Annotated in this window: 47 protein-coding genes, 2 tRNA genes, 1 other RNA gene and 1 riboswitch (1 of these 51 running past the window's edge); of the genes, 31 read left to right on the forward strand and 19 right to left on the reverse strand. The window is 63.0% G+C overall.

Going from position 1 to position 57,527, the window contains the following annotated elements; translation table 11 throughout:
- Window positions 1-272: hypothetical protein (locus ACYCAX_RS21380; RefSeq protein ID WP_460248777.1), on the forward strand; the 272-nt coding region annotated here is incomplete at its 5' end.
- A gap of 699 nt (window positions 273-971) precedes the next feature.
- Here ACYCAX_RS21380 and ACYCAX_RS21385 read toward each other — a convergent pair.
- From ACYCAX_RS21385 to ACYCAX_RS21395, 3 genes are all read right to left on the reverse strand, one after another.
- Window positions 972-2,051: a type IV toxin-antitoxin system AbiEi family antitoxin gene (locus tag ACYCAX_RS21385; RefSeq protein ID WP_071534430.1), complete on the reverse strand. Its 1,080-nt coding sequence runs from the start codon at window positions 2,049-2,051 to the stop codon at window positions 972-974.
- Window positions 2,052-2,305: 254 nt separating this feature from the next.
- Window positions 2,306-2,911, reverse strand: coding sequence for an MbcA/ParS/Xre antitoxin family protein (locus ACYCAX_RS21390; protein WP_049311134.1), 606 nt, complete (start codon window positions 2,909-2,911; stop codon window positions 2,306-2,308).
- A gap of 42 nt (window positions 2,912-2,953) precedes the next feature.
- Window positions 2,954-3,439, reverse strand: a complete 486-nt coding sequence (locus ACYCAX_RS21395) for a hypothetical protein (RefSeq protein ID WP_049311133.1) — start codon at window positions 3,437-3,439, stop codon at window positions 2,954-2,956.
- 439 nt (window positions 3,440-3,878) lie between these two features.
- Here ACYCAX_RS21395 and ACYCAX_RS21400 point away from each other — a divergent pair, with 439 nt between their 5' ends.
- Window positions 3,879-4,184 carry a MobC family plasmid mobilization relaxosome protein gene (locus ACYCAX_RS21400; protein ID WP_071534427.1) on the forward strand — a complete coding sequence of 102 codons (306 nt, stop codon included), beginning with the start codon at window positions 3,879-3,881 and terminating at the stop codon, window positions 4,182-4,184.
- The gene (locus ACYCAX_RS21405; protein ID WP_161802122.1) at window positions 4,174-6,501 is read left to right on the forward strand and encodes a relaxase/mobilization nuclease domain-containing protein; all 2,328 of its coding nucleotides are present in this window, start codon (window positions 4,174-4,176) and stop codon (window positions 6,499-6,501) included. Before ACYCAX_RS21400 ends, ACYCAX_RS21405 begins: the two co-directional genes overlap by 11 nt.
- 114 nt (window positions 6,502-6,615) lie before the next feature.
- Here the strand turns inward: ACYCAX_RS21405 and ACYCAX_RS21410 are convergent, their stop codons facing one another.
- From ACYCAX_RS21410 to ACYCAX_RS21465, 12 genes are all read right to left on the reverse strand, one after another.
- Window positions 6,616-7,923 (reverse strand): site-specific integrase, encoded by a 1,308-nt coding sequence (locus ACYCAX_RS21410; protein WP_049311128.1) that lies wholly within the window; start codon window positions 7,921-7,923, stop codon window positions 6,616-6,618.
- A 309-nt stretch (window positions 7,924-8,232) separates the two neighbouring features.
- On the reverse strand, window positions 8,233-10,692 hold the full coding sequence (locus ACYCAX_RS21415) for a site-specific integrase (protein ID WP_049311127.1): 2,460 nt from the start codon (window positions 10,690-10,692) through the stop codon (window positions 8,233-8,235).
- Window positions 10,693-10,796: 104 nt separating this feature from the next.
- Window positions 10,797-11,154, reverse strand: a transfer-messenger RNA (tmRNA) gene (ssrA, locus tag ACYCAX_RS21420).
- Between the two features lie 73 nt (window positions 11,155-11,227).
- Window positions 11,228-11,905, reverse strand: coding sequence for a type 1 glutamine amidotransferase domain-containing protein (locus ACYCAX_RS21425; protein ID WP_294976618.1), 678 nt, complete (start codon window positions 11,903-11,905; stop codon window positions 11,228-11,230).
- Window positions 11,906-11,993: 88 nt separating this feature from the next.
- Window positions 11,994-13,004, reverse strand: coding sequence for a sodium:calcium antiporter (locus ACYCAX_RS21430; RefSeq protein ID WP_294976615.1), 1,011 nt, complete (start codon window positions 13,002-13,004; stop codon window positions 11,994-11,996).
- Window positions 13,005-13,056: 52 nt separating this feature from the next.
- Window positions 13,057-13,228, reverse strand: a riboswitch (yybP-ykoY riboswitch).
- Between the two features lie 38 nt (window positions 13,229-13,266).
- The gene (locus ACYCAX_RS21435) at window positions 13,267-16,551 is read right to left on the reverse strand and encodes an acetyl-CoA carboxylase family protein (RefSeq protein ID WP_460248778.1); all 3,285 of its coding nucleotides are present in this window, start codon (window positions 16,549-16,551) and stop codon (window positions 13,267-13,269) included.
- 201 nt (window positions 16,552-16,752) lie between these two features.
- The gene (locus ACYCAX_RS21440) at window positions 16,753-17,004 is read right to left on the reverse strand and encodes a hypothetical protein (RefSeq protein WP_015478960.1); all 252 of its coding nucleotides are present in this window, start codon (window positions 17,002-17,004) and stop codon (window positions 16,753-16,755) included.
- Window positions 17,005-17,089: 85 nt separating this feature from the next.
- The gene (locus ACYCAX_RS21445) at window positions 17,090-18,496 is read right to left on the reverse strand and encodes a sensor histidine kinase (RefSeq protein ID WP_460248779.1); all 1,407 of its coding nucleotides are present in this window, start codon (window positions 18,494-18,496) and stop codon (window positions 17,090-17,092) included.
- The gene (locus ACYCAX_RS21450; protein WP_460248780.1) at window positions 18,493-19,170 is read right to left on the reverse strand and encodes a response regulator; all 678 of its coding nucleotides are present in this window, start codon (window positions 19,168-19,170) and stop codon (window positions 18,493-18,495) included. The genes ACYCAX_RS21445 and ACYCAX_RS21450 overlap by 4 nt, the downstream gene beginning before the upstream one ends.
- Window positions 19,171-19,347: 177 nt before the next feature.
- Window positions 19,348-22,170 (reverse strand): FAD-binding and (Fe-S)-binding domain-containing protein, encoded by a 2,823-nt coding sequence (locus ACYCAX_RS21455; RefSeq protein WP_460248781.1) that lies wholly within the window; start codon window positions 22,168-22,170, stop codon window positions 19,348-19,350.
- A gap of 172 nt (window positions 22,171-22,342) precedes the next feature.
- Complete coding sequence (lldD, locus tag ACYCAX_RS21460; protein WP_015478956.1) at window positions 22,343-23,488, reverse strand: FMN-dependent L-lactate dehydrogenase LldD; 1,146 nt, start codon at window positions 23,486-23,488, stop codon at window positions 22,343-22,345.
- A 213-nt stretch (window positions 23,489-23,701) separates the two neighbouring features.
- Complete coding sequence (locus ACYCAX_RS21465; protein WP_015478955.1) at window positions 23,702-25,378, reverse strand: lactate permease LctP family transporter; 1,677 nt, start codon at window positions 25,376-25,378, stop codon at window positions 23,702-23,704.
- A gap of 348 nt (window positions 25,379-25,726) precedes the next feature.
- Between ACYCAX_RS21465 and ACYCAX_RS21470 the strand changes: the two genes are divergently transcribed.
- A complete protein-coding gene (locus ACYCAX_RS21470; RefSeq protein ID WP_460248782.1) occupies window positions 25,727-26,503 on the forward strand; it encodes an FCD domain-containing protein in 777 nt (258 codons plus the stop codon).
- A gap of 37 nt (window positions 26,504-26,540) precedes the next feature.
- Here the strand turns inward: ACYCAX_RS21470 and smpB are convergent, their stop codons facing one another.
- Window positions 26,541-27,020, reverse strand: a complete 480-nt coding sequence (gene smpB / locus ACYCAX_RS21475) for an SsrA-binding protein SmpB (RefSeq protein ID WP_015478953.1) — start codon at window positions 27,018-27,020, stop codon at window positions 26,541-26,543.
- Between the two features lie 153 nt (window positions 27,021-27,173).
- Between smpB and ACYCAX_RS21480 the strand changes: the two genes are divergently transcribed.
- Window positions 27,174-27,608 carry a type II toxin-antitoxin system RatA family toxin gene (locus ACYCAX_RS21480; protein ID WP_015478952.1) on the forward strand — a complete coding sequence of 145 codons (435 nt, stop codon included), beginning with the start codon at window positions 27,174-27,176 and terminating at the stop codon, window positions 27,606-27,608.
- Complete coding sequence (locus tag ACYCAX_RS21485; protein ID WP_460248783.1) at window positions 27,601-27,909, forward strand: RnfH family protein; 309 nt, start codon at window positions 27,601-27,603, stop codon at window positions 27,907-27,909. The genes ACYCAX_RS21480 and ACYCAX_RS21485 overlap by 8 nt, the downstream gene beginning before the upstream one ends.
- A gap of 72 nt (window positions 27,910-27,981) precedes the next feature.
- Here ACYCAX_RS21485 and ACYCAX_RS21490 read toward each other — a convergent pair whose 3' ends face one another.
- A complete protein-coding gene (locus ACYCAX_RS21490; protein WP_041712194.1) occupies window positions 27,982-28,518 on the reverse strand; it encodes an outer membrane protein assembly factor BamE in 537 nt (178 codons plus the stop codon).
- A 96-nt stretch (window positions 28,519-28,614) separates the two neighbouring features.
- Here ACYCAX_RS21490 and fur point away from each other — a divergent pair, with 96 nt between their 5' ends.
- The gene (fur, locus tag ACYCAX_RS21495; protein WP_015478949.1) at window positions 28,615-29,019 is read left to right on the forward strand and encodes a ferric iron uptake transcriptional regulator; all 405 of its coding nucleotides are present in this window, start codon (window positions 28,615-28,617) and stop codon (window positions 29,017-29,019) included.
- 143 nt (window positions 29,020-29,162) lie between these two features.
- Here the strand turns inward: fur and recN are convergent, their stop codons facing one another.
- Window positions 29,163-30,839, reverse strand: a complete 1,677-nt coding sequence (gene recN, locus ACYCAX_RS21500) for a DNA repair protein RecN (RefSeq protein ID WP_460248784.1) — start codon at window positions 30,837-30,839, stop codon at window positions 29,163-29,165.
- 171 nt (window positions 30,840-31,010) lie between these two features.
- Here recN and grpE point away from each other — a divergent pair, with 171 nt between their 5' ends.
- From grpE to ACYCAX_RS21545, 9 genes are all read left to right on the forward strand, one after another.
- Window positions 31,011-31,574, forward strand: a complete 564-nt coding sequence (gene grpE, locus ACYCAX_RS21505) for a nucleotide exchange factor GrpE (RefSeq protein ID WP_015478947.1) — start codon at window positions 31,011-31,013, stop codon at window positions 31,572-31,574.
- A gap of 89 nt (window positions 31,575-31,663) precedes the next feature.
- Window positions 31,664-33,580 (forward strand): molecular chaperone DnaK, encoded by a 1,917-nt coding sequence (gene dnaK, locus ACYCAX_RS21510; RefSeq protein WP_294976574.1) that lies wholly within the window; start codon window positions 31,664-31,666, stop codon window positions 33,578-33,580.
- Between the two features lie 122 nt (window positions 33,581-33,702).
- The gene (dnaJ, locus tag ACYCAX_RS21515; protein WP_015478945.1) at window positions 33,703-34,833 is read left to right on the forward strand and encodes a molecular chaperone DnaJ; all 1,131 of its coding nucleotides are present in this window, start codon (window positions 33,703-33,705) and stop codon (window positions 34,831-34,833) included.
- 82 nt (window positions 34,834-34,915) lie between these two features.
- A complete protein-coding gene (gene dapB / locus ACYCAX_RS21520) occupies window positions 34,916-35,722 on the forward strand; it encodes a 4-hydroxy-tetrahydrodipicolinate reductase (RefSeq protein ID WP_460248785.1) in 807 nt (268 codons plus the stop codon).
- A 187-nt stretch (window positions 35,723-35,909) separates the two neighbouring features.
- The gene (gene carA / locus ACYCAX_RS21525) at window positions 35,910-37,046 is read left to right on the forward strand and encodes a glutamine-hydrolyzing carbamoyl-phosphate synthase small subunit (RefSeq protein WP_294976564.1); all 1,137 of its coding nucleotides are present in this window, start codon (window positions 35,910-35,912) and stop codon (window positions 37,044-37,046) included.
- Window positions 37,047-37,075: 29 nt separating this feature from the next.
- On the forward strand, window positions 37,076-37,729 hold the full coding sequence (gene leuE / locus ACYCAX_RS21530; protein WP_026079047.1) for a leucine efflux protein LeuE: 654 nt from the start codon (window positions 37,076-37,078) through the stop codon (window positions 37,727-37,729).
- A 19-nt stretch (window positions 37,730-37,748) separates the two neighbouring features.
- Window positions 37,749-40,970, forward strand: coding sequence for a carbamoyl-phosphate synthase large subunit (carB, locus tag ACYCAX_RS21535; RefSeq protein WP_460248786.1), 3,222 nt, complete (start codon window positions 37,749-37,751; stop codon window positions 40,968-40,970).
- On the forward strand, window positions 40,967-41,443 hold the full coding sequence (gene greA, locus ACYCAX_RS21540) for a transcription elongation factor GreA (protein ID WP_015478940.1): 477 nt from the start codon (window positions 40,967-40,969) through the stop codon (window positions 41,441-41,443). The genes carB and greA overlap by 4 nt, the downstream gene beginning before the upstream one ends.
- Window positions 41,424-41,858, forward strand: a complete 435-nt coding sequence (locus ACYCAX_RS21545) for a DUF4149 domain-containing protein (protein WP_460248787.1) — start codon at window positions 41,424-41,426, stop codon at window positions 41,856-41,858. Before greA ends, ACYCAX_RS21545 begins: the two co-directional genes overlap by 20 nt.
- A gap of 42 nt (window positions 41,859-41,900) precedes the next feature.
- Here ACYCAX_RS21545 and ACYCAX_RS21550 read toward each other — a convergent pair whose 3' ends face one another.
- Entirely contained in the window at window positions 41,901-42,215 is a 315-nt protein-coding gene (locus tag ACYCAX_RS21550) for a YhbY family RNA-binding protein (protein WP_015478938.1), read from the reverse strand.
- 79 nt (window positions 42,216-42,294) lie between these two features.
- Between ACYCAX_RS21550 and rlmE the strand changes: the two genes are divergently transcribed.
- The 15 genes from rlmE to pnp all read left to right on the forward strand — a co-directional run.
- Entirely contained in the window at window positions 42,295-42,918 is a 624-nt protein-coding gene (gene rlmE / locus ACYCAX_RS21555) for a 23S rRNA (uridine(2552)-2'-O)-methyltransferase RlmE (protein WP_460248788.1), read from the forward strand.
- A 201-nt stretch (window positions 42,919-43,119) separates the two neighbouring features.
- On the forward strand, window positions 43,120-45,036 hold the full coding sequence (gene ftsH / locus ACYCAX_RS21560) for an ATP-dependent zinc metalloprotease FtsH (RefSeq protein WP_041712192.1): 1,917 nt from the start codon (window positions 43,120-43,122) through the stop codon (window positions 45,034-45,036).
- A 9-nt stretch (window positions 45,037-45,045) separates the two neighbouring features.
- A complete protein-coding gene (gene folP / locus ACYCAX_RS21565; protein WP_015478935.1) occupies window positions 45,046-45,915 on the forward strand; it encodes a dihydropteroate synthase in 870 nt (289 codons plus the stop codon).
- The gene (gene glmM, locus ACYCAX_RS21570; protein ID WP_015478934.1) at window positions 45,912-47,252 is read left to right on the forward strand and encodes a phosphoglucosamine mutase; all 1,341 of its coding nucleotides are present in this window, start codon (window positions 45,912-45,914) and stop codon (window positions 47,250-47,252) included. The genes folP and glmM overlap by 4 nt, the downstream gene beginning before the upstream one ends.
- 65 nt (window positions 47,253-47,317) lie before the next feature.
- Window positions 47,318-48,073: a triose-phosphate isomerase gene (gene tpiA, locus ACYCAX_RS21575; protein ID WP_460248789.1), complete on the forward strand. Its 756-nt coding sequence runs from the start codon at window positions 47,318-47,320 to the stop codon at window positions 48,071-48,073.
- Window positions 48,074-48,075: 2 nt separating this feature from the next.
- Window positions 48,076-48,468, forward strand: coding sequence for a preprotein translocase subunit SecG (secG, locus tag ACYCAX_RS21580; protein ID WP_015478932.1), 393 nt, complete (start codon window positions 48,076-48,078; stop codon window positions 48,466-48,468).
- Window positions 48,469-48,484: 16 nt separating this feature from the next.
- Window positions 48,485-48,570, forward strand: a tRNA-Leu gene (locus ACYCAX_RS21585).
- A 91-nt stretch (window positions 48,571-48,661) separates the two neighbouring features.
- Window positions 48,662-48,738: transfer RNA gene (locus tag ACYCAX_RS21590), tRNA-Met, on the forward strand.
- A 127-nt stretch (window positions 48,739-48,865) separates the two neighbouring features.
- On the forward strand, window positions 48,866-49,324 hold the full coding sequence (gene rimP / locus ACYCAX_RS21595; protein WP_015478931.1) for a ribosome maturation factor RimP: 459 nt from the start codon (window positions 48,866-48,868) through the stop codon (window positions 49,322-49,324).
- A 45-nt stretch (window positions 49,325-49,369) separates the two neighbouring features.
- Complete coding sequence (gene nusA / locus ACYCAX_RS21600; RefSeq protein WP_015478930.1) at window positions 49,370-50,851, forward strand: transcription termination factor NusA; 1,482 nt, start codon at window positions 49,370-49,372, stop codon at window positions 50,849-50,851.
- A 27-nt stretch (window positions 50,852-50,878) separates the two neighbouring features.
- A complete protein-coding gene (gene infB / locus ACYCAX_RS21605; RefSeq protein ID WP_460248790.1) occupies window positions 50,879-53,407 on the forward strand; it encodes a translation initiation factor IF-2 in 2,529 nt (842 codons plus the stop codon).
- Between the two features lie 211 nt (window positions 53,408-53,618).
- Entirely contained in the window at window positions 53,619-54,008 is a 390-nt protein-coding gene (rbfA, locus tag ACYCAX_RS21610) for a 30S ribosome-binding factor RbfA (protein ID WP_015478928.1), read from the forward strand.
- Window positions 54,009-54,011: 3 nt separating this feature from the next.
- Window positions 54,012-54,926 (forward strand): tRNA pseudouridine(55) synthase TruB, encoded by a 915-nt coding sequence (gene truB, locus ACYCAX_RS21615; RefSeq protein ID WP_460248791.1) that lies wholly within the window; start codon window positions 54,012-54,014, stop codon window positions 54,924-54,926.
- 98 nt (window positions 54,927-55,024) lie between these two features.
- Complete coding sequence (gene rpsO / locus ACYCAX_RS21620) at window positions 55,025-55,294, forward strand: 30S ribosomal protein S15 (protein WP_015478926.1); 270 nt, start codon at window positions 55,025-55,027, stop codon at window positions 55,292-55,294.
- 169 nt (window positions 55,295-55,463) lie between these two features.
- A protein-coding gene (gene pnp / locus ACYCAX_RS21625; RefSeq protein WP_015478925.1) for a polyribonucleotide nucleotidyltransferase crosses the window boundary here: on the forward strand, window positions 55,464-57,527 show its 5' portion. 42 nt of this gene lie beyond the right edge of the window; the window shows 2,064 of its 2,106 coding nt (coding positions 1-2,064); the start codon lies at window positions 55,464-55,466; the stop codon falls past the right edge of the window.

Consider the following 57,527-nt stretch of genomic DNA (forward strand, 5'->3'; position numbering starts at 1 on the left):
CACAACTGGGTATCCGCTGGCAACGTGTAATGCCCGTTCGCTTACAGTCCAGCGCAGCCTACCTGAGGAACAATGAATCACTTGCCCTCTTGGCTAAACTGGAACACCGCCCTGAAAAGGTTCTGCTTACCGGGGATGCCGATTACCCCTCCATTCCTGCTAACCATCTGCGTGGCCTGACTGGCATTGTTGCCCCCCATCATGGAGGCGCCATCACAGAATTTTCGACTCCTGTAGCGCCCCGCGGCAGCCGAATGATTCGCTCCACATAGCGCTCATACTCATCTCGGGTTCGACTGGTAAGCGGCCCCTCCAGCTCTTCCGCATCGATCTGCTGGAGTGCATGCAGTTGCACTAGGGTGAGCTGGGGGCTTGAGGGGGCAACGCTCGGTTGGGGTTTGCTGCTAGCGGTTGCCTGGGTGCCGGCTGAGCGCTCGGCCAACTCCTCATGCTTGCTGTAAACCTCGCTCCTGAAGATGCTTTTCGCTTGCTCCAGCGCTGAACGGCTAATGCTGCCGTCCGGTTGCCGTACTCCAGTGACTTCCAGCTCCAGATTCTCGGCATGATTGAGCCAGCCGTTGAGGATGGCGTACTGGTCTTCACGGGTGATGGCCAGACTTCAGGAATGGGAATGCTGGCCCGTCATTCGCGACCATTACGCCGCAAAGGGAAAGGACCTCGACGCGATCTATAAGCACGTGAAAGACCTCCTTGAAGAGCGAAATCTTCGTTGGGGGAGGGCTGTCTAGTGGCGATCACGAAGCTGGAAGACGGACGTTGGACGGTCGACGTTCGGGTATCGCCAGTGAAGCGGTTCCGGAAGACCTTCAAGACCAAGGGCGAGGCGTTGCGTTTCGAATCGCACGTTGAAAACATGTTTGGGAGACTGCCTAGGCCTTCTGAGCATCGAGCTTTGGTCGCACTCCGTGCGAGAGGGCGTGGATTGAAACCTCGTGATGATGTTTTCCAGATTACAGGCTTACTGTCACCCATTTCTGCTCCAGTCTTTCTCTGAGATGGATTGCCAGTTCTTTATTTCTTCCACGCCCATCGAGCAGATCGAGGTACTGGATATATGGACCGGCGAAGTAGGGGGGATGCAAGGGGGAGCACTCTCGAAACTGCAGGCTGGCGCCACCACGCTCGACGATCGTGACGTTGCTGCCTTTCGGCGCGGGTTTCATATTAAGTGTTGTCCCCAGAATAGTCGCATACCCAGGTGGAACGATGATTTCAGCTGAATCAACATGGGTGAGCAAAGGGGCGTAGATGTTTGCTGCCGCTGCCCCGGTAAAGGCCCAAGGAAAGTCAACGCCAGATTCCTTTACCAGCTCGCTAAGCCGATCGATCAGCAGGCGAGGATGTTCGACGAAGATGTACCAGCGGCTCCTGTTTACGTCTCGCTGCCGCCAATGTTCAGCCCACTCATCCAGAAGCTTTCCAGGCTGAACGAGCCTCCGCCGTTTAGTTCGACCTGCACCTTGAGATTCGCACCACTCTCGACGTTCCAGTTCCTGTAGCACGACGGAACAGGTGTATGTGGAGGTCCGTGCTTGCTCTGCGAGGTCTGCGCCTGCCATCCATTGAGAGGCGTTTTTGAGCAGTCCATGTACAGCCCTTTCACGGGCTTCTGTGAATAGATCAACGGAGTGTGAACGGGCTGACGACGTGGACGGGAACTCGATATTGATGAGCATTTTTTCCGTACGCAGAAAAAGACTTCCGCTGCGTTCGAAGAAGGCGTAGCCCTTGTCTTTGAGTGCTGACTTCGCTCCGGGGCTGAGGTGCGCAGCGGCGATCAGCTTTATGAGAGTCCCTGGCTTTGCCCTTCCTGGGCACAACTCTAGTGTATCAAGGCGCCACAGCACCCCATGGATATCTCGGGGATAGGCAGTTCGGATGACCTCAATCGCAACAAATGCGGGTTCCCCATCCCAGTCGATCTTGAGCAGGCTAACGGAGTGAGCAGAGGTAATGATCGTGGATCTGGATTCTGCTTGAACGCTTCTGCCGAAAGCCTCTGTCAGGGCCTGCCGGACTAGCTCAAGCATCTCTCGTTCGAAGTGGGACTGCTGGTGTCTATCCACGGAGTGTGCCATCGCAGATTTTGTAATCCAGATTGATTAGCTGTACAGCTAATCAACGCAATAGAGCTAATAAAGCGAGGCCAAGGTCAGAAGCCCATGGTGTAGCAGACACCCGGGGCAGTCATCCCTTGGCGCCGGCATTGCTTCGTGACAGCTATGCGACGCCAACCGGTCCAGTCTGGTTGGTGTTGAGCTGATGGTTGGCCACGCGGATTCGATTACCGGAGCACTCCATACTCAATCCGCCCGATCAGAGTCATCACATCACGAAAGCCGTTGTGCTCTTGCAGTTGTTCGACAGGGGATTTCATATCGAAGGCTCTCGCCGGAGATGCCAACCAGCGGGATGTTTGGCTTGAGTTGAAGGCGAAGAGCACGAGTGCTGCCTTCAGTACCTCAGTCAGCGACTCCCCCCGCCTGAGCCAGGCGCTCGAATCTGGCGGTGGTGTTTCATTGTATTGCTCATGCAGTTGGCAACGAGCGCCGAGCCAGCCATCCCGCTCGTGGATGCAGCCCGGGGCCCCGCATAGCTCGCAAACTGACACTGATAGTTGCTCCACAAGGTCTACTATCGCCGTGACGTAGTCATCCCCTCCGTGGTGGTAAAAGCGAAGCCCGCCAAATTTTTCCTTTATCTGTGAGGCAATGGCCTGTTCTGAGCCTATGCAATCGATGTGCTGCTGTATCAAATTGCATGCCGCGTAAATCAGGCCGAACCAGCCGTCGTGGCATTCGACGCCGAATAACTGAAGGCATCCGTGCCCCTGCGCAGGGAGAAGCTTGGGGTACCGTGAGCACAGGATGGATTCCAGGTTTTTGTCCATAAGTGTTGCCCTCACTCAAGAGCTAGGTGATTCGTTCTGCCCTCAGAACCAGGAGTCCTCCAGCGCAAAGCCATGGGGTACGAGTACTTCGTTCATCGCCCCGCAGGTCCGTTCGCAGCGACGCAATTCGCAATCGGTGAATGACACTGCCAGTGCGAGCAGCCAGTTCAGTTCGTGCGAGCGAATCTCTAGTGGATCGCAGTACCAGACCTGTACGATCGAGATGCTCGGGTCCTGGAAGTGGAAGCCATCGACAAGCTGAAGCGACCCCTGCCTGTCTCGCCAGCCGTCAAGGCTGATGGCATAGGTTTTCTGCCAGTTGTCCGCCAGCATGCTGATTTCACTCAGGGCACTGATACCGGCGAGCGGAAGACCCGAGGTGTCGAGATCTCGCACGTAGAAATCCCGGATCCTGGGGTTCGAGATGCAGTCTCTGACCTCGGTCAGGGAGATCATTCCGGCCTCGTAAAGGCTGGATTGCACCTGCTCGACCAGTCCAGGTTCGTTGATCATACGTAGCTGAGCCATTGGCACCTCCTTTCCCAATTCGGTTTTTCTTCGGCGATTTCGGTGGCAATGAGCCAAATACGGCAGACGACCACCGCGTATGGCCACGCGCGGCCGAAATCGGAATGGCACGGCCGAATTCGGACGTTAGGTGTCCAAATTTGGAAAAGAAAGGCCTGAGTGGGAAAGACACTCGACGACTGTGCGCTCATAAAAGGTGGCTAACCTGAGGGTAACTTACCGAATTTCCCTGGAAAACGACCAAGTTTCCCTGTCGGCGTTTTTCGTAGGTTTAGCTGTGAGATACTTTATTTGAGGCCGCGCGATTGCGAGCAAAGGCGTTGTACGTCACTTCGTTCCTCCCCACGCGGCTCGCTTTTTCGGCGCTTCGCTTGAAAAAGAAAAGGCGTACTTAATGCGTCAATAGCATTGACATAAAAATAATAACAAGGTGCTCATCATGGATAGAAAAACAGCGAGGCTATGCCTCCGAATAACTCCTCACGACAAGAAAATCATCACCGCCAAAGCACGTGGTCTCCATCTCAGCGTTGCCGATTGGCTGGTCCGGGCCGCGCTGGATCGCGAAATCATTCCGCCAATCCCAGTCTGGGACGCTGAGTCGATCAATCACTTGTCTCGCATCGGCAACAATCTCAATCAGTTGGCTCACTCGGCCAATGCTGGACTGCTTGTGGATGACGCAGCACTGCGTGAAATCGCAGCCGAACTGCGTGCCCTGCGGGGGCTGCTGGATGATTTTTAAGGTCCGCAAACATCGTTCGAAGCGACATTTGCGCATCCTGGTTCGGTATCTGCTGTCTCGTAAGGGCAAGTCAAATGAGCGCGTGCTGCGGCATGAGTCGATCAACGCGTTGCCGATGTTGCCCGGCGAGACACCGCTCAGCTATGCGAAACAGTGGGCTGCTTCGCTGTGGGAATTCACTGCTCGGGAGCGCTGCGGGAAAAAGCCACCGGAGGACTATTTTGTGCATTCCGTGTTGAGTTTTTTCCCCGGCGATGCCGAGCACAAGGCTGATCAATTGACAGCCGAGCAGGCGATTGAGCTGGCTAAAGAAGCGATGGCTGAAGTCGCTCCTGGAGATCGGCAGGCGATGTATGTCGTGCATGGTGATAAGGCTCACCTGCATGTCCACATCGTATTTTCTGTCGTCGAGCGTGGTGGACGGATCTGGAATCCGCGCATGGATTTTCGACTCTGGGAAGCTGCCGCAGCTCGGCTGGAAGTGAAACATGGCTTGTATCAGGTGACCGTTGGACGGCCTGGTGGGGAGCCGGCTCGGAAAAGGTCGCCAACGGGCAATGAGCTGAATATGGCCATTCGCACCGGGCAGCCCTCAAACCGAATGTTGCTTCAGCAAATAGTCGATGTGGCGTTGGCTGGAAATCCCCCATTTCCTGTTTTCTGGCAGCGCCTGCTCGATGCCGGTGTCACGCCAATCCCCCGTATAGCGAGTACTGGTCGAGTCTCTGGAATCTCGTTTCAGTATGGGGATGGGTTTCCTATGAAAGGAAGTGACCTGGGGAAGGGCTACGCATGGTCGGCGCTCGCCAAACAGCTCAACTTTGCGCCATCGCAGCATCTTCACCTGCTACGGCCTTTCGCGGTTGATCCCGTCGATCCGGGGTCGATACACATGGAGGCCGATCCTTCCGTACCGGCTTTGCCACAAGGGAAGCCTCCAACGCTCAAGCGATTTATTGCCAAGCCTGTCAGTGATCAACGCATCGATTGGGTATGGAGGAACAAGCCGACACGGACCGCATTCATCGAGTCGCCCAAGGTGTGCGTTGCCAGATCCGCCCATCAATCTGTTTACGAGGCAATGGCCGAGCGTTCTCGGCTGCTTGGGGTGAAGCGAGTAGGTGTTACCGGAGGTGAGGTATTCCGCAGGCGGATGTGGTTCGAGCTGGCGCTGCGTGGCATTTCGGTTGTGGGGTATGAACCAACAGAAGCAGATAGATTTCGATTGGGATGGTGGATGAATGAGCAAGCTGAAAATGGCCGAGGAGATGGCTCGGCAGGAGGTCCAACTCCGGACGGAGGAGATGTCTCTGGCCCTGTCCGTAAAGTTGGATGCCATGCGGAGGGCGAAAGTGTCGACCAGCGAGGAACTGGCGGAGGCGATGTACCCGTTGCTTCAGGGCATGACATCACTGGCACTGGAGAACCAGGTGCTGCTCAAGGAAATGCGTGTGTTGATGCGCAACGAGGTTCAGGAAATGAGGGCGGAAATGAGCGAGCTTCGAGCGATGTTGACGGAGTTCAAAACCGTGTTGAGGTCCTCGTATCCGCAGGTGCAGGACTGAGTCCCGAGCCTCACTTCACGCCCTATATGCGCCGAGCCTCTCGCCTGGGGAAGGCGGCTTTGCTGCGCCAGGGTGTGCATTCTGCGCTCGAAACCGAGGACTTGCAGACCATTATGGACATGGTATGGGAGCTGGATCGCAGGTTTACGCGGTGGAGTATCGCGTGCGCTAGACCCGGCAACGAGCCACTCTGCAATTTGACTGCGAGTGAGCAGGTTCACTCTGCTTGGTCCAACTTACAGGTGCTGAACAGCCAGGGCTACAATGTGCAGTTGTCGCTCACATCGGCTGACAGCTGGCTGCATCTGGTCAATGTAACTGAGGCGGACCTCTTGGTGCTGAGCGCACGGGGAATCGAGCCGACCATCCAGTTCACCCGGAACGGTGTGACCGATATCTTCGTTCACGTGAACTATGGATGTGAGCGCCGCGACGTTATGGATGGCTTGGCAGAGCAGGTGCAGATTGGGCTTCAGGCGAGCGTTCGGGGGCACATCGGCAGCGTGTCCTTCCCATTGCCTGGTTTTGATTGCTGGCGTGATGGACATCTGCAGTCCTGTAGTGGAGTCAGGCTCGCTCCCAGAACGATGGGAATGCAGCTTTCGAGTCAGCTGCGGCAGTTGAAGGGCGAAGGGGGCCCACCCAGGATGCTGGGAGCTGTACCCATACAACGTTCTCAGGTCATGGATGAGCACGATGAAGGGCTGCTGAATGGGCGACCCCGTCCCCAGTCGGAATTGCCCGCTCCGTGAGTCGTAGGCGGCTTTGCAGGGGACGTTCTGCCTCGCTCGTTAAAGCAGCCAACCTTTGACAGCCAGGAGGTGGGTTGCCTCCTGGAAATGGCCGCGTGATGGGCGGCAGCAGCACTAAGACGCAGCTCTCCTGTTCTTCTGGCAATGCGGTTTGAGCCGCTGGAGACGTTGGTAGCTCTCCCACGCGACGTGCGAGAGATCGATATCCAGATGAAGTTGAGCAAGCTTCTCGTATCGTTGGGCCAGGGAGAAATTCTGGCCATAGTTGATGGTCATGTCGTCCTCCATGGCATGGCCGACGAGCGTCTTGATCATCATCTCCTGCACCCCGGCTTTACGCAGTAGGTCAATGAATGTGTGGCGAAAACTGTAGAGGCAGTAGCCCATTCCTTTACTGAGGCCGCAGGCGCTGAGGTAACCCAAGTCAGTGCTGCCTTGGCCACTGAACCAGCGGGAGGCCGCGCGGGCATGACCATGTCGCCGGTCATAGGGCAACTCGGGGAACAGCGGTTGGAATCGGCCGCCCTGCTGGCGTCGCATGGCGACGAAGTCGAGGAAACCTGTGGCGATCAGTTGAGGATGAAGTGGTATGGACCGGGCGCTGGCTTCGGTCTTCAGGCGCTGCAGGGGGCCTCTGTCGGTGATGCGTACGACGGGGAGGCTGGACTCTTCGAAGATGTCACCGGCATTCAGTTGGCACAGCTCACCAGGGCGTGCACCCGTGAACACGCCAAGCAATGGAAGCCAGAAGTAATAACTGTAGGGCGTCCAGCGGAACCGATCGGTCGGTTCGGTGGTGTAGACACGACTGCTGAAGATCGCATGGAGCTCGGTTGAGTCGAACGTTGCGTAGTGGTCCGTACTGGGGGATTGCCCGGCAAGTTTTACGCTCATATCTATCTGGCCGAGCGAATACTTGGATTCCTGGCAAAAAACGATGAAGCGCTTCAACAGGTTGAAGTAGCGGTAAATGGTTTCGCCGCCGATATTGCCTTCAATGCTCGCATCGTGAATCCGCGAGGAGTCGATCGCAGGTAGATACAAGGAGTTCTTGCTCTTGAACTTCAGGGAGTCTTTCAGCGTAGTGAGGTCGCTCGTACACAAGGAACTCGTCAGACGATCAGGGCCCAGCAAGTTAATGATTTGCTGCAGTTGTGAGCGGTATTTGTAGGTGGAGCCGTACTCCCAATGTCCAAGCGCGGCGTACTCATGAACCATGGCGTTGGCGGCATACTGCAGCGTGACCTGCTGCGATGGAGCTGGTGAGCTGTGTGGGGCTGCCGTCTCTCGTAGAGACTGACCGGGGAGGGTGTTCAAGTGCTGAGGGTTATTGAGCAGCGCTTGAATTGTGGCGGCCAGCATGAGCGGGTCGAGCGTATTATGTTGCGGGACAGTAAAGGTCAGAGTATTAGTGCATGACATTGCAACTCCTTGGCTCCGAAGTGAGGCCATAAGGAGACTCTTTCTATGACCAAGCCTGGGGCTACCAAGCTTGTGGCCCCAATATAGAAACGGTTTTAACTCTGTCAAGAGAGTATGAGCGTTGCTGTATGTCGATATGCGTTAAAACGATGCTTGATTATTTTTAAACCTCCGGCTGGCGGAGGTTGTAGAAAAATCAATAGGTAGGAAATTTTTTGTGTGAAGGGGAACGTAAGGAGGCGGGCTGAGCCCATGGATGCGGTCGATGGTGACGCCGGCACTCTGACCGGCGCCTGGCATTCAGACGGGTTACTGTGGGTCGTGTTGTTGCTTCAGCCAATCCACCAGTGCCTGGTTGTCCGGTTTCTCGGCCGGCGAGGTGTTTCGGATCGCACTGGTCAGGTGTCGTGCCGAGGTGGGGCGACCGGGGCGAAAGCTGCGTTTCTGTAGGGCCTGAAAGTGCTCATAGCTGACATGGCTGAGGTCGAGGTGGAAGCGCAACATCTCCATGGTCTCCTGCTTGAGCTCCATGCTGTAGCCATTGCCATACTCCCCGGTCGTCGAGTCATTGATATGCCCTGTCAGCGCTTGAATACGTGGCTGGTCCACGCCGGTCTGGCGCAACTGGTTGACGAAGGTGTGGCGTAGCGAATGGAAACTGAGCCCATTGCGTCGAGGAAAGCCACACTGCTGTAAGTAGCCGACCCGTTGCGGGTCGCCACAGAACCAGCGCGAGGCGAGATGGCTGTGAGCCCGGCGAATGTCCGCGCGCATTTCGGGAAACAGCAGCTCCTTGCGCGATGAGGCTTCGGCACTGCGTTGCGCGACGAACTCCAGAAAACCTTTCTCGATGAGCACCGAGTGCAGCGGAATGTCTCGCTCACTGCTGGCGTTCTTCAGCAGCTTGTGCGGGTGGTTGAGGTTGTGGCGTATGACCCAGATACCTCCGGGGCTCTGGCAAATATCCTCCAGGGTGAGTTGGCAGAGTTCGTTGAGCCGGGAGCCGGTAAACAGCCCGAGCAGCGGCAGCCAGAACTTGTAGTTGTCCATGCGCCAGCGCGGGACCTCGCTGACGGTGTACACCGGGCCGTTGAACAGCATCTGCAGTTCCTGCTGCGTGTAGGCGCGGCGGATGCGGCTGCTCTTCTTCCGGGATATTTCCTTGAGCCGAACCGGGCCCGCGATGTCGCGGCCGATCCACTCATTGTCGTAGGCGAAGCGAAACATGCCCTTGGCCAGGTCGAAGTACTTCTTCGCCGTTTTGGCGTGAATGGCTTCATAGCCCCCTTGTGCGATCAGGACGTGGATCGGTGTGTCGTTCAGCTCGCTGATCTGTCGGCGGTTGCGGGGGTACATCAGCAGCACAGTGCGCAGATTGCGAAAGTCTTCGGTGGTGATCGACGCAATGGGGCGCGTAGGCCCCAACAGCTCGCAGACTACTTCCAGGCGTGCGCAGTTGAGAAAGCGCGTGCCTTGATGGGACCACTGGCCGGTCAGCTCCTGCTCGCGCCGGTAGCGCTCCATCAGTTGATGGACACTCATCTGGCCCTCAGTGCGCTGTTCGCTGCGGGGCTGGAAGCCATTGGCGAACAATGCGCCGAGGGGATTGGCTGGCACCGTATCGGCGTGCGCGCTGGGCAAGGTCCAACTGGCGTCTCGCGTTGAGGCGGCAGCGTCGGGTTGCGTGGGGCGCGGAGGCTGGGGATGGTCGTCATCGGTGCGCAAGCGGCCCCGAATTGCCTCCACGTGCAGACGCAATTCGTGCAGGCTTGGAATGCCTCCGCCAAAGTGCTGGCCCTGCCTCACCAGATCGGTCAGCCAGTCGAAGCGCTCCAGCACAAAGCCCGCCTTCAGCACAGCCTCGTGTAGATCCTGTGTGTGCAGGTCGAGGGTCAACTGATCCGGCAGTTGGGGGTAGTGCTCGCGCAGCAGTTGAGGCGTGCTGATGTCCAGCCGATGTGCGCCGCCGGTCGCTGGATGCAACCGATGGCTCGGTGTGTCGGAACCGGCCGGGGCGTCTAGACGGCGTAGGTACTCGTGGTCGCGCTCGCGCAAATCCTGTGGGCGCAGTGGCAGCCAGCGCGGGTCATGGTGAAAGTGCAGGCCGTGTTCCGGAAGCAGGTAGCGACGCAGGGCCTCGAGATGGAAGCTGGCCTGGTAGAGGGGCAGCCATTCACCGCGATCCAGGCAATGTTGAAGTCGCTCGCTCAGCTCCGCCAGGCCTTGCAGGATGAAAGCGGCACGCTGCTCGCCTTCCTGGGGATTCAGGGTGTGCAGGTCGAACACCTGGGTCTTCAGCATCAATGGATAGGCGGCCCCGAGCAGCTCCGGCAAGGGTGCCTGCAAGGTGAGCTGCTGCTGGTCTCGCAACAGGAAGGTCGGCGTCAGGCGCAGTTGTTCGAAGCGTTGACGACCGACACTGAGGCTGAGGTCCTGAACCGGGCAGGCGACCTGCGAACTGTGGGGGCGCGCGGCCGGGCTGGGGGCACTCTGACGGCTCAGCGGCGGAATCGAGCCTTGAATCCGCTGGAGTTCCTGCTGCAGGCCTTCGGCGGTCTTGATGTCGCCCAGACGGAAGCGCAAATCGCGAATGCGCCGAGCGAGATTCAGGGCCAGCTCCCGAGCGTCGTCCAGCGGGACACCGTCGAGCGACCAGCGAATTTCGCGGCCCACGGAAGGAAAACGTTGTTGCAGGAGGCTGGGCAGGATCAGCCGGAAGGTCAGGCGATCTGCGTGGTCGCGGTACAGGTAATGAGAGAGATGGATCATGGGGTTCAACCTCGTCGTAATTGGAAATTTGCGAGAAATTTCCAGACTCGGTTTGAACCCCTTGATCAGTTAAGTCTTAAAAATCAAAGACTTAACGATTTGATTGGTGGAGCCGGGGGGATTTGAACCCCCGTCCGCCAGTTCTCCGCTGTCGGTTCTACATGCTTAGCCATCTCTACTGAGTTAACTCCGCGCCGCCCGAGTGGCAGGGTGCTTGGAGCGAGCTGTATGAGTTTTAGCCGTTACGTCTACAGCGAACTTGGCGGCGATCCTGTTCTATATGACAGACCTAATCGTCGGGTTTACAGGCATCCCCTAGGGTCTGCTAGCGGCACTTAGGCTGCTAGGGCGTAGTTGTCGTCGTTGGCAACTATAAAGTTGTGGCAGCTGATTTACGAGAACTGTCACCTACTCGGCATGCCCCTCGAGTTTTGTTACCGGCGTCGAATCCTAATCGGCCCCAAAACCTTTGAAGGTCGTGACCATTCTACGGTAAAGCCGCCCCGAGGTCCAACCGGAGCGGTGCAAACCATTGTCAGGTCAGGAATTTCAGTACGGCTTTGGCCACGGCTTCGGAGGAGGCGGGGTTCTGGCCGGTGATCAGTCCCCGGTCGACTTCGACGTGGCTCTGCCAGTCGGGGCCTTTGCTGTAGCGGGCGCCGTTGGCCTTGAGCATGTCCTGGACGAGGAATGGCACCACGTCGGTGAGGCCCACCGCTTCCTCCTCGTTGTTGCTGAAGCCGGTGACATGCCGGCCCTGCACCAGCGGACGGCCGTCCAGGCCGCGCGGATGGCGGAATACGGCGGGGGCATGGCAGACGGCGGAAACGGGTTTTCCGCTGGAGTGGAAGGCTTCGATCAGCGCCACCGAGGTGCGGTCCTCGGCCAGGTCCCAGAGCGGGCCGTGGCCGCCGGGATAGAAGAGGGCGTCGTAGTCGTCGGCCTGTATCTCGCTGAGCTTCACGGTGTTGGCCAGCGCGACCTGCGCATCGCTGTCCTGGCGGAAGCGGCGGGTGGCCGGGGTCTGCGCGTCCTCTGCGTCGCTCTTGGGGTCGAGCGGTGGCTGGCCGCCCTTGGGCGAGGCCAGGGTCAGGGTGGCGCCGGCATCCTTGAACACGTAGTAGGGAGCGGCGAACTCCTCGAGCCAGAAGCCGGTTTTTCTGCCGGTGCTGCCGAGCTGGTCGTGGGAGGTCAGGACTACCAGGATTTTCATGCTCACTCCTTCGGCGTATCTCGATGACAAGGGGCTGCCGCAGCATCGGCAGCCCAGACTGGTCAGTGTAGGCGGTACGCCGCAGGCGTCAGCGTGACAGAGTGATGCCCAGATAGGCGGCGTACAGCACGCCGTTCAGCAGCAGCACCCAGACCGGCAGTCCATCGCGCTGCGCATTGAGACGCAGCCAGAGCGCGGCGCCGAGGGTGATCAGTACGCCGGTGAGCACTTCGATGCGCGGTTGCCAGGGGGTGAGCAGGATGCCGATGGCGGGCAGCAGGGTGCCCTGGAACACCATCGCGCCGCTGATGTTGCCGAAGGCCAGGGTGTCCTTGCCGCGGCGGACCCAGAGGATGCTGTTGATCTTCTCCGGCAACTCGGTGGCAATCGGGATGATCAGCAGCGACAGCAGCAGGGCGGAGAGGCCCAGCAGGTGTGACAGTCCCTCCACTCCGTGGATAAAGCCCTTCGCTCCCAGCACCAGCAGGCCAAGGCCCAGCAGCAATTGCAGCAGGATGGTCGCCAGGTTGGTCGGCAGGCCGAGGCGCGACAGGTACATGTGGTGATCGGCTTCAGTGCCGTGGCCGTTCTCCACCAACTCCTGCGAGGCCCGCAGCGTAAGGGTGATGTAGGCGACATAGGTGAGGACCAGCAGCAGGCTCAGGCCGATGCGGAGGGGCAGGAGCTGCGTCGGTACGAACATGGCGATGGCGGCGATGCTGAAGGCGATCAGGAAGAAATTCAGGTCGCGCTGCAGTCCGCTGCGCTCGGGGCGAACGCGGCCGGCCAGCCCGCGCGCTCGCCAGGCGAAGCAGGCCATCAGGCAGGTGGACAGGGTCGACAGCATCAGCGGCGCGCCGAGAATGGCGCCCACGCCGACTTCCTGGTTGAGGTTCACGTTCCGGGTGCCGGCAAACAGGGCCAGCAATGGGATCAGGGTTTCCGGAAGCGCAGTACCGATGGCGGCGAACAGTGAGCCGGTGGCGCCTTCGGAGATGCCCAGGCGTTCGCCGAAGTGTTCCAGCGCGTTGGTGAAGAGTTCGGCGGCGATCAGGATCACCAGCAGCATGCCGAGCAGTTCGAGGATGAAGGTCAGCATGCGCGAGGCTCCAGGCGGATGGAGCGGGAGATGAGGCGGTGCGTCACGGTGAAGACTCCCGGCCGGTCCGATACCCATGACCACGCGCTCCCCGGCCGTTCGGAGGCTGCGTGGTCAAAGGTCTTGCCAGGCGGATCGCTGGCGACGCCATAGCCTTGTGGGCCAAGTGTGTTGACGTCGCCCCCGCTCGCATGAGCGGTCGGCTACTCCCCAATGACGATGCGCATTTTAGCCAATCAGGAGCTTAGCTCAACCCGCTGGGTCACCAGGTGTCGATCAGTGGACGCTTCTTGCCCTGGCGCGGAGCCGGGCGTGGCACCGAGGCGAGCCCGCGCAGCAGCCAGCGGCGGGTGTCGGCGGGGTCGATCACGTCGTCGATCTCCAGGTAGCTCGCCATGTTCAGGCCCTTGCCGTTGCGGTAGGCGGCGGCGACCAGCTTGTCGAACAGCGCCTGCCGCTCTTGCGGGTCCTCCAGCGCAGCCAGCTCCTTGGCGTAGCCGAGGCGGATCGCGCCTTCCAGGCCCATTGCGCCGAACTCGCCGCTGGGCCAGGCGACGGTGAACAGCGCAGCGTGGAAGCTGCCGGCAGCCATTGCCTGCGCACCCAGGCCGTAGCCTTTGCGCAGCACCACGGTGAAGAAGGGCACGGTCAGGCTGGCGGCGGTGACGAACATGCGCGAGACGTGGCGTACGGTGCCGGTCTTCTCTGCCTCCGGGCCGACCATGAAGCCGGGGGTGTCGCACAGGGATATGATCGGCAGGTCGAAGGCGTCGCACAGCTGCATGAAGCGCGCGGCCTTGTCGCCGGCCTCGGCGTCGATGGCGCCCCCCAGGTGCATGGGGTTGTTGGCGATCAGGCCGAACGGCTTGCCTTCGACACGCACCAGCGCGGTGACCATCCCGGCTGCGAAGTGCCGGCGCAGTTCCAGCACCGAGCCGCTGTCGGCCAGTTGCTCGATGACCTGGCGGATGTCGTAGACCCGCAGGCGATTCTCCGGCACCGCGTGGCGCAACAGGCGCTGGTCGGCGCACTGCCAGTCGGTGCTGTCGCCCTGGAAGTAGGCGAGGTACTGGCGGGCGATGCGGGTGGCTTCGGCCTCGTCTTCCACCAGTACGTCGATCACGCCATTGGCGCTCTGCACGTCGCTGGGGCCGACTTCCTCGGGGGCGAACCTGCCCAGGCCGCCGCCCTCGATCATTGCCGGGCCGGCCATCCCCAGGCTGGTATCGCGGGTGGCGATAATCACGTCGCAGCAACCCAGCAGCGCGGCGTTGCCGGCAAAGCAGCGGCCGGAGACCACGCCCACCAGCGGCACCAGCCCGGAGAGCCGCGCCAGGCCGACGAAGCTCATGTTGTCCAGCCCGGCCACGCCGACGAAATCGGTGTCGCCCGGACGCCCGCCGCCGCCTTCCGCGTAGAGCACCAGCGGGATGCGCCATTGCTCGGCCAGGTGCAGCATGCGGTCGGTCTTCTTGTGGTTCATCACGCCCTGGGTGCCGGCGAACACCGTGTAGTCGTAGGCCAGCACCAGGCAGCGGGCCCTCTCGTCGCCGAACTGCGCGGCATTGATGCTGCCCAGTCCGCTGACCAGGCCGTCTGCCGGGCTGCTGGCGATCAGTTCTTCGACGCTGCGACGGCGGCGCTGGGCCGCGATGGCCAGGGCGCCGTACTCGATGAAGCTGCCGTCATCGAGCAGGTTGGCGAGGTTCTCGCGGGTGGTGCGCTTGCCGATCCTGTGGCGCTTGGCTACGGCGTCCGGGCGGCGCTCGTCGAGGCCGATGGCATGGCGTTCAAGGACTTCGGCGAGGTCGGCGCGGATGGCGTCGAGGTCGATGGCGGCAGCGCTTTCATGGTCCTGCGCTTCGACATCCGCCGGTTCGACGAACAGCAGCGCGTCGCCCTCGCCGAGGCTGTCGCCGGGCGTGGCGGCGAGACTGTGGACGATGCCACTGGCGCTGGCCTTCACTTCGAACTCCATCTTCATCGCTTCGATCACGGCGATGGTCTGGCCCTGGGCGACCGCGTCGTCGGGGATGACGTTCAGGCTGACCAGCACACCAGCGCTGGGCGTTCCCAGCGCAATGCAACCGACGGGCGCTTCGCTGGTGCGCTGGATTTCCGGCGCCGCGCCGGCATGGTTGAAGAAACGGTGCGGATGGGCATGTTCCTGCGCGCCGAGCAGCGTGGGCAGGTGTTCTTCGATGTAGCGCGTGGTGACCTGGTTGTCCGCCACTGCCGGCTGGCGCAGCAGGTTGAGCAGCAGCGGGATGTTGCTCGCCACACCCTCCAGGCGGAATTCGCAGAGGGCGCGGTAGGCGCGCTGCACCAGCTGTGGATAACCGCCGTTGCCGTGGACGATCAGCTTGGCCAGCAGCGAGTCGTAGCCGGCGCTGTTGCGGTAGCCGGCGTAGCCGTAGCCGTCCACGCGCAGGCCGGGGCCGCTGGGCGGTTCGTAGGCGCTGAGGGTGCCGCAGGCGAGGTGGGGCGTGCCGTCGCTGGCGAGGTTTTCCAGGTTGATCCGCAGTTGCAGGGCGTGGCCGCGCGGCGCGGGGATCTCCGCCTGGGTCAGGTTCAGTTCGGCGAGGCTGGCGCCAGCGGCGATGCGCAGTTGCGCCTGGACCAGGTCGATGCCGGTCACCGCTTCGGTGACGGTGTGTTCCACCTGCAGGCGTGGGTTGGCTTCCATGAACACGAAGTCACCGCTGTCCTCGTCCAGCAGGAACTCGAAAGTGCCCAGACCGCGATAGTCCACGGCTTCGGCCAGGCGCACGGCGGCGGCGAGGATGGCGCCGCGCAGGCGCGGGTGCAGGTTCGGGCTGGGGGCGATTTCCAGCAGCTTCTGGTTGCGCCGCTGCAGGGTGCAGTCGCGCTCCCAGAGGTGACTGACGCTGCGGCCGTCGCCGATCACCTGCACTTCGATATGGCGGGCGCGCTGGATCAGGCGCTCCACGTAGAGCCGATCATCGCCGAAGGCCGCGTGGGCCTCGGCCTGGCAGCGCGCGTAGGCGTCGGCAATTTCCTCGGGGCTGCGTACCGCGCGCATGCCGCGTCCACCGCCGCCGGCCAGGGCCTTGATCATCATGCCGGACCCGCCGGGCAGTTCGCGGAAGAAGCGCTCGGCGTCCTCCAGCGCAGTGGCGCGGTTGCTGCCCGCGGCCAATGCCACGCCGTGCGCGCTGGCCAGGTCGCGGGTGCGGGCCTTGTCGCCGAAGCACGCGAGCACGTCCGCCGAGGGGCCGACGAAGGTCAGGCCGGCCGCTTCGCAGCGGCGGGCGAAGTCGGCGTTTTCGGAGAGGAAGCCATAGCCCGGATGTATCGCGTCGCAGCCGTGCGCCAGGGCGATCTCGATGATCTGCTGCTGGTCGAGATAGGCGCTGGCGCCACGCCCTTTCAGGGCCGCGGCCTGGTCGACCTGGCGCGTGTGCAGCGAGGCGGCGTCGTCCTCGGCGAAGATCGCCAGCGTCTGGATACCCAGCTCGGCGGCGGCGCGGGCAATGCGGATGGCAATCTCGCCACGGTTGGCGATGAGCAGGTGCGTCAGGGGCATGGCGATTCCGGTTGTGATTATTGTCGATCGGCAATCGCTACATCTTAGGGAGGTGGTCGGGCGGAGGAATGAACTGCTTTCTCGCGAATGGCGAGAGCTTCGTGGGGCTTATCGGTGCAGGAAACCCATGCGAGCGCCTCGGTGCGGCAGGCGCACGGGAAATGGGGCGGCCGGCCGGTCCGACCGGCCGTCGAAGCGGGATCAGGACTTACCGCTCTGCTTGAGCAGCTTCAGGGCTTTCTCGGTCTGTGCGATGCAGGCCTTGGTATCGCCCGACTGCTGGGCCTGGATGGCTTTTTCCTGCAGGCGCATGGCCTGATCCTGGGTTTGTGCGGTGCCGGCGTTGGACTGCACGGCAGCGTCGATTTTCTGCAGATTGTCGCTGCACAGGTCGGCGGCGAAGGCCGGCGACGCCAGCAGGGCGGCGGTAATGAGCAAGGCGGTACGTTTCATGGCTGTACTCCTGGCAAATTGACCGGGTTATCGCGGACCGTTCACGCGGACCGTACAGGGTCGACTGCCGGGCTTTTCGCCAGGTTCAGTCTTTTTCGCCAGTGGTTGCCGGCAGCTCGACGCACACGCCCAGGCCGGCGCCATCCAGCCCTTCGTGCAGGCTGATACGGCCGCGGTGAATCTCCACGATGCGCTTGACGATGGGCAGCCCGAGTCCGCTGCCGGCGCTGTTGGCAACGCTGGGGCTGCGATAGAAACGGGTGAAGATGGCTGCCTGCTCGGCCTGCGCCACGCCGGGGCCGTTGTCGCGCACCCAGAGTGCGAGCGTGTCGTCCGTGCGTTCCAGGCTCACCTCCACGCGGCCGCCCTCGGGCGTATAGCGCAGGGCGTTGCCGACCAGGTTGGTGAGGATCAGCCCGAGCCAGACCGGTACGCCCATCAGAGTACAGCCCGGATGGGCGTCGAGGGTGAGTTCAATGTGCCTGTCGATGGCCTGGGGGGCGAGTTCGGCAATGGTTTCCTCGGCGAGCGGACCGAGATCGATGTGGCTGAAGGTTTCGTGCAGTTCTTCGCCGTCGAGTCGGGCCAGCAGCAGGATCTGCTCCATCAGCGCACTGATGCGCTCGACGCTGCGGCTGACCTGCTGCAAGCCGTGGGCGTGGGCCGCCGGGTCGGCGGAGCGCAGCGCGACCTGGGCGTGGGTGCGCAGGCTGGCCAGCGGCGTACGGATTTCGTGGGCGGCGTCGCTGGTCAGGCGGCGTTCGGCTTCCATCGCCGAGTGCAGGCGCTCCAGCAGCAGGTTCAGTTCGTTGACCAGGCTGTGCACTTCCACCGGCGCCCGGCTCAGCGACAGCGGATGCAGGCTCTGGGCGGTGCGCAGGTGGACCTGGTCGATCAGGCCGCGCAGTGGCGCCAGGCCCTGGCGGACGCCGAGCCAGACCAGGACGAGGAACAGCGGCAGCGCCAGCAGCAGTGGGAACAGCGCGCTGAACAGCAGCAGACGCAGGGTTTTCGAGCGGTAGTGCAGGTCTTCGAAGACCCAGATGCGGACTTCGCCGGCGCCCGGCGAGGCGATCTGCAGGACACGCCAGTTCACGTCGTCGCGTTGCAGGCCGGAGAAGCCCGGCGGCTGGGCTTCGATTCCGCGCGGCGGGCTGTGGGTGGCGATCAGGGGTTGGCCGTGGTACCAGATGGCATAGCCGAGGGTGGCTTCGCGGCGGATCAGCGGTAGCCCCTCGATGGCGTTGCGGCTGCGGGCGAGGATTTCCATTGCGTCGCTGGACTGCGGGTCGACGGCGTCGGCGATGTTCACCAGGCTCAGCGCGGCCTGGCCGAAGTCGATCATGTCCTGGTCGTAGAGTTGGTTCACCTGCTGACGGGTCAGGTGGTAGGTGAACAGGCCCGCGACCAGCCAGCACAGCGAAATGCCGCCGATCAGCAGGAGCAACAGTCGGCGGCTGAGCGAGCCGACGCGGCGCGGGGCGAGACTCACGGCTGGGAGGGGTTGCCGGGCCGGTCGATGCCGTAGCCGATGCCGCGTACGGTGCGGATCAGGCCGTTGCCCAGCTTGCGGCGCAGGTGGTGGATGTGGACCTCGATGGCGTTGCTCTCCAGGTCGCCGTCCCAGCCATACAGGGCCTCCACCAGGCGGGTGCGCGACAGCACTTTGCCGCGTTGTTCCAGCAGTAGGCGCAGCAGGGCGTACTCGCGCGGGGCCAGGTCCACCGATGTACCGGCGAGGCTGACCTGATGGGTGGCCGGGTCCAGCATCAGTTCGCCGTGCTGCAGCAGCGGCACGGCACGGCCGGTGCGGCGGCGGGTGAGGGCGCGGACGCGGGCGAGCAGTTCGTCGAGGTCGAAGGGTTTGGTCAGGTAGTCGTCGGCGCCGGCGTCGAGGCCAGCCACGCGGTCGGCCACCTTGTCGCGGGCGGTGAGGATCAGCACCGGCGTCAGGTCGCCGCGCCGGCGCAGGCTGCGCAACACGTCCAGGCCGTCCTTACGCGGCAGGCCGAGGTCGAGCACCAGCAGGTCGAACTCGTCGGTCTGCAACGCCTGATCGGCGGCCAGGCCATCATTGACCCAGTCCACGGTGTCGCCTTCCAGACCGAGCCCCGAGCGAATGCCATCGCCCAGCAACTGGTCGTCTTCCGCCAACAGGATTCTCATCGATGTCCCCTCAACCGGCCTTGTGCAGCAGGATAGCCGGCCGCTCTCGTTTCCGGCAGAGGGTGGCAATGATGGATTAAGAGCGGGTTAATTCGGGGGGATCGTAGGGCGAATAACCTGGAACAGGTTATTCGCCGTCCGCAGAGACGGCGGATAACGCTCGGGGCGTTATGCGCCCTACGGTTGCGCGTCCGTCGCTCTAGCTCGGGTCACGCGATCCACCAGGTAGACCACCCCGCGATAGTCGATACCACCGTGGGTGGACAGGCCGATTTCGCAGGTGCGGCTGGTGGAGACGCCTTCCTCGCAGTGCCGCACCGCGTCCTTGAGCGTGCGCAGCGAGTGCGCATTCAGCTCGGGGGTGGTGAAGCCCTTGTCGCCGGCGAAGCCGCAGCAGTGGATGCCCTCGGGGATCACCACTTCGCGGGTGCAGCGTCCGACCAGATCGATCAGCGCCTGGCTCTCGCCCAGGTGCTGGGTGCTGCAGGTGACATGCACGGCTACCGGCTTGTCCTGTGGCTGAAAGTCCAGGCGCTCGACCAGGTGGGTGCGGATGAACTTCACCGGGTCGTAGATTTTCAGCCGGTCGTCCGCCAGGTCCTGCATCAGGCGCAGGGTGCAGGGGCTGGTGTCGCAGTAGATCGGGTCGAGGCCGCCACGGCTGGCGCGCAGCAGTTCGGCGAGCAGTTCGTCGCGCTTGGCGTCGGCCTGGTCCTTGTAGCCCTTGGAGGCGAACGGCTGGCCGCAGCAGAGGTTGTCGGCGTTGTCCGGGAAGACCACCTGGTAGCCGGCCTTTTCCAGCAACTGGCGGGTCTTGTCGACCAGCGGCATCTGCTCTTCGTCCGCCGCCGCCGGGCCCATTGCGCGCGAGACGCAGGCGGTCAGGTAGACGACCCTCGGCTGGCCGTTATCCACAGCCTGCGGCACGGATGACAGCCGCACCGGTTGCGGCATGGCCGGTGTCCACTGCGGCACGCGGCCCTTGCTGGCATGGCTGATGGAGGTGCTGAGTCCGGCCAGGCGCGGAGCGCCCAGCAGCCTGCGCATACCATTGGCGGCGTGCAGCATGAGGCGCGTGCCTTGCATGGCCGTGGCGAAGTTGCGTGCCAGCCAGGTGGCCGTACCGGCGTGGCGGGCGTCCTCGCCGCGCAGCTTGCGGATCAGGTCGCCGGTGTTGATGTTCACCGGGCAGCGCTGGGCGCACAGGCCGGTGGCGGCGCAGGTGTCGATGCCCTGGTACTGGTAGTCGCGTTCGAGCTGCGTGGTGTCGATGCCGGCGCGGCGTTTCGCCTGGATGTCGCGCCACATGACGATGCGCTGGCGCGGGCTGAGGGTCAGCCCCCTGGACGGGCAGACCGGCTCGCAGAAGCCGCACTCGATGCATTTGTCGACGATCTCGTCGGCGGCCGGTAGCGGCTTGAGGTTCTTCAGGTGCAGTTGCGGGTCGTCGGTCAGCACCACGCCGGGGTTGAGGATGCCGGTGGGGTCGAGCAGGCGTTTCAACTGCCACATCAACCGGTAGGCGTCGTGGCCCCACTCCAGCTCGACGAAGGGCGCCATGTTGCGCCCGGTACCGTGTTCGGCCTTGAGCGAACCGCCGTATTCGACGGCGACCAGGTGCGCGACGTCGTCCATGAAGGCCGAGTAGCGCGCCACTTGTTCAGGCGATTCGAAGCCCTGGGTGAAGACGAAGTGCAGGTTCCCTTCCAGCGCGTGGCCGAACAGGATGGCCTCGTCATAGCCGTGCTTGTCGAACAGCTCGATCAGGCGGTTGACGCCTTCGGCCAGTTGTTCGACGGGGAAGGTGACGTCCTCGATGATCACCGTGGTGCCGGTCTCGCGCACCGCGCCGACGGCCGGGAAGGTGTCCTTGCGGATGCGCCAGAGCTGGTTGTAGACCAGCGGGTCTTCGCTGAAGTCGACCTGCTTCTCCACCGGGTAATCGGTGATGGAGGCGCTGATCTGTGCGAGTTGTTCGTGCAGCAGCGACTGGGTCGCCGCACGGGATTCGATGAGCAGCGCGCAGGCATTCGCGGACAGGCTTTGCACCCACTCGGGCATGCCCTGCATGTTCTCCACCGAGCGCAGGCTGCGACGGTCGAGCAGTTCCACGGCGGACACCGGCTGCTGCTTGAGCACGGTCACGGCCTTGCAGCAGGTCTCCACGTCGGGGAAGACGATCAGCGCGCTGGCCTTGTGCGGGTGGTCCGGCACGGTGTCGTAGGTCACCGCGCTGATGAAGCCGAGGGTGCCCTCGGAGCCGACCATCAGGTGGGTGAGGATATCCAGCGGCTCGTCGTAGTCGACCAATGCATTCAGGGACAGCCCGGTGGTGTTCTTCAGGCGGTACTTGTGGCGGATCTTCGCGGCCAGTTCGGTATTGGCGCGAGTCTGCCGGCCCAGCTCGGCGAGTTGCTCGAGCAGTGCGCCGTGGCTTGCGTGGAAGGCGGCGACGCTGGCGGGCAGCTCGCTGTCCAGCAACGTGCCGTCGGCCAGCAACAGACGCATGCCGGCCAGGGTGTGGTAGCTGTTCTGCGCCGTGCCACAGCACATGCCGCTGGCGTTGTTGGCGACGATGCCGCCGATCTTGCAGGCGTTGATCGAGGCCGGGTCGGGGCCGATCTTGCGGCCGAACGGAGCAAGCCAGGCGTTGGCCTGGGCGCCGATGACGCCGGGCTGCAGGCGGATCTGCGTGCCGCCGTCGCGGATGTCGCGGCCGTTCCAGTTGTCCCCCAGCACCAGCAGCACCGAGTCGCTCACGGCCTGGCCGGAGAGGCTGGTGCCCGCGGCGCGGAAGGTCACCGCGACCGCGTTGGTGTGGGCGGCCTTGAGCAGGCTGGCGACTTCGTCTTCGCTCTCGACGCGGATCACCAGCTTGGGGATCAGCCGGTAGAAGCTGGCGTCGGTGCCGAAGGCCAGGGTCGAGAGCGCATCGTCGAAGCGGCGCTCGCGGGGGATCAGGTGTTCTACCGTGTCGAGGAACGCGGCGGGCAGGCTCATGGCGGCTCCAGTCATCATCGGTGAGCGTGGACCGCTGGACGGCCCATCGGTGTTCTTTTATCGAACGCGCCGAGGCGCGGTCTGAATTGTAGGAGCGAGCTTGCTCGCGAACCGGAAAGGCACTGAGCTGGGCGGGTTCGCGAGCAAGCTCGCTCCTACGAAAAGAAGGCGTTTACGCGCCCAGTTCGCGCACCAGCGAATCACGGGTGATCTCGCTGATGGACTTGGCGCCGGTCAGCACCATTGCCACGCGCATTTCCTTCTCGAACAGGTCCAGCAGGTTCTTCACGCCGGCCTCGCCGTGGGTCGCCAGGGCGTAGAGGAAGGCGCGGCCGATGAGCACGGTGTCCGCGCCCAGGGCAATCATCCGTACCACGTCCAGGCCGTTGCGGATGCCAGAGTCGGCGAGGATCTTCAGGTCGCCCTTCACCGCATCGGCAATTGCCGGCAGGGCGCGGGCGCTGGAGAGCACGCCGTCGAGCTGGCGGCCGCCGTGGTTGGACACGATGATGCCGTCGGCACCGAATTTCACCGCGTCTTTCGCGTCATCGGGATCGAGGATGCCCTTGATCACCATTGGGCCGTCCCAGAAGTCGCGAATCCACTCCAGGTCCTTCCAGGAAATCGACGGGTCGAAGTTGGCGCCCAGCCAGCCGATGTAGTCGGCAAGACCGGTGGGGTTGCCACGGTACTTGGAGATGTTGCCCAGGTCGTGGGGCTTGCCCAGCAGGCCGACGTCCAGCGCCCACTGCGGGTGAGTCATGGCTTGCCAGACACGGCGCAGCGGCGCGTTCGGACCGCTCATGCCGGAGTGGGCGTCACGGTAGCGGGCGCCGGGCACCGGCATGTCGACGGTGAACACCAGCGTAGTGACGCCAGCGGCCTTGGCGCGCTCCAGGGCGTTGCGCATGAAGCCGCGGTCCTTGAGCACGTAGAGCTGGAACCACATGGGCCGGTCGATGGCCGGGGCGACTTCCTCGATGGGACAGACCGACACCGTGGACAGGGTGAACGGAATGCCTTTCGCGGCGGCCGCACGGGCTGCCTGCACCTCGCCGCGCCGCGCGTACATGCCGGTCAGGCCGACCGGAGCCAGGGCGACGGGCATGCTCAGCGTTTCGTTGAACAGCGTCGTCTCGAGGCTCAGTTCGGACATGTTCTTCAGCACGCGCTGGCGCAGGGCGATGTTGGCCAGGTCGTCGACGTTGTTGCGCAGGGTGCGCTCGGCGTAGGCGCCGCCGTCGGCGTAGTGGAAGAGGAACGGCGGCAGCTTGCGTTGGGCTGCGGCGCGGTAGTCGGTAGAGGCAGAGATGATCATTGGGCTCTTCCGTTTTGAGAGAAAAGTTTTGGATCGAGCGAGCTAGAGCGAGACAAGGCGGAAATGGCCGAGGGAGCGGAGCCTACAACTGTAGGTGAGCATGACTCGCTCCACTCGCCCCTTCGGGGCCGCACTGAAGTGCGTTAGCCGCAAGCGGCTTTCCGAGGCCATTTCCAACGCAGTATCGCCGACGCGCAGCCGATCAGCGCTCGGTCAGTGAACCAGCATGCCGGTGAAGATGTAGGCCTGCGCGAGGGTGATCAGACCCACCATAGCGGCGAACATCAGGCTGTGCTTGAGGGTGAAACGGAACAGGTCGGATTCCTTGCCGACCATGCCGGTGGCGGCGCAGGCCACGGCGATGGATTGCGGCGAGATCATCTTGCCGGTCACGCCGCCGCTGGTGTTGGCGGCCACCAGCAGGGTGTCGTTGACCCCGATCTGGTGTGCGGTGGTGGACTGCAGCGAGCTGAACAGGGCGTTGGAGGAAGTATCCGAACCGGTGAGGAACACGCCCAGCCAGCCGAGGAACGGCGAGAAGAACGGGAAGGCCGCGCCGGTGCCGGCCAGGACCAGCGCCAGGGTGGTGGACATGCCCGAGTAGTTGGTGACGAAGGCGAAGGCCAGCACCATGCCGATGGAGAGGATCGGCCATTTCAGCTCGACCAGGGTCTCCTTGAAGGTGGTCAGACCAGTTTTCGCGCCGATGCGCAACACGAACATCGAGATCACGGCGGAGAGGAAGATCGCGGTGCCGGTGGCCGAGATCGGGTCCAGCTTGAACACGGCGGCGATCGGCGTCGGGTTGGCGACGATGGGCGCGGTCTTCACCACCAGTTGGTCCAGGTGCGGGATGGCGAAGTTGAACACCAGGCTGTACAGCGTGCCGCCCGGCGCGAACATCGCCTTGAACGGCTTCAGGGTCCAGATGGTGACCAGCACGGTGAGGATCAGGAAGGGCGACCAGGCCTTGAGGATTTCACCGAAGTTGTAGGGCGAAGGCTCGGCGCCGCGGGAGCCGTTGCCGCCCATGACGGCGGCGCCGCCGGCGGTGGCGACCACTTCACGCTCGCTGGCCGGCTGCCAGACCTTGAGGAACAGGGTCAGGGAAATCAGGCTGACCAGGGCGGAGGTGATGTCCGGCAGTTCCGGGCCGATGAAGTTGGAGGTGAAGTACTGGGTGATGGCGAAGCTGCCACCGGCGACCAGGGCGGCCGGCCAGGTTTCCTTCACGCCCTTGAGGCCGTCCATCATGAACACCAGCCAGAACGGCACGAGGATCGACAGGAACGGCAGCTGGCGGCCGGTCATGGCGCCGATCTTGAAGGCGTCGATGCCGGTCACCTGGCCGGCCACGATGATCGGGATGCCCAGGGCGCCGAAGGCCACCGGTGCGGTGTTGGCGATCAGGCACAGGCCGGCGGCGTACAGCGGGTTGAAACCCAGGCCGACGAGCAGGGCGGCGGTGATCGCCACCGGCGCGCCGAAGCCCGCCGCACCTTCGAGGAAGGCGCCGAAGGAGAAGCCGATCAGCAGCACCTGCAGGCGCTGGTCGCCGGTGATCGACAGCACCGAGCTGCGGATCACTTCGAACTGGCCGCTCTTGACCGTGAGTTTGTAGAGGAACACCGCCGCGACGATGATCCAGGCGATCGGCCACAGGCCGTAGGCGAAGCCATAGCCGGCGGCGGCGATGGCCATGTCGGCGGGCATGCCGAAGGCGACGATGGCGATGATGATCGAGAGGGCGAGGGTGATGCTGCCGGCGACGTGGCCCTTGAGGCGGAACACGGCGAGGGCGAGGAAGAAGAACACGATCGGGATAACGGCGACCAGCGCGGACAGGCCAAGGCTGCCGAGCGGGGTGTAGATCTGCTGCCAGGTTTGCATCTGGTTGGCTCCCTAATTGTTTTTGGGTGGAGGGCCTGGTTGCCGGTCGGGCGATTCCGGTGCGCTTGTGGCGCGTTGGGCAGACGGTCGACTGATCGCGGCTTGTTGTCTTTCGTGCATCTGTTGTCGTGCAATCCGGATTCCGGTAAATTGGTATGACCAATTTACAAATCCGAGCGCTCAGAGTAAAAGCCCTGCTGGCGGCATGTCAATTTGCTGTGGTTCAACTTTTGTCGATGGCGCCCGGAGGGATGGGGTGGTCTTGTTGCCGGCTTCCGGGCTGGTTAGGCTGCCGCGCTCGGCGCGCAGGTCGCGGCGCAGAGCGTTTTGTCGTGGGAGAGCACGAAGATGGGTTTTGGTCAGGTCAAGCAGCGCCGTCTGTCGGATGACATCGTCGAGCGGCTGGAGGCGATGATTCTCGAGGGCACCCTCAAGGCTGGCGAGCGCCTGCCGGCGGAGCGTGTGCTGGCCGAGCAGTTCGGCGTGTCGCGGCCGTCACTGCGCGAGGCGATCCAGAAGCTGGCCGCCAAGGGGCTGCTGGTCAGTCGCCAGGGTGGCGGCAACTACGTCAGCGAAGGGCTGGGTTCGATGTTCAGCGATCCGCTGCTGCATCTGCTGGAAAGCAATCCGGAGGCGCAGCGCGACCTGCTGGAGTTCCGCCATACCCTGGAGGGCTCCTGCGCCTACTACGCCGCGCAGCGCGCGACCGAGGTGGATCACCAGCGCCTGAAGCAGGCCTTCGACACCCTGCAGGACTGCTACCAGAGCCCCGGCAAGGTCGGTCGGGCGGAGGAGGGCGCGGCGGATGCGGCCTTCCACCTGGCCATCGCCGAGGCCAGCCACAATGCCGTGTTGCTGCACACCATCCGTGGCCTGTTCGACCTGCTCAAGCGCAACGTGGTGACCAATATCGGCGGGATGTACGCGCAACGCGACGAGACTCGCGAGCAACTGATGCGTCAGCACCGCGAGCTATACGAGGCGATTGTCGGCGGGCACGCGGAAGCGGCGCGGGAGATTTCCCAGCGGCATATCGACTACGTGCAGGAAGTGCTGGCCGAGGCGCAGGCGCAAGAGGTGCGTCTGCAGCGCGCGCAACGACGCCAGGGGGCGGTGGACGCCTGATGTGATCGCGCCCTCTCGGGTGGAGGGCGCGAAGGCGTCAGTCGTCCTTGCCGTGACGCATGGCGCGCTGGATTTCCCGGTTGGAGTCACGCTCCTTCTCGGTGTCGCGCTTGTCGAACTCTTTCTTGCCCTTGGCCAGTGCGATCTCGCACTTGATCAGGTGCTTCTTCCAGTAAATCGACAGCGCGACACAGGCGTAGCCTTTCTGCTGCACGGCACCGAACAGCTTGCCCAGCTCGCGTTTGTGCAGCAGCAGCTTGCGCGTGCGCACGGGGTCGGCGATGACGTGGGTGCTGGCGGTGGTCAGCGGCGTGATGTGGCTGCCCAGCAGCCAGGCTTCGCCATCCTTGAGCAGCACGTAGCTGTCCACCAGCTGCGCTTTGCCGGCGCGCAGGCTTTTGACTTCCCAGCCGGCCAGGGCGATGCCCGCCTCGAAGCGCTGCTCGATGAAGTAGTCGTGCAGAGCCTTCTTGTTCTGCGCGATGGTCCCCGAAGGGTGTTTTTTCTGTTTAGCCATAGGCCGCGCATTATAGGGAGTCGCTCGCCGCGCCGCTATCGGGACGGTGCATGCCGGCATGCACGCTTGAGGGGGCGTGACTAATCTCGGAGAATGCGCGCTGTTTTTTGATCGGCGGGCATTCGAGCCGCCCCATGACAAAGCGAGACGTCTATGAGCACGCATATCCAGCGTTCGGCGCTGCTGCCCTACCCGGCGCAGGCTCTGTACGACCTGGTCAACGATGTAGCGCGCTATCCGGAGTTCCTGCCCTGGTGCTCGGCTTCCACCGTGCTGGATGAGAGCGAGGTGTCCATGCGCGCCGAGCTGACCGTGGCCAAAGGCAGCATCACCCAGCGTTTCACCACGCGTAACGTGCTGGTGCCCGGCCAGAGCATCGAGATGAATCTCGAGGAAGGCCCCTTCACCCAGCTGCACGGCGTGTGGACCTTCAAGGCCCTGGGGGACAAGGCCTGCAAGATTTCCCTCGACCTGACCTTCGATTACGCCGGCGCCCTGGTGAAGGCCACCCTCGGCCCGCTGTTCACCCAGGCAGCGAACACGATGGTCGATGCCTTCTGCCAGCGCGCCAAGCAGTTGCATGGCTGAGCCGGCGAGTATCGCCATCGAGGTGGTCTATGCGCTGCCCGAGCGGCAATCCTTGCTGCGCCTGAGCGTGCCCTACGGTACGCGGATGCGCGAGGCGGTGCTGCTGTCGGGCATCGCTGCGCAGTTCCCCGATCTGGATGTGCAGCGGTGCCCGTTGGGGATCTTCGGCAAGGTCGTGGCCAGGCCCGATGAGCGCGTACTGGAAGAGGGCGAGCGGGTGGAAATCTACCGGCCGCTGATCGCCGATCCCAAGGAAGTGCGCAAGCAGCGCGCCGCCCGCGCGAAAGCTGCCAGAGGCTGAGTTCTCGAGTCATGAAATAACAGGCAACAAAAAGCCCGGCATTGGCCGGGCTTTTTCGTTGGGGCAGGCCCCTTATTGCGGGTTCACGTCCAGCGGTTCTGGAGTCGGGATCGGTACGGTTTCGACCTGGTCCACTTCCTTCTGGATCTGCTCTTCTACGGAGCCGGGCTTGGCCGGTTCTTCCTTGGGTTGCTCGGGTTGCTGCTGGGTCGGTTGCGACGGCGCGGTGGCCGGGCTGCCTTCCTTGCCGAGGATCGACTCGTCACGGCTCACGCCGGGCATGAAGTCGCCGTTGAGGCCAACCAGTTGGTCGCTGTCGCTGAAGTACAGACTCATGCGTTCCTGCTGGCGCTGACCGCCACCGGGCTGGATGCTGTACAGGTAATCCCAGCGATCAGGGTGGAAAGTGTCGGTGATCAAGGGGTTACCCATGATAAACCGCACTTGGCGTCGGGTCATTCCAGGCTTCAACTGGTCTATCATGTCTTGTGTTACGACGTTGCCCTGCTGGATGTCGATTTTGTAAACCCCCGGGAAAGAGCAACCGGCGAGTGCGGCGAGTCCCAGCGTGAAAGCGAGACTGGTCAGCATGAGCTTGGCATTTTGCATCGGGGGGTGACTTCCACTATCTTGGCTGAGCGACGAAATCCCGATCATACCTGCATTGAGGGAAGCTGCGAAGCATCCCGCGCCGAGAAAGCACACATGGTTGAAAATAGCGAACTGCGCAAAGCCGGACTGAAGGTCACGCTGCCGCGCGTCAAGATCCTCCAAATGCTCGATTCCGCCGAGCAACGCCACATGAGCGCGGAGGATGTCTACAAAGCGCTGATGGAGGCAGGGGAGGACGTAGGTCTGGCCACTGTCTATCGCGTGCTGACCCAGTTCGAGGCCGCCGGCCTGGTGGTTCGCCACAACTTCGACGGCGGTCATGCCGTCTTCGAGCTGGCGGACAGCGGTCACCACGATCACATGGTCTGCGTCGATACCGGCGAAGTGATCGAGTTCATGGACTCGGAAATCGAGAAACGCCAGAAGGAGATCGTCCGCGAGCGCGGCTTCGAGCTCGTCGATCACAATCTGGTGCTCTACGTGCGCAAGAAGAAGTAAGCGCATGCGGATGCAGAAACGGCGACCCAAGGGTCGCCGTTTTTATTTTCGGGCGTCTTTCATGTAGGAGCGAGATTGCTCGCGAACCGCTCAGCGCTGGAGTGGCCGGACGCACGTTTGTGAGCAAGCTCGCTCCTGCAGGATCAGCCCTGTAGGGCGGAATCCACCATCTTGCGCGCGTGGGCCAGGGATTCCTTGGTCAGGTCGACGCCGCCGAGCATGCGGGCGATTTCCTCGATGCGTTCGGCCTTCTTCAGGTTGGCCACGGCGGTGCGGGTTTCGCGGGTGTCGCGATCCTTGTGCACGAACAGGTGCTGGTGGCCCTGGGCGGCAACCTGCGGCAGGTGGGTGACGGTCAGTACCTGGCCGCGATCGCCCAGGCGGCGCAGCAATTGGCCGACCACTTCGGCGGTGGGGCCGCCGATGCCGACGTCCACTTCGTCGAAGACCAGGGTGGGGATGCGCGAGGTCTGCGCGGTGATCACCTGGATCGCCAGGCTGATGCGCGACAATTCGCCACCGGAGGCGACCTTTGCCAGGCCCTTGATGGGTTGGCCGGGGTTGGCGCTGACCAGGAACTCCAGCTGCTCCAGGCCGTTGACCTGCGGTTCGTCCGAGGTGGCGTCGCGCAGTTCGATGGCGAAGCGCCCGCCCGGCATGCCCAGGCGCTGCATTTCCACCTCCACGGCCTTGGCCAGTTGCGGCGCGGCGCCCTGGCGGAGGCGGCTGAGTTCGTCGGCCTTCTCCTGATAGTGGCGGGCGTAGGCGGCCAGTTCGTCGCCCAGGCGCTCCACGGCTTCGTCGTCGGCGTTCAGCGCTTCCAGTTCGTCCAGCAGGCGTTGCTGCAGATCCTGCAGTTCGTGGGGCTGCACGCGGTGCTTGCGCGCAAGGCTGTAGATGGCATCCATGCGTTCTTCCAACTGCTGCAGACGTATGGGGTCGGCGTCGAAGTGATCGACGAAGCGGTTCAGTTCGCCGATGGCTTCCTCTACCTGGATTTGCGCGCTGGAGAGCAGGTTCACGGCTTCGGAGAGCGCTGCCGGCTGGCTCTGGAAGGCCGTCAGGCGGTTCAGGCTGGAGGTCAGCGCCGAGAGCACGTTGCCGGCATCGCTTTCGCTGCACAGCTCGACGACCTGGCGGCAGGCGGCGATCAGGCTGCCGGCGTTGCTCAGGGTTCTGTGTTCGGCCTCCAGCGACTCCAGTTCGTTATCACTCAGGCCGAGGTTTTCCAACTCTTCCAACTGGTAGCTGAGCAACTGGTGGCGGGCGCGCTGCTCGTCGCCGTTGCGCGACAGACGGTCCAGTTCCTGGCGGGTCTGCTTCCAGCGCTGCGCGGCGAGGTGTACCTGGCGCGCCAGATCCTGGCTGCCGGCGAATTCGTCGAGCAGGCGGCGATGGGTGTCGGCCTTGAGCAGGGACTGGTGCTCGTGCTGGCTGTGGATATCGATGAGCAGCTCGCCCAGGTGCTTGAGGTCGCCCAGCGGGCAGGGCGTGCCGTTGATGTAGGCGCGGGAGCGGCCTTCGGCGGTGATCACCCGGCGCAGGATGCACGGACCGTCCTGTTCCAGGTCGCGCTCGGCCAGCCAGTCGCGGGCTTCGGCAATCGCGCTGACATCGAAGCTGGCGAGAATGTCGGCCTTGTCCGAGCCGGGGCGCACCACGCCACTGTCGGCACGGTCGCCCAGGGCCAGGCCGAGGGCGTCGAGCATGATCGATTTGCCGGCGCCGGTTTCGCCGGTGATCACGGTCATGCCGGCGGCGAGCTCGAGATCGAGGTGCTCGACGATGGCGTAGTTGTGCACGGACAGGTGAACCAGCATGGGCGGCGGCTCCATCAATAGGTCTGGTTATTTATACAGTATTTTGAGCTGCTGGCAATTCTCCTCTCGGCCCTTGAAGTGGCCGAATCCCACCCCATATAGACGGCAGAGCCGCGGACCAATGGGTTCGCTTTGTTTTCAAAGGCTTATTTTCTTTTTTAGGAGAGTGGCATGTCTGACGAACAACAGACTCAGGATTCCCAGTTCAACGAGCAGCCGGACACCGGTGCTGCCGAGGACCTGAACGCCCGCGTGCTGGAGCTGGAAGAGCAGGTCGCCGCGGCCAAGGATCAGAGCCTGCGCGCCGTCGCCGAACTGCAGAACGTCCGCCGCCGTGCCGAGCAGGACGTGGAGAAGGCGCACAAGTTCGCCCTGGAGAAGTTCTCCGGCGACCTGCTGCCGATCGTCGATACCCTCGAGCGCGCGCTGGAGATGTCCAGTTCGACCGATGAGGCGATCAGGCCGATGCGCGAAGGCATCGAGCTGACCCTGAAGATGTTCCACGACACCCTCAAGCGCTACAACCTGGAGCCGGTCGATCCGCACGGCGAGCCGTTCAATCCCGAACATCACCAGGCGATGGCGATGGAGGAGAGCGTGCACCTGGAGCCGGGCAGCGTGGTCAAGGTGTTCCAGAAGGGTTACCTGCTCAACGGTCGCCTGCTGCGTCCGGCGATGGTCGTGGTCAGCAAGGCGCCCGAACAAACCCCGCCTTCGATCGACGAGAAGGCTTGAAATCCACCACCCGGTCCCCATCTGGGTAATCAACCGAGCCAAATACCCGCAACAGGGTCAGCGCGGAATCTAATTTCTGGAGAGTGAATATGGGCAAAATCATTGGTATCGACCTGGGGACCACCAACTCCTGTGTGTCCATCCTGGAGAACGGTAACGTCAAGGTCATCGAGAACGCCGAAGGCGCTCGTACCACCCCATCGATCATCGGCTACGCCAACGATGGCGAAATCCTGGTAGGTCAGCCGGCCAAGCGCCAGGCCGTGACCAACCCGACCAACACCCTGTACGCGGTGAAGCGCCTGATCGGTCGTCGCTTCGAAGAAGACGTCGTACAGAAAGACATCAAGATGGTGCCTTACAAGATCGTCAAGGCTGACAACGGCGACGCATGGGTCGAGGCCAAGGGCCAGAAGATGGCTCCGCCGCAGGTCTCCGCCGAAGTCCTGAAGAAGATGAAGAAGACCGCCGAAGACTATCTCGGCGAACCTGTCACCGAAGCGGTCATCACCGTTCCGGCCTACTTCAACGACAGCCAGCGCCAGGCCACCAAGGACGCCGGCCGCATCGCCGGTCTCGACGTCAAGCGCATCATCAACGAACCGACCGCAGCTGCGCTGGCCTACGGCCTGGACAAGGCCAAGGGCGACCACACCATCATCGTCTACGACCTGGGCGGCGGCACCTTCGACGTTTCCGTGATCGAAATCGCCGAAGTCGATGGCGAGCACCAGTTCGAAGTACTGGCCACCAACGGTGACACCTTCCTCGGTGGTGAAGACTTCGACCTGCGCCTGATCGACTACCTCGTCGAAGAATTCAAGAAAGAATCCGGCATGGACCTCAAGGGCGACCCGCTGGCCATGCAGCGCCTGAAGGAAGCTGCCGAGAAGGCCAAGATCGAGCTGTCCTCCACCCAGCAGACCGACGTCAACCTGCCGTACGTCACCGCTGACGCCAGCGGTCCGAAGCACCTGAACGTCAAGGTTTCCCGCGCCAAGCTGGAATCCCTGGTGGAAGACCTGGTCACCCGCACCATCGAGCCGTGCCGCGTTGCGCTGAAAGACGCAGGCCTGGACGTCTCGAAGATCGACGAAGTGATCCTGGTCGGCGGCCAGACCCGCATGCCGCTGGTGCAGAAGACCGTTGCCGAGTTCTTCGGCAAGGAAGCGCGCAAGGACGTCAACCCGGACGAAGCCGTCGCGATGGGTGCTGCCATCCAGGGCGCCGTGCTGGCCGGCGACGTGAAGGACGTGCTGCTGCTCGACGTCACCCCGCTGACCCTGGGTATCGAAACCCTGGGTGGCGTGATGACCGCGCTGATCGACAAGAACACCACCATCCCGACCAAGAAGTCGCAAGTGTTCTCCACCGCCGATGACAATCAGGGCGCCGTGACCATCCACGTGCTGCAGGGCGAGCGCAAGCAAGCCGCGCAGAACAAGTCGCTGGGCAAGTTCGACCTGGCCGACATTCCGCCGGCTCCGCGTGGCGTGCCGCAGATCGAAGTGACCTTCGACATCGACGCCAACGGCATCCTGCACGTCGGCGCCAAGGACAAGGCCACCGGCAAGCAGCAGTCCATCGTGATCAAGGCCTCCTCCGGCCTGTCCGAGGACGAGATTGCGCAGATGGTGCGTGATGCCGAGGCGAACGCCGAGGAGGACCGCAAGTTCGAGGAACTGGCCGCTGCCCGCAACCAGGGTGACGCGCTGGTCCACGCCACTCGCAAGATGGTCACCGAGGCTGGCGACAAGGCCACCGCCGAGGAGAAAGCCGCCATCGACAAGGCGCTCGGCGAGCTGGAAGTTGCCGTGAAAGGTGACGACAAGGCCGAGATCGAAGCGAAGATGAACGCGCTGTCCCAGGCGTCCACCCCGCTGGCGCAGAAGATGTACGCCGAACAGCCGCAGCCGGGCGCTGCCGCTCAGGGCGAGGCCGCTGACGACAAGGCGGGTGACGATGTCGTCGACGCCGAATTCGAAGAGGTCAAGGAGAACAAGTAAGCCGCGTGCAAGCTTGCGCTCCAGCGCACCGGCCCGCGTGTCGGTGCGCATGAAACGTCACGCGGGGGCTTGCTCCCGCGTCGGCGTGTCTGGGGGAGAGGTTTTCGAGGTGCAGGAAAGTTATGGCCAAACGTGATTTTTACGAGGTACTGGGTGTCGAGCGTGGCGCCAGCGAGTCGGACCTGAAGAAGGCCTACCGCCGGCTGGCCATGAAATTCCACCCGGACCGCAATCCCGGCGACAAGGAGGCCGAGGACAAATTCAAGGAGGCCAACGAGGCGTACGAGGTTCTGTCCGACGCCAGCAAGCGCGCGGCCTACGACCAGTACGGCCATGCCGGCGTCGATCCGCAGATGGGCGGTGCCGGTGCGGGCTTCGGTGGTGCGAGCTTCTCGGACATCTTCGGCGATGTCTTCAGTGACTTCTTCGGTGGTGGTGGCGGACGCGGCGGTTCCCGTGGCGGCCCGGCGCGCGGCGCCGACCTGCGCTACACCCTCGACCTGGACCTGGAAGACGCGGTTCGCGGCACCACCGTGACCATTCGCGTCCCGACCCTGGTCGGTTGCAAGACCTGCAGCGGCAGCGGCGCCAAGCCCGGCACCACGCCGGTCACCTGTACCACCTGCGGTGGTATCGGCCAGGTGCGCATGCAGCAGGGCTTCTTCTCGGTGCAGCAGACCTGCCCGCGCTGCCACGGCAGCGGCAAGATGATCACCGACCCCTGTGGTTCCTGCCACGGTCAGGGTCGCGTGGAAGAACACAAGACCCTGTCGGTGAAAGTGCCGGCGGGCGTCGATACCGGTGACCGCATCCGCCTGACCGGCGAAGGCGAGGCTGGCGCCCACGGTGGCCCGGCGGGCGACCTCTACGTGGTGGTGAACGTGCGTGAGCACGACATCTTCCAGCGCGACGGCAAGCACCTGTACTGCGAAGTGCCGATCAGCTTCGCCGATGCTGCGCTGGGCGGCGAACTGGAAGTGCCGACTCTGGATGGCCGCGTGAAGCTGAAGATTCCCGAGGGCACTCAGACCGGCAAGCTGTTCCGCCTGCGCGGAAAGGGGGTCGCCCCGGTGCGCGGTGGCGGTGCCGGCGACCTGATGTGCCGCGTCGTCGTGGAGACTCCGGTGCAACTGGACAAGCGCCAGCGCGAGCTGCTCGAAGAGTTCCGCAATACCCTGCAGGGCAACTCTTCCAATTCGCCCAAGGCCAGTGGCTGGTTCGAAGGTATGAAGCGCTTCTTCGACGATCTATGACTTTCTCGAGCCGCAAGCTGCAAGCGACAAGCTCTAAGGGGCGGCGCTTGCAGCTTGCAGCTTGTTGCTTGGAGCTGATGTTATGCGACGTATTGCCGTAATGGGCGCCGCCGGGCGCATGGGCAAGACCCTGATCGAGGCGGTGCAGCAGACGGGCGGCAGCGCCGGCCTGACCGCGGCGGTCGACCGCCCGGACAGTACTCTGGTCGGTGCCGATGCCGGTGAGCTGGCCGGCCTGGGCCGCATCGGCGTGCCGCTGTCGGGCGACCTGGCCAAGGTGGTCGACGAGTTCGACGTGCTGATCGACTTCACCCACCCGACCGTGACCCTGAAGAATCTGGAAGTCTGCCGCAGGGCGGGCAAGGCGATGGTTATCGGCACCACTGGCTTCACCGTCGAGGAGAAGGCGCTGCTGAACGATGCGGCCAGGGACATCCCGATCGTCTTCGCCGCCAACTACAGCGTCGGCGTGAACCTCTGCCTGAAGCTGCTCGATACCGCTGCCCGTGTGCTGGGCGACGAAGTGGACATCGAGATCATCGAAGCGCACCACCGCCATAAGGTCGACGCGCCGTCCGGTACCGCGCTGCGCATGGGCGAAGTGGTCGCCAATGCGTTGGGTCGCGATCTGGAGAAAGTGGCCGTGTACGGTCGCGAAGGCCAGACCGGTGCTCGTCCGCGCGAAACCATCGGTTTCGCCACCGTGCGTGCCGGCGATGTGGTGGGCGATCACACCGTGCTGTTCGCTGCCGATGGCGAGCGCGTGGAGATCACCCACAAGGCCTCTAGCCGCATGACCTTCGCCCGTGGCGCCGTGCGCGCCGCGCAGTGGTTGGAAGGGCAGGGCAGTGGCCTGTACGACATGCAGGATGTGCTCGGCCTTCGCTGAGTGGCATGGCCGTACGTCGTGCAAAAGGTGGACCATGATGTCGCATTTCTGTAAACTACAGCTTTAGTGTGTCCACTAAAAGTAGCGCAGCATGATCACATAAAAAGCGGGATGACTTCTTCTGATGTCATCCCGCTTTTTTACAATCTGCGCACGCCCAGCCAGGCTTGAACTACGGGAGGTCTTCTTGACTAAGCCAGCCATACTTGCACTTGCCGACGGCAGCGTTTTTCGCGGTGAAGCCATCGGCGCCGACGGCCAGACCGTCGGAGAGGTGGTGTTCAACACCGCCATGACCGGCTACCAGGAAATCCTCACCGATCCTTCCTACGCCCAGCAGATCGTCACCCTGACCTACCCGCACATCGGCAACACCGGCACCACGCCGGAAGACGCCGAGTCGAACAAGGTCTGGGCCGCCGGCCTGATCATCCGTGACCTGCCGCTGCTCTCCAGCAGTTGGCGCGACAAGCAGTCCCTGCCGGACTACCTGAAAGAGAACGGTACCGTTGCCATCGCCGGTATCGACACCCGCCGCCTGACCCGCATCCTGCGCGAGAAGGGTTCGCAGAACGGCTGCATCCTGGCAGGCCCCGACGCCACCGAGGAAAAAGCCCTCGAACTGGCGCGCGGCTTCCCGGGCCTGAAGGGCATGGACCTGGCCAAGGTCGTGTCCTCCACCGAGAAGTACGAGTGGCGTTCCAGCGTGTGGAGCCTGGAAACCGACAGCCACCCGGAAATCGCCGCCGCCGACCTCCCGTACCACGTGGTCGCCTACGATTTCGGCGTCAAGCTGAACATCCTGCGCATGCTGGTCGCCCGCGGCTGCCGCCTGACCGTGGTGCCGGCGCAGACCCCGGCCAGCGAAGTGCTCGCCTTGAGTCCGGACGGCATCTTCCTCTCCAACGGCCCTGGCGACCCCGAACCGTGCGACTACGCCATCCAGGCCATCCGCGAGTTCCTCGACACCGAGATCCCTGTGTTCGGCATCTGTCTCGGTCACCAGCTGCTGGCCCTGGCCTCCGGCGGCAAGACCATGAAGATGGGCCACGGCCACCACGGTGCCAACCACCCGGTACAGGACCTGGATTCGGGCGTGGTGATGATTACCAGCCAGAACCACGGTTTCGCCGTGGACGAGACGAGCCTGCCGGCCAACCTGCGCGCTACCCACAAGTCGCTGTTCGACGGCACCCTGCAGGGTATCGAGCGCACCGACAAGGTGGCCTTCAGCTTCCAGGGCCACCCGGAAGCCAGTCCCGGTCCGCACGACGTGGCCCCGCTGTTCGACCGCTTCATCGCGGCGATGGCCGAGCGTCGCTGATCACGAACTCGAAGAGATAGAAGAAGATGATGCCGACCCTGGGAATCACCGACCTCTGGACCTACGTCCTGGGTACGCTGTTCATCGTCCTGCTGCCGGGGCCGAACTCGCTGTTCGTCCTCGCCACCGCCGCCCAGCGCGGCGTGGCCTCGGGCTACCGGGCGGCGAGCGCGGTGTTCCTCGGTGATGCGATCCTGATGTTCCTCTCGGCGCTGGGTATCGCTTCGGTCCTCAAGGCTGAGCCGATGCTGTTCCTGGGCCTGAAGTACGTCGGCGCCGCGTACCTGTTCTATCTGGGGATCGGCATGCTCCGCGGTGGCTGGCAGAAACTGCGCCACCCGCTGGAGGCGGCCGCCGCGCCGGCGAAGGAAGTGGACGTCAACCAGCCGTTCCGCAAGGCGCTGCTGCTGAGCCTGTCCAACCCCAAGGCGATCCTCTTCTTCATTTCCTTCTTCATCCAGTTCGTCGACCCGGGTTACGCCTACCCCGGCCTGTCGTTCCTGGTGCTGGGCACGATCCTCGAGATCATCAGCGCCCTGTACCTGAGTTTCCTGATTTTCTCCGGTGTGCGTCTGGCGGCCTGGTTCCGTCGACGGCAACGGCTGGCTGCCGGCGCCTCGAGCGGCGTCGGCGCCCTGTTCGTCGGCTTTGGCGTGAAGCTGGCCAGCGCAACCCTTTCCTGAATATTGCAACGAGAGTCCCATGCCCAAGCGTACAGACATCAAGAGCATCCTGATCCTCGGCGCCGGCCCGATCGTCATCGGCCAGGCCTGCGAGTTCGACTACTCCGGCGCACAGGCCTGCAAGGCCCTGAAGGAAGAAGGCTTCCGTGTCATCCTGGTGAACTCCAACCCGGCCACCATCATGACCGACCCGGCGATGGCCGATGCCACCTACATCGAGCCGATCAAGTGGCAGACCGTTGCCAAGATCATCGAGAAGGAGCGCCCTGACGCGCTGCTGCCGACCATGGGCGGCCAGACCGCGCTGAACTGCGCCCTGGACCTGGAGCGCCACGGCGTGCTCGAGCAGTTCGGCGTAGAAATGATCGGCGCCAACGCCGACACCATCGACAAGGCCGAAGACCGTTCGCGCTTCGACAAGGCCATGCGCGACATCGGCCTGGCCTGCCCGCGCTCGGGTATCGCCCACAGCATGGAAGAAGCCTACGGCGTGCTGGAGAAGGTCGGCTTCCCCTGCATCATCCGTCCGTCCTTCACCATGGGCGGCACCGGCGGCGGCATTGCCTACAACCGCGAAGAGTTCGAGGAAATCTGCGCCCGTGGTCTGGACCTGTCGCCGACCAACGAGCTGCTGATCGACGAATCGTTGATCGGCTGGAAGGAATACGAGATGGAGGTTGTCCGCGACAAGAAGGACAACTGCATCATTGTCTGCGCCATCGAGAACTTCGACCCGATGGGCGTGCACACCGGTGACTCCATTACCGTGGCTCCGGCGCAGACCCTGACCGACAAGGAATACCAGATCATGCGCAACGCCTCCCTGGCGGTGCTGCGTGAGATCGGCGTGGAAACCGGCGGCTCGAACGTGCAGTTCGGTATCTGCCCGAACACCGGCCGCATGGTCGTGATCGAGATGAACCCGCGCGTATCGCGTTCCTCGGCGCTGGCATCCAAGGCGACCGGCTTCCCGATCGCCAAGATCGCCGCCAAGCTGGCCGTCGGCTACACCCTCGACGAACTGCAGAACGACATCACCGGCGGCCGCACCCCGGCGTCCTTCGAGCCGGCGATCGACTACGTCGTCACCAAGATCCCGCGTTTCGCCTTCGAGAAATTCCCGAAAGCCGACGCCCGCCTGACCACCCAGATGAAGTCCGTGGGTGAAGTCATGGCCATCGGCCGCACCTTCCAGGAATCCGTGCAGAAAGCCCTGCGCGGCCTGGAAGTCGGCGCCACTGGTTTCGATCCGAAGCTGGACCTGCACGATCCGGAAGCCGAGAGCATCCTCAAGCGCGAACTGACCGTGCCCAATGCCGACCGCATCTGGTACGTCGCCGACGCCTTCCGCGCCGGCAAGAGCATCGCCGAAGTCTTTGACCTGACTCGTATCGACGAGTGGTTCCTGGTGCAGATCGAAGACCTGGTCAAGGACGAAGAGCGCGTGAAGACCCTGGGTCTCTCCGCCATCGACCGCGACCTGATGTACAAGCTCAAGCGCAAGGGCTTCTCCGACGCCCGCCTGGCCAAGCTGCTCGGCGTGACCGAAAAGAACCTGCGCAGCCACCGCCAGAAGCTCAAGGTGCTGCCGGTGTACAAGCGCGTGGACACCTGCGCCGCCGAATTCGCCACCGACACCGCCTACATGTACTCGACCTACGAGGAAGAGTGCGAAGCCAATCCGTCGACTCGCGACAAGATCATGATCCTGGGCGGCGGTCCGAACCGCATCGGCCAGGGCATCGAGTTCGACTACTGCTGCGTACACGCGGCGCTGGCGATGCGTGAAGACGGCTACGAGACCATCATGGTCAACTGCAACCCGGAGACCGTCTCCACCGACTACGACACGTCCGACCGTCTGTACTTCGAGCCGGTGACCCTGGAAGACGTGCTGGAAATCGTCCGCGTCGAGCAGCCCAAGGGCGTCATCGTGCAGTACGGCGGCCAGACCCCGCTGAAACTCTGCCGCGCCCTGGAAGAAGCCGGCGTGCCGATCATCGGTACCAGCCCGGATGCCATCGACCGTGCCGAAGACCGCGAGCGCTTCCAGCAGATGGTCCAGCGCCTGAACCTGCGCCAGCCGGCCAACGCCACCGCGCGCAGCGAAGACCAGGCCCTGGAGCTGTCGAAGAACATCGGTTACCCGATGGTGGTGCGCCCGTCCTACGTACTGGGCGGTCGCGCGATGGAAATCGTCTACCAGGAAGAAGAGCTCAAGCGCTACATGCGCGAAGCGGTGAAGGTCTCCAACGACAGCCCCGTGCTGCTGGACCGCTTCCTCAACTGCGCCATCGAGGTCGACATCGACGCGGTGTGCGACGGCGAGACCGTGGTGATCGGCGCGATCATGCAGCACATCGAACAGGCCGGCGTACACTCCGGTGACTCCGCCTGCTCGCTGCCGCCGTACTCGCTGCCGCAGCACATCCAGGACGAGATCCGCGAGCAGGTCAAGAAAATGGCCCTGGAGCTCGGCGTGGTCGGCCTGATGAACGTGCAGATGGCCGTGCAGGGCGAAGATATCTACGTGATCGAGGTGAACCCGCGCGCGTCCCGTACCGTGCCGTTCGTCTCCAAGTGCATCGGCGAATCGCTGGCCAAGGTTGCGGCCCGCGTGATGGCCGGCAAGTCCCTGGCCGAAGTCGGCTTCACCCAGGAGGTGATCCCGCCGTACTATAGCGTCAAGGAAGCGGTGTTCCCGTTCGCCAAGTTCCCGGGCGTCGACCCGATCCTCGGCCCGGAGATGAAGTCCACGGGCGAGGTGATGGGTGTCGGCGACAGCTTCGGTGAGGCATTCGCCAAGGCCCAGCTGGGCGCCAGCGAAATCCTGCCGAACGCCGGTTGCGCCTTCATCAGCGTCCGCGAGGACGACAAGCCGCAAGCCGTTCAGGTCGCTCGCGATCTGGTCGCGCTGGGCTTCGAAGTCGTTGCCACCGCCGGTACCGCCCGCGTCATCGAGGCCGCCGGTCTGCCGGTGCGTCGCGTGAACAAGGTGACCGAGGGCCGTCCGCACGTGGTCGACATGATCAAGAATGACGAAGTCACCCTGATCATCAACACCACCGAGGGCCGTCAGTCCATCGCTGACTCTTACTCCATCCGTCGCAACGCCCTGCAGCACAAGATCTACTGCACCACCACCATCGCGGCGGGTCAGGCGATCTGTGAGGCGCTCAAGTTCGGTCCCGAGAAGACCGTTCGCCGACTGCAGGATCTCCATGCAGGAATCAACGCATGAGCAAATTTCCAATGACCGTCCAGGGCGCTCGCGCCCTGGAAGAAGAACTGAAACACCTGAAGACCGTTCTGCGTCCGCAGATCACCCAGGCCATCGCCGAAGCGCGTGAACTGGGCGACCTCAAGGAAAACGCCGAGTACCACGCGGCCCGTGAACAGCAGGGCATGTCCGAGGCTCGCATCCGCGACATCGAGGCCAAGCTGTCCAACGCGCAGATCATCGACGTGACCACCATTCCGCACAGCGGCAAGGTGATCTTCGGTACCACCGTCGATATCGCCAACGTCGAGACTGACGAGACGGTGACCTACCAGATCGTCGGCGACGACGAGGCGGACATCAAGAACAGCAAGATCTCGGTCAACTCGCCGATCGCCCGTGCGCTGATCGGCAAGACCGAAGGCGACGCCGTTCTGGTCAAGACTCCGGGCGGCGACGTCGAGTACGAGATCGTTGAAGTTCGCCACGCCTGATCGACCGTCCCTTAGCGCAGGCACCATCAGTTGGCTGCTGGCCCAGACATTCTGGGTCGGCGGCCTCTGGCTGTTGCAGTTCGTGGTGTTGCCGGCGCTGGACAAGATCGGCCTGGCGCCACTGCTGGTGGAAGCTGTCGCCGACGCGCTGAAGCCATTGCTGCTGGGCTTCGCCGGTTTCTGCGTGCTGCTCCAGGCCCTGGTGCTCTGGCAGGCGCGCGGGTTCGCTGCCTTCACCCGTGAAACTCGGGGGCAGTTGCTGCTGACCGTACTGGTGATGGCGGCGGCTTACTTCGTGGTGCGCCAGGTAGCGCCGGATGCTCAGCGCTGGCTGCTGTTCAACTACCTGGTGGTGGCGCTGTGCGGCTTGCTGCTGGTGCTGCAGCCGGCGCCGGGGCGGGACGAGCGGAGCTGACGCGGCGGAGCCTTGCCGGCTCCGCGTTGCCGGTCTTGACTGTCAGAGGCCGCTGAAGCGGCTGATGTTCGACAGGTTCTTGTTCGGCTTGGGATTGCGACGATAGATCAGCGCCATCTTGCCGATGGACTGAACCAGTTCGCAGCTGCCGTTCTGGCAGAGTTCGTCGATCAGCGCACGACGATCGTCGCGTTCGGTGATGCGGAACTGCACCTTGATCAGTTCATGATCGTTGAGCGCACGCTCAAGCTCGGCCATCACACCTTCCGAGAGACCGTTTTCAGCAACGGTCAATACGGGTTTCAGGTGATGCCCGATAGATTTGAACTGCTTTTTCTGCTCCTGAGAGAGCGCCATAATCTGACCCCTGGGGAAAAAGGCGGATATTCTACCCGAGTTTCGGTTATGCCGGGATGCCGCTCAGACGAGGTAATACGTGGCCCGTTCCAAGACTAGCCATCGCTGGCTGAAAGAACATTTCGACGATCCTTACGTGAAGATGGCACAGCGCGACGGCTATCGCTCGCGTGCCAGCTACAAACTGCTGGAAATCCAGGAGAAGGATCGCATCCTGCGCCCCGGCATGACCGTGGTCGACCTCGGCGCGGCGCCGGGCGGCTGGTCGCAGGTCACCAGCCGGGTGATCGGTGACAAGGGCACCCTGATCGCGTCGGACATCCTGCCGATGGACAGTATCCCGGACGTCACCTTCATCCAGGGCGACTTCACCGAGGACGAGGTCTTCGCCCAGTTGCTCGCGGCCATCGGAGAAAATCCGGTAGACCTTGTGATTTCCGATATGGCCCCCAATATGAGTGGATTGCCCGCCGTGGACATGCCCCGTGCGATGTTCCTCTGTGAGCTGGCCCTGGACCTGTGCACCCGTGTGCTGCGTCCGGGCGGCGATTTCCTGATCAAGATTTTCCAGGGTGAGGGTTTCGACGCTTATCACAAGCTGGTACGCGAGAACTTCGACAAGGTGCAGATGCGCAAACCGCTGTCGTCCCGCGACCGTTCGCGGGAGCAGTATCTGCTCGCACGGGGCTTTCGCGGCGCCTAGACTGGAATGATTGGGCCGGCTATTGGTCTATGTCTTGCGGGTTTTGCTTGTACCGGTGAAAGCCGGGGTTCATAAAGGGTTACAGACGACGCCTGCCGCGCTGCAGGGGTTGTGTAGTAATTTTGGCCGGAAGGAGTCTGGCCGTCGTGAGAAGCGGTTTCCAGGGCGGAGCCGGCTTCAGAGGGTAGTCAATTGAACGACATGGCAAAGAACCTGATTCTGTGGCTGATCATCGCGGCGGTACTCGTCACCGTGATGAACAACTTCTCCAGCCCGAGCGAGCCGCAGACGCTCAACTATTCCGACTTCATCCAACAGGTGAAGGACGGCAAGGTCGAGCGCGTAACCGTCGACGGCTATGTCATCACCGGCAAGCGCCAGGATGGTGACACCTTCAAGACCATCCGCCCGGCGATCCAGGACAATGGCCTGATCGGCGACCTGGTCAACAACAACGTGGTTGTCGAAGGCAAGCAGCCCGAGCAGCAGAGCATCTGGACCCAGTTGCTGGTCGCGAGCTTCCCGATCCTGGTGATCATCGCGGTCTTCATGTTCTTCATGCGCCAGATGCAGGGCGGTGGCGGTGGCCGCGGCGGCCCGATGAGCTTCGGCAAGAGCAAGGCGCGCCTGTTGTCTGAAGACCAGGTGAAGACCACCTTCGCCGACGTCGCCGGTTGCGACGAGGCCAAGGAAGAAGTCAGCGAACTGGTGGAGTTCCTCCGCGATCCGGGCAAGTTCCAGCGCCTGGGCGGCCGTATCCCGCGCGGCGTGCTGATGGTCGGCCCGCCCGGTACCGGTAAGACCCTGCTCGCCAAGGCGATCGCCGGCGAAGCCAAGGTGCCGTTCTTCACCATTTCCGGTTCGGACTTCGTGGAAATGTTCGTCGGCGTGGGCGCCTCGCGCGTTCGCGACATGTTCGACCAGGCCAAGAAGCACGCACCCTGCATCATCTTCATCGACGAGATCGACGCCGTCGGCCGCCATCGTGGCGCCGGTCTGGGCGGCGGTCACGACGAGCGCGAACAGACCCTCAACCAGTTGCTGGTGGAGATGGACGGCTTCGAGATGAACGATGGCATCATCGTCATCGCTGCGACCAACCGTCCGGACGTGCTCGACCCCGCGCTGCTGCGTCCGGGCCGCTTCGACCGCCAGGTGGTGGTCGGTCTGCCGGACATCCGTGGTCGCGAGCAGATTCTGAAAGTGCACATGCGCAAGGTCCCGCTGGGCGACAACGTCGATCCGGCCGTGATCGCGCGCGGTACCCCCGGCTTCTCCGGTGCCGACCTGGCCAACCTGGTCAACGAGGCCTCGCTGTTCGCCGCCCGTTCCAACAAGCGCATCGTCGACATGCGTGAGTTCGAGCTGGCCAAGGACAAGATCATGATGGGCGCCGAGCGCAAGACCATGGTCATGTCCGAGAAGGAGAAGAAGAACACCGCGTTCCACGAAGCCGGCCACGCCATCGTCGGCCGACTGGTTCCGGAGCACGACCCGGTCTACAAGGTTTCCATCATTCCGCGCGGTCGTGCCCTGGGCGTGACCATGTTCCTGCCGGAAGAGGATCGCTACAGCCTGTCCAAGCGCGCCCTGGAAAGCCAGATCTGCTCGCTGTTCGGTGGCCGTATCGCCGAAGAGATGACCCTGGGCTTCGAAGGTGTGACCACTGGCGCCTCCAACGACATCATGCGCGCCACCCAACTGGCGCGGAACATGGTGACCAAGTGGGGCCTGTCGGAGAAGCTTGGTCCGCTGATGTACGCGGAAGAGGAGGGCGAGGTCTTCCTCGGCCGCAGTGCCGGCGGCCAGCACTCGAATATCTCGGGCGAGACTGCCAAGCTGATCGACCAGGAGGTGCGCCGCATCATCGACGACTGCTACGGCACCGCCAAGCGCCTGCTGGAAGAGAATCGCGACAAGCTCGACATGATGGCCGACGCGCTGATGAAGTACGAAACCATCGACGCCGACCAGATCGACGACATCATGGCCGGTCGTACGCCGCGCGAACCGCGTGACTGGCAGGGTGGCAACTCTGGCTCCTCCGGCAACGCTGCGGCGCCGCGCGACGAAGGTCGCCAGGAAAACCCGATTGGCGGGCCCGCCGGCGAACACTGAGAGCACTGAATGAGTTCGTTGTACCACCCGACCCGGTTGCCTTGCGGCAACCGGGTTCTTGATTTAAGCCGCCCGCACGTCATGGGCATCCTCAACGTCACTCCTGATTCCTTCTCCGACGGCGGGCGCTTCAACCAGCATGATGCTGCGTTGCGCCACGCGGCGGAGATGGTTGCGGCCGGCGCCACGCTGATCGATATCGGCGGCGAGTCGACCCGGCCGGGCGCTCGCGTGGTTTCGCCTACCGAGGAGCTGGAGCGCGTCGCTCCGGTGGTCGAAGCCATCGCGCGCGAGCTGGATGTGGTGATCTCTGTGGATACCTCCACACCGGCGGTGATGCGCGAAACGGCGCGGCTTGGCGCCGGTTTGATCAATGACGTGCGTTCGCTGCAGCGTGATGGTGCACTGGATGCGGCGGTCGATACCGGTTTGCCTGTCTGCCTGATGCACATGCGTGGCGAGCCGGGAAACATGCAGGATGACCCACGCTATCCGGACATCCTTCAGGAAGTCCGTGGCTTCCTCGAGGCGCGTATCGCGGTGTGCGAATCCGCAGGCATTGTCCGGGAGCGGATCGTCATCGATCCTGGCTTCGGTTTTGCCAAGACCCAGAGCCACAACCTGAATCTGTTCCGGCAGATGGACGGGTTGATGGATATGGGATGTGCGCTATTGGTTGGTGTCTCGCGCAAGAGCATGATCGGTCGCGCGCTCGGCCGTGAGGTGGGTGAGCGTCTCTATGGCAGCCTGGCGCTGGCGGCGTTGGCGGTGGCCAAGGGCGCCAGTATTATTCGCGTCCATGACGTCGCTGAGACAGTGGACGTGGTTCGAATGATTCACGCAGTGGAAAGTGCAAAGGAAGAGGGGCGACTCGCATGAGCAGGAAGTATTTCGGCACCGATGGTATTCGCGGTCGTGTCGGCACGCCGCCGATCACGCCGGATTTCGTGCTCAAGTTGGGCTGGGCTGTCGGCATGGCGTTCCGTCAGCAGGGCAAGTGCCGTGTGCTGGTGGGCAAGGACACCCGGATTTCCGGCTACATGTTCGAATCCGCGCTAGAGGCGGGGTTGTCTGCGGCCGGTGCGGACGTGCTGCTGCTTGGCCCGATGCCGACCCCGGGTATTGCCTACCTGACTCGCACCTTCCACGCCGAGGCCGGCATCGTCATCAGTGCGTCGCACAATCCGCACGACGATAACGGTATCAAGTTCTTCTCTGGCCAGGGCACCAAGCTGCCTGATGAGGTCGAGCTGATCATCGAGGAGTTGCTCGATGCGCCCATGACGGTGGTCGAGTCGGCCCGCCTGGGCAAGGTGTCGCGTATCAACGATGCAGCGGGCCGCTACATCGAGTTCTGCAAGAGCAGTGTGCCCACCAATACCGACTTCGCCGGGCTGCGGATCGTGCTCGATTGCGCCCACGGTGCGACCTACAAGATCGCTCCTAGCGTGTTCCGCGAGCTGGGTGCCGAGGTGTCGGTGATCGGAGCGCAGCCCAATGGCCTGAACATCAATGACAAGTGCGGTTCGACCCATCTCGAGGCGTTGCGGGAGGTCGTGTTGGCCGAGCAGGCCGACATGGGCATCGCCTTCGATGGCGATGGCGACCGCGTGATGATGGTGGATCACACCGGGGCAGTGGTTGACGGTGATGAGATCCTCTTCCTGATCGCCCGCGACATGCTCGATCGCGGCAAGCTGCACGGTGGTGTGGTTGGCACGTTGATGAGCAACCTGGGCCTGGAACTGGCATTGCAGGACCTGAACATTCCATTCGTGCGCGCCAAGGTCGGCGACCGCTATGTGATGTCCGAGCTGCAGTCCCGCAATTGGCAACTGGGCGGCGAAAATTCCGGCCATGTCGTATGCTGCCAGCATACGACCACCGGCGATGCCATCATTGCGGCGTTGCAGGTGCTGATGGCGTTGAAGGCGCGTGGCCAGACCCTGGCCGAGGCGCGCATGGGCATCCGCAAGTGTCCGCAGGTGCTGATCAATGTACGCTTTGCCGGCGGCGATGTGGACCCGTTGGAGCACCCGGCCGTCAAGGAGGCCTGCGCCAAGGTCACTGACGAGATGGCGGGTCGTGGGCGTGTGCTGTTGCGCAAGTCCGGTACCGAGCCGCTGGTGCGGGTGATGGTCGAGGGTGATGACGAGGGCCGGGTACGGGCTTACGCCGAACAGCTGGCGAAAGTCGTGACTGAGGTATGTGCTTGATTTCTCTTGTCAGTTCAAAGTCTGTCGAGTAATATCTGCGCCCACTTTGCTCAGCGAGGTACAGCATGCGTCGACCCCTGGTGGCCGGTAATTGGAAAATGCACGGTACCCGCTCCAGCGTAACGGAGCTGATCAAAGGCCTGCGGCAACTGGCTCTTCCTACGGGTGTCGACGTGGCGGTATTTCCGCCTTGTCTGTACATCAACCAGGTCAAGCATGGACTGGAAGGCAAGGCGATTGCCGTCGGTGCGCAGAATTGCGCGGTTGAACCGATGCAGGGTGCCCTTACGGGCGAGATCGCGGCCAGTCAGCTGGCCGATGCGAACTGCTCCCTGGTGCTGGTAGGTCATTCCGAGCGTCGCCTGATTCTGGGTGAAAGCGATGGAATGGTCAGTCGCAAGTTTGCAGCGGTTCAATCGTGTGGCCTGGTTCCGGTGCTGTGCGTAGGGGAAACCCGCGAGCAGCGCGAGGCGGGCAAGACTTTGGAAGTCGTCGGGCGCCAGTTGGGCTCGGTGATCGAAGATTTGGGCGTTGGGGCGTTTTCCCGCGCTGTAGTGGCTTATGAGCCGGTGTGGGCGATCGGGACGGGGCTGACGGCTTCTCCCGAGCAGGCCCAGGAAGTGCACGCGGCGATTCGCGCGCAGCTCTCGGCGGAAAACGCTGAAGTGGCTCGCGGCCTTCGTCTCCTGTACGGCGGCAGCGTCAAGGCAGCCAATGCTGTCGAGCTGTTCGGCATGCCGGATATCGATGGGGGGCTCATTGGTGGGGCTTCCCTGAATGCGGATGAGTTCGGTGCGATCTGTCGCGCCGCAGGAAACTGAAGATGCTGGAAACAGTTGTAATCGTGATTCACCTGCTGATGGCGCTGGGTCTGGTTGTGCTGGTCCTGCTTCAGCATGGCAAGGGTGCCGACGCTGGCGCGTCGTTTGGTGCAGGTGCTTCGGCCACCGTTTTCGGTAGCCAGGGTTCTGCTACCTTCCTGAGTCGTTTTACTGCTATACTTGCTGCGGTTTTTTTCATTACTAGCTTGGGTTTAGCGTATTTTGCTAAAGAAAAAGCTGATATGATACGCAACGCCGGGCTTCCTGATCCGGTGGTAATGGAGCAGAAGCAGGAGCAGGCTCCGGCAGCTAGCGATGTGCCGGGCGCGCAAGGGCAACCTCAAGCCCCTGCGGGCGGTAACGGCGACGTTCCGGCGGCTCCTGAGCAGAAGTAAGCAGGCAAGAGTTTTTGCCGAGGTGGTGGAATTGGTAGACACGCTACCTTGAGGTGGTAGTGGCCATAGGCTGTAGGGGTTCGAGTCCCCTCCTCGGTACCATATGCGAAAGGCCCGCTGTGCGGGCCTTTTCGTTCCGGAGTTTCGGTTGACCTTCAAGGGGGGCGACCGTATAATTTCGCACCAGCTTTGACGCGGGATGGAGCAGTCTGGTAGCTCGTCGGGCTCATAACCCGAAGGTCGTAGGTTCAAATCCTGCTCCCGCAACCAGTTTGGCAGAGCCCCTTTTGAGGGGCTTTTTGCTAGCTGGACAGTCCGCACCGCCAGGGTAGGGCGGTCCTTAAGGGATGGGCGTTTCGCCCATTTTTTGTTTCTACAGCATACGCGAGGCGATCAGGTGTCGAGCAAGCTAGAACAGTTGCAGGCCTTGTTGGCCCCTGTAGTAGAAGCGCTCGGCTATGAGTGCTGGGGCCTGGAGTACATTTCCCAAGGTCGCCATTCCCTGCTCCGGGTTTATATCGACCGTCCGGAAGGCATCCTGATCGATGACTGTGAAATCGTCAGTCGCCAGGTCAGCGGCATCCTGGACGTGGAAGACCCGATCAGCGGCGAATACACCCTGGAGGTGTCGTCGCCCGGCATGGATCGGCCTCTCTTTACGCTTGACCAGTTCGCCCGTTACGTCGGCGAACAGGTAAAGATCAAGCTGCGCACGCCCTTCGAACGGCGGCGCAATTTCCAGGGCATTCTCCGTGGTGTGGAGGAGCAGGATGTGGTGGTCCTGGTGGACGATCATGAATACCTGCTGCCGGTCGACTCGATCGACAAGGCCAACATCATTCCCCGATTTGAGTGAGCCGCCAGAGCGCGGATTCCAATGGATTGAAAGGCGAGGCGTACGATGAGCAAAGAAGTACTGCTGGTTGTTGAGTCGGTATCCAACGAGAAGGGTGTACCGCCTGGCGTGATTTTCGAAGCGCTGGAGCTGGCCCTGGCGACCGCGACCAAAAAGCGTTTCGAGGACGAGGTTGACCTGCGCGTGGAAATCAATCGCGCCAACGGCAACTACGAAACTTTCCGTCGCTGGACCATCGTCGAGGACGAGGACTACTCCAATCCGGCATCGGAACTGACCGTCGAAGACGTGCAGGAAGAGCACCCCGGCATGAAGGCCGGTGAGGTCATCGAAGAGAAGATCGAGTCCATCGAGTTCGGTCGCATCGCTGCCCAGACCGCCAAGCAGGTCATCGTGCAGAAGGTCCGCGAGGCCGAGCGTGCCCAGGTGGTCGACGCCTACCGCGAGAAGGTCAACGAAATCATCTCCGGCACCGTCAAGAAGGTCACCCGTGACAACGTGATCGTCGACCTGGGCAACAACGCCGAAGCGTTGCTGGCCCGCGACCAGATCATCCCGCGCGAAACCTTCCGTGTCGGTACCCGCGTGCGTGCCCTGCTCAAGGAAATCCGCAGCGAGAACCGTGGCCCGCAACTGGTCCTGTCGCGCACCGCGCCGGAAATGCTGATCGAGCTGTTCCGCATCGAAGTGCCGGAAATCGCCGAGCAGTTGATCGACGTGATGGCTGCCGCCCGTGATCCGGGTTCGCGCGCCAAGATTGCCGTCCGCTCCAAGGACAAGCGTATCGATCCGCAGGGCGCCTGCATCGGTATGCGTGGTTCCCGCGTCCAGGCCGTTTCCGGCGAACTGGGCGGCGAGCGGGTGGACATCGTCCTGTGGGACGACAACCCCGCTCAGTTCGTGATCAACGCCATGGCCCCGGCCGAAGTGGCGGCGATCATCGTCGACGAAGATACCCACACCATGGATATCGCCGTCGCTGAAGACAACCTGGCCCAGGCTATCGGGCGCAGCGGTCAGAACGTACGTCTGGCCAGCCAACTCACCGGCTGGACTTTGAACGTGATGACCGAGGCCGATATCCAGGCCAAACAGCAGGCTGAGACTGGCGACATCCTGCAGCGTTTCGTCGACGAGCTGGATGTCGACGAGGAACTGGCCCAGGTACTGGTGGAAGAAGGTTTCACCACCCTGGAAGAAATCGCCTACGTACCGATGGAAGAGATGCTCAGCATCGACGGCTTCGACGAGGACATCGTCAATGAGCTGCGCTCGCGCGCCAAGGATCGCCTGCTGACCAAAGCCATCGCCACCGAAGAGAAACTTGCCGACGCACAACCGGCCGAAGACCTGCTCAGCCTCGATGGTATGACCAAAGAGCTGGCGGTGGATCTGGCGCTGCGTGGCGTAACCACCCGTGAAGATCTGGCCGAGCAATCGATTGACGATCTGCTCGACATCGACGGCATGGACGAAGAGCGTGCCGGCAAGCTGATCATGGCCGCCCGGGCCCATTGGTTCGAGTAAGCATTCGCGGCCTGAGGAGAGAAGTGCATGACGCAAGTCACGGTGAAAGAACTGGCCAAGACGGTCGATACGCCGGTAGAGCGCCTGCTGCAGCAGATGCGCGAAGCGGGTCTGCCGCATAACAACGCCGAGCAGGTGGTGACCGACAGCGAGAAGCAAGCGCTGCTGGCTCACTTGAAAGGCAGCCACGGTGAGCGCGCGGACGAACCGCGCAAGATTACCCTGCAACGCAAGACCACCTCGACCATCAGGGTCGCTGGCAGCAAGACCGTCAGCGTCGAGGTCCGTAAGAAGAAGACCTACGTCAAGCGTGATCCTGAAGAGCTCGAGGCCGAACGCCAGCGCGAGCTGGAGGAGCAGCGTGCCGCTGAGGAAGCTGCGCGTCTGAAGGCCGAGGAAGAAGCTCGCCAGCGCGCTGCCGAGGAAGAGGCCCGCCGTCAGGCGGACGCCGCTCGCCAGGCCGCAGCGGTTGCGCCTGCTGTCGCGCCGGCGGCTGCCGAAGCGCCACGCGCTGCTGCGGCTCCCGCGCCAGCTGCTCCGACCGCTGCCGCTCCTGCTGCGGACGACCGCAAGAAGGAAGAGCCGCGCCGCGCGCCCAAGCGGGATGACGAGGACGAGCGCCGTGATCGCAAGCATGCCCAGCATCGCCCATCGATCAAGGAAAAGGAAAAGACTACCGCACCGCGCGTCGTGCGCAGTGGTGGCGACGATGACGACAGCTTCGGCCGTCGTGGCGGCGGCCGTGGCAAGGCCAAGCTGAAGAAGCGTAACCAGCACGGGTTCCAGAGCCCGACAGGACCGATTGTGCGTGAAGTGAGTATCGGCGAGACCATCACCGTGGGCGACCTGGCTGCCCAGATGTCGGTGAAGGGTGCCGAGGTCGTCAAGTTCATGTTCAAGATGGGCACCCCGGTGACCATCAACCAGGTACTCGACCAGGAGACCGCCCAACTGATCGCCGAAGAGCTCGGCCACAAGGTCAAGCTGGTCAGCGAGAACGCCCTGGAAGAGCAACTGGCCGAATCCCTGAAGTTCGAAGGTGAGGCGGTTTCCCGCGCGCCGGTCGTGACCGTCATGGGCCACGTCGACCACGGCAAGACCTCGCTGCTCGACTACATCCGTCGTGCCAAGGTGGCAGCTGGCGAAGCCGGCGGGATCACCCAGCACATCGGCGCCTACCACGTGGAAACCGACCGTGGCATGGTCACCTTCCTCGACACCCCCGGCCACGCCGCGTTTACCGCGATGCGTGCCCGTGGCGCCCAGGCGACCGACATCGTCATCCTCGTGGTGGCAGCGGACGACGGTGTGATGCCGCAGACCCAGGAAGCCGTGCAGCACGCGAAAGCGGCTGGCGTGCCGATCGTGGTCGCGGTGAACAAGATCGACAAGCCCGATGCCAACCCGGACAACATCAAGAACGGCCTGGCCGCTCTGGACGTGATCCCGGAAGAGTGGGGCGGCGATGCTCCCTTCGTCCACGTATCCGCCAAGGTGGGTACCGGCGTCGACGAGCTGCTCGAAGCCGTGCTGCTGCAGGCTGAAGTACTCGAACTCAAAGCCACTCCGTCGGCCCCGGGCCGTGGCGTGGTGGTCGAGTCGCGTCTGGACAAGGGCCGTGGCCCGGTAGCCACCGTGCTGGTCCAGGACGGTACCCTGCGTCAGGGCGACATGGTTCTGGTCGGCGTCAACTACGGCCGCGTCCGTGCGATGCTCGACGAGAACGGCAAGCCGATCAAGGAAGCCGGTCCGTCCATTCCGGTCGAGATCCTTGGCCTGGATGGTACCCCAGATGCCGGTGACGAGATGACCGTGGTCGCCGACGAGAAGAAGGCCCGCGAAGTCGCTCTGTTCCGTCAGGGCAAGTTCCGCGAAGTGAAACTGGCTCGTGCCCATGCCGGCAAGCTGGAAAACATCTTCGAGAACATGGGCCAGGAAGAGAAGAAGAGCCTCAACATCGTGCTCAAGTCCGATGTCCGTGGTTCGCTGGAAGCCCTGCAGGGTTCGCTCAGCGGCCTGGGCAACGACGAAGTGCAGGTTCGCGTGGTCGGTGGCGGCGTCGGTGGTATCACCGAGTCCGATGCCAACCTGGCGCTGGCCTCCAACGCGGTGCTGTTCGGCTTCAACGTCCGTGCCGACGCCGGTGCGCGCAAGATCGTCGAGTCCGAAGGCCTCGACATGCGTTACTACAACGTGATCTACGACATCATCGAAGACGTCAAGAAAGCCCTGACCGGCATGCTCGGTAGCGATGTTCGCGAGAACATCCTGGGTATCGCCGAAGTACGTGACGTGTTCCGTTCGCCGAAGTTCGGCGCGGTCGCCGGCTGCATGGTCACCGAGGGTCTGGTGCACCGCAACCGTCCGATCCGTGTACTGCGCGACGACGTGGTGATCTTCGAAGGCGAACTGGAATCCCTGCGTCGCTTCAAGGACGACGTCGCCGAAGTCCGTGCCGGCATGGAGTGCGGCATCGGCGTGAAGAGCTACAACGACGTTCGCGTCGGCGACAAGATCGAAGTGTTCGAGAAGGTCGAAGTCGCTCGTACTCTGTAAGGGTATTCGAGCGTGAACGCAGCGCCCGGGCCAGCTAGACAGCTGCCCCGGGCGTTTGCCGCTTATACGGATTTGCCTTCAACCGTATGACGTCGTTGGGAAGCCTTGCCGTGCTGGAGCACTGTCTTCGGCTTCCCGCTTAGTCATCCGGTCGAATTCAAACCCGTAATTGATGCCGGAGCCTCGTGGCTCGGGTAAGCAGGTTAGGAAAATGGCCAAAGAATATAGCCGTACCCAGCGTATCGGCGATCAGATGCAGCGCGAACTGGCGCTGCTGATCCAGCGCGAGATCAAGGATCCGCGCCTGGGCCTGGTAACCATCACTGGCGTCGACGTCGCGCGCGATCTGTCCCATGCCAAGGTGTACGTCACCGTGATGGGCCAGGATGACAACGCCGAAGTGGTGAAGCAGAACACCAGCATCCTCAACGATGCCGCGGGTTTCCTGCGCATGCAGCTGGGCAAGGCGATGAAGCTGCGTACCGTTCCGCAGTTGCACTTCAGCTATGACGCCAGCATTCGTCGCGGCGCGGAGCTGTCGGCGTTGATCGAACGGGCGGTGGCGGAAGATCGCCGCCACGGCGGCGACTCCGAGGAGTAAGGCGTGGCCCAGGTGAAACGAATCCGCCGTGCGGTCAATGGCGTGTTGGTGCTCGACAAGCCGCGCGGCATGAGCTCCAACCAGGCCCTGCAGAAGGTGCGCTGGCTGCTCAACGCCGAGAAGGCCGGTCATACCGGCAGCCTCGATCCACTGGCCACCGGCGTGCTGCCGCTGTGCTTCGGCGAGGCGACCAAGTTCTCCCAGTACCTGCTCGATGCCGACAAGGCCTATGAGACCGTCGCCCAGTTGGGCGTGACCACCACCACCGGCGATGCCGAGGGTGAGGTGGTCGAGCAGCGTGTGGTGACCGCCGGTCGGGAAGCCATCGAGGTCGTGCTGCCGCGCTTCCGTGGCGACATAGAGCAGGTGCCGCCGATGTATTCGGCCCTGAAGAAGGATGGCCAGCCGCTGTACAAGCTGGCGCGTGCAGGAGAGGTAGTGGAGCGCGAGGCGCGTTCTGTTACTATTACGCGCTTGGATTTGCTTGCCTTCGAGTCGCCCTGTGCGACGCTGGCCGTTTCCTGCAGCAAGGGCACCTACGTTCGCACCCTGGTCGAAGACATCGGCCGCGAGCTTGGGTGTGGCGCTCACGTCGCTGCCCTGCGCCGGACCCAGGCCGGGCCGTTCCAGCTGAACCAGTCGGTGACGCTGGAGGAACTCGAGAAAGTCCATGCCGAGGGTGGCAACGAAGCCCTCGACCGCTTCCTGCTGCCGGTGGACGCCGGCCTGGAGCACTGGCCGCTGCTGCAGCTTTCCGAGCACAGCGCCTACTACTGGCTGCACGGGCAGCCGGTGCGCGCTCCCGAGATGCCGAAGTTCGGCATGCTGCGGGTGCAGGATCACGAAGGTCGTTTCATCGGTATCGGTGAAGTGACCGAAGACGGGCGCCTGGCGCCGCGTCGACTGATTCGGTCGTAAGGCCGAAACCCGAGGGTGGCTGTCAGCAGGCACGGTCACTCCTCTTATATGAACACAGGGAGATGTCCCTGGCCTGTTACCTCAGAGGAAGCCCCATCATGGCACTGAGCGTCCAAGAAAAAGCCCAGATCGTTAACGAGTACAAGCAAGCTGAAGGCGACACCGGTTCCCCGGAAGTGCAGGTTGCACTGCTGTCCGCCAACATCAACAAGCTGCAGGAGCACTTCAAGGCCAACGGCAAGGACCACCACTCCCGTCGTGGCCTGATCCGTATGGTTAACCAGCGTCGTAAGCTGCTGGACTACCTGAAGAGCAAGGACACCTCTCGTTACAGCGCCCTGATCGGTCGCCTGGGCCTGCGTCGCTAAGACGGCAAGCCTGAAGTGGGAAGCTGGGAGTCCGGGGTCGATGGGCGGTGTATACCGCTCATCGGCTCTGGCTCCCGGCTTTCTCGCTTTTACAGGGAATGAATTCGGGTCCGACTCCCGGCATTTCCACGATTTCCCCCAAGGCAACTAAAGAGAAGGTAGAAAAACCGTGAACCCGGTAACCAAGAAATTCCAGTTCGGTCAGTCGACCGTAACCCTCGAGACTGGCCGCATCGCCCGCCAGGCCACCGGTGCCGTCCTGGTCACCATGGACGACGTCACCGTGCTCTGCACCGTCGTCGGCGCCAAGCAGGCCGACCCGAGCAAGAGCTTCTTCCCGCTCTCCGTGCACTACCAGGAGAAGACCTACGCAGCCGGCCGCATCCCCGGTGGTTTCTTCAAGCGTGAAGGCCGTCCTTCCGAGAAGGAAACCCTGACCTCGCGCCTGATCGACCGTCCGATCCGCCCGCTGTTCCCGGAAGGCTTCATGAACGAAGTGCAGGTTGTCTGCACCGTCGTTTCCACCAACAAGAAGTCCGATCCGGACATCGCTGCCATGATCGGTACCTCCGCCGCCCTGGCGATCTCCGGCATTCCGTTCGCCGGCCCGATCGGCGCTGCCCGCGTTGGCTTCCACCCGGAAATCGGCTACATCCTCAACCCGACCTACGAGCAGCAGCAGAGCTCCAGCCTCGACATGGTCGTGGCCGGTACTTCCGATGCCGTGTTGATGGTTGAATCCGAAGCCGACGAGCTGACCGAAGACCAGATGCTGGGCGCCGTTCTGTTCGCCCACGAAGAATTCCAGGCGGTCATCCGCGCCGTTGCCGAACTGGCAACCGAAGCCGGTAAGCCGAGCTGGAACTGGACCGCGCCGGTCGAGAACACCGCCCTGGTCAACACCATCAAGGCCGAGTTCGGTGCTGCCATCTCCGAGGCCTACACCGTTACCGTCAAGCAGGACCGTTACGCGGCCCTGGACGCCCTGCGCGAGCAGATCGTCGCCAAGTTCGCCGGCGAAGGCGAAGGCCAGTTCTCCGCGGGTGAAGTCAAAGACGTCTTCGGCCTGCTGGAATACCGCACCGTTCGCGAGAACATCGTCAACGGCAAACCGCGTATCGACGGCCGCGACACCCGCACCGTTCGTCCGCTGCGTATCGAAGTCGGCGTACTGGGCAAGACCCACGGTTCGGCGCTGTTCACCCGTGGCGAAACCCAGGCCCTGGTCGTTGCCACCCTCGGCACCGCCCGTGACGCCCAACTGCTCGACACCCTCGAAGGCGAGCGCAAAGACCCCTTCATGCTGCACTACAACTTCCCGCCGTTCTCGGTGGGCGAGTGTGGCCGCATGGGCAGCGCTGGCCGTCGTGAAATCGGCCACGGCCGTCTGGCCCGTCGCAGCGTCGCTGCCATGCTGCCGACCCAGGACGAGTTCCCCTACACCATCCGTGTGGTTTCCGAGATCACCGAATCCAATGGCTCCAGTTCCATGGCGTCGGTCTGTGGTGCTTCCCTGGCGCTGATGGACGCCGGTGTTCCGGTCAAGGCGCCGGTTGCCGGTATCGCCATGGGGCTGGTGAAGGAAGGTGACAAGTTCGCCATCCTGACCGACATCCTGGGTGACGAAGACCACCTGGGCGACATGGACTTCAAGGTTGCCGGTACCGACAAGGGTGTTACCGCCCTGCAGATGGACATCAAGATCAACGGCATCACCGAAGAGATCATGGAGATCGCCCTGGGCCAGGCCCTGGAAGCTCGCCTGAACATCCTCGGCCAGATGAACCAGATCATCGCCGCTCCGCGCGCCGAGCTGTCGGAAAACGCTCCGACCATGATCCAGATGAAGATCGACACCGACAAGATCCGCGACGTCATCGGCAAGGGCGGCGCCACCATTCGCAGCATCTGCGAAGAGACCAAGGCCTCGATCGACATCGAGGACGATGGCAGCGTGAAGATCTACGGCGAAACCAAGGAAGCTGCCGAGGCCGCCAAGCAGCGCGTCCTGGGTATCACCGCGGAAGCCGAGATCGGCAAGATCTACGTCGGCAAGGTCGAGCGCATCGTCGACTTCGGCGCCTTCGTCAACATCCTGCCGGGCAAGGACGGTCTGGTGCACATCTCGCAGATCAGCGACAAGCGCATCGACAAGGTCACCGACGTTCTGCAGGAAGGCCAGGAAGTCAAAGTCCTGGTCCTCGACGTGGACAACCGTGGCCGCATCAAGCTG

The sequence above is a fragment of the Pseudomonas sp. MT3 genome (assembly GCF_054720805.1).

Coding starts and splice junctions, on each gene's coding strand:
- ACYCAX_RS21385 (WP_071534430.1), bottom strand. CDS start 2,051: ATGCTTGAGCTAGTCCGGCAGGCCCTGACAGAGGCTTTCGGCAGAAGC.
- ACYCAX_RS21390 (WP_049311134.1), bottom strand. CDS start 2,911: ATGGACAAAAACCTGGAATCCATCCTGTGCTCACGGTACCCCAAGCTT.
- ACYCAX_RS21395 (WP_049311133.1), bottom strand. CDS start 3,439: ATGGCTCAGCTACGTATGATCAACGAACCTGGACTGGTCGAGCAGGTG.
- ACYCAX_RS21400 (WP_071534427.1), top strand. CDS start 3,879: ATGGATAGAAAAACAGCGAGGCTATGCCTCCGAATAACTCCTCACGAC.
- ACYCAX_RS21405 (WP_161802122.1), top strand. CDS start 4,174: ATGATTTTTAAGGTCCGCAAACATCGTTCGAAGCGACATTTGCGCATC.
- ACYCAX_RS21410 (WP_049311128.1), bottom strand. CDS start 7,923: ATGTCATGCACTAATACTCTGACCTTTACTGTCCCGCAACATAATACG.
- ACYCAX_RS21415 (WP_049311127.1), bottom strand. CDS start 10,692: ATGATCCATCTCTCTCATTACCTGTACCGCGACCACGCAGATCGCCTG.
- ACYCAX_RS21425 (WP_294976618.1), bottom strand. CDS start 11,905: ATGAAAATCCTGGTAGTCCTGACCTCCCACGACCAGCTCGGCAGCACC.
- ACYCAX_RS21430 (WP_294976615.1), bottom strand. CDS start 13,004: ATGCTGACCTTCATCCTCGAACTGCTCGGCATGCTGCTGGTGATCCTG.
- ACYCAX_RS21435 (WP_460248778.1), bottom strand. CDS start 16,551: ATGCCCCTGACGCACCTGCTCATCGCCAACCGTGGCGAGATTGCCATC.
- ACYCAX_RS21440 (WP_015478960.1), bottom strand. CDS start 17,004: ATGAAACGTACCGCCTTGCTCATTACCGCCGCCCTGCTGGCGTCGCCG.
- ACYCAX_RS21450 (WP_460248780.1), bottom strand. CDS start 19,170: ATGAGAATCCTGTTGGCGGAAGACGACCAGTTGCTGGGCGATGGCATT.
- ACYCAX_RS21455 (WP_460248781.1), bottom strand. CDS start 22,170: ATGAGCCTGCCCGCCGCGTTCCTCGACACGGTAGAACACCTGATCCCC.
- lldD (WP_015478956.1), bottom strand. CDS start 23,488: ATGATCATCTCTGCCTCTACCGACTACCGCGCCGCAGCCCAACGCAAG.
- ACYCAX_RS21465 (WP_015478955.1), bottom strand. CDS start 25,378: ATGCAAACCTGGCAGCAGATCTACACCCCGCTCGGCAGCCTTGGCCTG.
- ACYCAX_RS21470 (WP_460248782.1), top strand. CDS start 25,727: ATGGGTTTTGGTCAGGTCAAGCAGCGCCGTCTGTCGGATGACATCGTC.
- smpB (WP_015478953.1), bottom strand. CDS start 27,020: ATGGCTAAACAGAAAAAACACCCTTCGGGGACCATCGCGCAGAACAAG.
- ACYCAX_RS21480 (WP_015478952.1), top strand. CDS start 27,174: ATGAGCACGCATATCCAGCGTTCGGCGCTGCTGCCCTACCCGGCGCAG.
- ACYCAX_RS21485 (WP_460248783.1), top strand. CDS start 27,601: ATGGCTGAGCCGGCGAGTATCGCCATCGAGGTGGTCTATGCGCTGCCC.
- ACYCAX_RS21490 (WP_041712194.1), bottom strand. CDS start 28,518: ATGCAAAATGCCAAGCTCATGCTGACCAGTCTCGCTTTCACGCTGGGA.
- fur (WP_015478949.1), top strand. CDS start 28,615: ATGGTTGAAAATAGCGAACTGCGCAAAGCCGGACTGAAGGTCACGCTG.
- recN (WP_460248784.1), bottom strand. CDS start 30,839: ATGCTGGTTCACCTGTCCGTGCACAACTACGCCATCGTCGAGCACCTC.
- grpE (WP_015478947.1), top strand. CDS start 31,011: ATGTCTGACGAACAACAGACTCAGGATTCCCAGTTCAACGAGCAGCCG.
- dnaK (WP_294976574.1), top strand. CDS start 31,664: ATGGGCAAAATCATTGGTATCGACCTGGGGACCACCAACTCCTGTGTG.
- dnaJ (WP_015478945.1), top strand. CDS start 33,703: ATGGCCAAACGTGATTTTTACGAGGTACTGGGTGTCGAGCGTGGCGCC.
- dapB (WP_460248785.1), top strand. CDS start 34,916: ATGCGACGTATTGCCGTAATGGGCGCCGCCGGGCGCATGGGCAAGACC.
- leuE (WP_026079047.1), top strand. CDS start 37,076: ATGCCGACCCTGGGAATCACCGACCTCTGGACCTACGTCCTGGGTACG.
- carB (WP_460248786.1), top strand. CDS start 37,749: ATGCCCAAGCGTACAGACATCAAGAGCATCCTGATCCTCGGCGCCGGC.
- greA (WP_015478940.1), top strand. CDS start 40,967: ATGAGCAAATTTCCAATGACCGTCCAGGGCGCTCGCGCCCTGGAAGAA.
- ACYCAX_RS21550 (WP_015478938.1), bottom strand. CDS start 42,215: ATGGCGCTCTCTCAGGAGCAGAAAAAGCAGTTCAAATCTATCGGGCAT.
- ftsH (WP_041712192.1), top strand. CDS start 43,120: ATGGCAAAGAACCTGATTCTGTGGCTGATCATCGCGGCGGTACTCGTC.
- folP (WP_015478935.1), top strand. CDS start 45,046: ATGAGTTCGTTGTACCACCCGACCCGGTTGCCTTGCGGCAACCGGGTT.
- glmM (WP_015478934.1), top strand. CDS start 45,912: ATGAGCAGGAAGTATTTCGGCACCGATGGTATTCGCGGTCGTGTCGGC.
- tpiA (WP_460248789.1), top strand. CDS start 47,318: ATGCGTCGACCCCTGGTGGCCGGTAATTGGAAAATGCACGGTACCCGC.
- secG (WP_015478932.1), top strand. CDS start 48,076: ATGCTGGAAACAGTTGTAATCGTGATTCACCTGCTGATGGCGCTGGGT.
- nusA (WP_015478930.1), top strand. CDS start 49,370: ATGAGCAAAGAAGTACTGCTGGTTGTTGAGTCGGTATCCAACGAGAAG.
- infB (WP_460248790.1), top strand. CDS start 50,879: ATGACGCAAGTCACGGTGAAAGAACTGGCCAAGACGGTCGATACGCCG.
- rbfA (WP_015478928.1), top strand. CDS start 53,619: ATGGCCAAAGAATATAGCCGTACCCAGCGTATCGGCGATCAGATGCAG.
- rpsO (WP_015478926.1), top strand. CDS start 55,025: ATGGCACTGAGCGTCCAAGAAAAAGCCCAGATCGTTAACGAGTACAAG.